General features: G+C 46.5%; 51 protein-coding genes, 2 tRNA genes, 1 other RNA gene, 2 pseudogenes and 1 riboswitch. Of the genes and pseudogenes, 31 read left to right on the forward strand and 25 right to left on the reverse strand.

What is annotated here, in order from left to right; genetic code table 11:
* Positions 1 to 131 precede the first annotated feature (131 nt).
* Complete coding sequence (locus ICN39_RS09640) at positions 132 to 266, forward strand: NUMOD3 domain-containing DNA-binding protein (RefSeq protein WP_216233822.1); 135 nt, start codon at positions 132 to 134, stop codon at positions 264 to 266.
* Between the two features lie 123 nt (positions 267 to 389).
* Here ICN39_RS09640 and ICN39_RS09645 read toward each other — a convergent pair.
* From ICN39_RS09645 to tsaE, 3 genes are all read right to left on the reverse strand, one after another.
* Positions 390 to 465: transfer RNA gene (locus tag ICN39_RS09645), tRNA-Lys, on the reverse strand.
* Between the two features lie 86 nt (positions 466 to 551).
* Entirely contained in the window at positions 552 to 1,898 is a 1,347-nt protein-coding gene (locus tag ICN39_RS09650; protein ID WP_216233823.1) for an N-acetylmuramoyl-L-alanine amidase, read from the reverse strand.
* 14 nt (positions 1,899 to 1,912) lie between these two features.
* Positions 1,913 to 2,452 carry a tRNA (adenosine(37)-N6)-threonylcarbamoyltransferase complex ATPase subunit type 1 TsaE gene (tsaE, locus tag ICN39_RS09655; protein WP_216233824.1) on the reverse strand — a complete coding sequence of 180 codons (540 nt, stop codon included), beginning with the start codon at positions 2,450 to 2,452 and terminating at the stop codon, positions 1,913 to 1,915.
* Between the two features lie 43 nt (positions 2,453 to 2,495).
* On the opposite strand from tsaE, the gene queG reads away from it, so the two are divergent.
* Genes queG through ICN39_RS09670 form a run of 3 tightly spaced genes read left to right on the forward strand, consistent with a single transcriptional unit; the run spans position 2,496 to position 4,753 of the window.
* Positions 2,496 to 3,605, forward strand: coding sequence for a tRNA epoxyqueuosine(34) reductase QueG (gene queG, locus ICN39_RS09660; protein ID WP_216233825.1), 1,110 nt, complete (start codon positions 2,496 to 2,498; stop codon positions 3,603 to 3,605).
* A 3-nt stretch (positions 3,606 to 3,608) separates the two neighbouring features.
* Positions 3,609 to 4,394, forward strand: a complete 786-nt coding sequence (locus ICN39_RS09665) for an AzlC family ABC transporter permease (RefSeq protein ID WP_216233826.1) — start codon at positions 3,609 to 3,611, stop codon at positions 4,392 to 4,394.
* Positions 4,391 to 4,753, forward strand: coding sequence for an AzlD domain-containing protein (locus tag ICN39_RS09670; protein ID WP_255532435.1), 363 nt, complete (start codon positions 4,391 to 4,393; stop codon positions 4,751 to 4,753). The genes ICN39_RS09665 and ICN39_RS09670 overlap by 4 nt, the downstream gene beginning before the upstream one ends.
* A gap of 34 nt (positions 4,754 to 4,787) precedes the next feature.
* Here the strand turns inward: ICN39_RS09670 and ICN39_RS09675 are convergent, their stop codons facing one another.
* Positions 4,788 to 7,865 (reverse strand): FAD-binding and (Fe-S)-binding domain-containing protein, encoded by a 3,078-nt coding sequence (locus ICN39_RS09675; protein ID WP_216233827.1) that lies wholly within the window; start codon positions 7,863 to 7,865, stop codon positions 4,788 to 4,790.
* Complete coding sequence (locus tag ICN39_RS09680) at positions 7,862 to 8,548, reverse strand: GntR family transcriptional regulator (RefSeq protein WP_216233828.1); 687 nt, start codon at positions 8,546 to 8,548, stop codon at positions 7,862 to 7,864. The genes ICN39_RS09675 and ICN39_RS09680 overlap by 4 nt, the downstream gene beginning before the upstream one ends.
* Before the next feature lie 224 nt (positions 8,549 to 8,772).
* Here ICN39_RS09680 and ICN39_RS09685 point away from each other — a divergent pair, with 224 nt between their 5' ends.
* From ICN39_RS09685 to ICN39_RS09695, 3 genes are all read left to right on the forward strand, one after another.
* Positions 8,773 to 9,957 carry an alanine--glyoxylate aminotransferase family protein gene (locus tag ICN39_RS09685; protein ID WP_216233829.1) on the forward strand — a complete coding sequence of 395 codons (1,185 nt, stop codon included), beginning with the start codon at positions 8,773 to 8,775 and terminating at the stop codon, positions 9,955 to 9,957.
* A gap of 134 nt (positions 9,958 to 10,091) precedes the next feature.
* Positions 10,092 to 10,499: a heme-binding protein gene (locus ICN39_RS09690; protein WP_216233830.1), complete on the forward strand. Its 408-nt coding sequence runs from the start codon at positions 10,092 to 10,094 to the stop codon at positions 10,497 to 10,499.
* A 6-nt stretch (positions 10,500 to 10,505) separates the two neighbouring features.
* Positions 10,506 to 11,987, forward strand: coding sequence for a DEAD/DEAH box helicase (locus ICN39_RS09695; protein ID WP_216233831.1), 1,482 nt, complete (start codon positions 10,506 to 10,508; stop codon positions 11,985 to 11,987).
* On the opposite strand, the gene gluQRS is transcribed toward ICN39_RS09695, so the two are convergent.
* The gene (gluQRS, locus tag ICN39_RS09700) at positions 11,988 to 12,926 is read right to left on the reverse strand and encodes a tRNA glutamyl-Q(34) synthetase GluQRS (RefSeq protein WP_370623728.1); all 939 of its coding nucleotides are present in this window, start codon (positions 12,924 to 12,926) and stop codon (positions 11,988 to 11,990) included.
* 15 nt (positions 12,927 to 12,941) lie between these two features.
* On the opposite strand from gluQRS, the gene dnaE reads away from it, so the two are divergent.
* Entirely contained in the window at positions 12,942 to 16,559 is a 3,618-nt protein-coding gene (gene dnaE / locus ICN39_RS09705) for a DNA polymerase III subunit alpha (RefSeq protein ID WP_216233833.1), read from the forward strand.
* A 28-nt stretch (positions 16,560 to 16,587) separates the two neighbouring features.
* Here dnaE and ICN39_RS09710 read toward each other — a convergent pair whose 3' ends face one another.
* Genes ICN39_RS09710 through ICN39_RS09720 form a run of 3 tightly spaced genes read right to left on the reverse strand, consistent with a single transcriptional unit; the run spans position 16,588 to position 19,297 of the window.
* Positions 16,588 to 17,745, reverse strand: coding sequence for a glycosyltransferase family 9 protein (locus ICN39_RS09710; protein WP_216233834.1), 1,158 nt, complete (start codon positions 17,743 to 17,745; stop codon positions 16,588 to 16,590).
* Between the two features lie 14 nt (positions 17,746 to 17,759).
* Positions 17,760 to 18,539: a glycosyltransferase family 2 protein gene (locus ICN39_RS09715; protein WP_216233835.1), complete on the reverse strand. Its 780-nt coding sequence runs from the start codon at positions 18,537 to 18,539 to the stop codon at positions 17,760 to 17,762.
* Positions 18,536 to 19,297: a glycosyltransferase family 2 protein gene (locus ICN39_RS09720; RefSeq protein WP_216233836.1), complete on the reverse strand. Its 762-nt coding sequence runs from the start codon at positions 19,295 to 19,297 to the stop codon at positions 18,536 to 18,538. The genes ICN39_RS09715 and ICN39_RS09720 overlap by 4 nt, the downstream gene beginning before the upstream one ends.
* Before the next feature lie 10 nt (positions 19,298 to 19,307).
* Here ICN39_RS09720 and msbA point away from each other — a divergent pair, with 10 nt between their 5' ends.
* A complete protein-coding gene (msbA, locus tag ICN39_RS09725; protein ID WP_216233837.1) occupies positions 19,308 to 21,071 on the forward strand; it encodes a lipid A export permease/ATP-binding protein MsbA in 1,764 nt (587 codons plus the stop codon).
* 10 nt (positions 21,072 to 21,081) lie between these two features.
* Here the strand turns inward: msbA and rng are convergent, their stop codons facing one another.
* The 8 genes and pseudogenes from rng to ICN39_RS09765 all read right to left on the reverse strand — a co-directional run bounded on the left by rng (position 21,082) and on the right by ICN39_RS09765 (position 27,770).
* Positions 21,082 to 22,545 (reverse strand): ribonuclease G, encoded by a 1,464-nt coding sequence (gene rng / locus ICN39_RS09730; RefSeq protein WP_216233838.1) that lies wholly within the window; start codon positions 22,543 to 22,545, stop codon positions 21,082 to 21,084.
* Positions 22,542 to 23,165, reverse strand: coding sequence for a nucleoside triphosphate pyrophosphatase (locus ICN39_RS09735; RefSeq protein ID WP_216233839.1), 624 nt, complete (start codon positions 23,163 to 23,165; stop codon positions 22,542 to 22,544). The genes rng and ICN39_RS09735 overlap by 4 nt, the downstream gene beginning before the upstream one ends.
* Positions 23,166 to 23,169: 4 nt before the next feature.
* Complete coding sequence (rlmH, locus tag ICN39_RS09740) at positions 23,170 to 23,613, reverse strand: 23S rRNA (pseudouridine(1915)-N(3))-methyltransferase RlmH (RefSeq protein ID WP_216233840.1); 444 nt, start codon at positions 23,611 to 23,613, stop codon at positions 23,170 to 23,172.
* A 23-nt stretch (positions 23,614 to 23,636) separates the two neighbouring features.
* A pseudogene (rsfS, locus tag ICN39_RS09745) lies at positions 23,637 to 24,023 on the reverse strand (ribosome silencing factor); the annotation flags it as partial.
* Positions 24,024 to 24,068: 45 nt separating this feature from the next.
* A complete protein-coding gene (locus tag ICN39_RS09750) occupies positions 24,069 to 24,758 on the reverse strand; it encodes a nicotinate-nucleotide adenylyltransferase (RefSeq protein WP_216233842.1) in 690 nt (229 codons plus the stop codon).
* A complete protein-coding gene (gene hemF / locus ICN39_RS09755; protein WP_216233873.1) occupies positions 24,755 to 25,666 on the reverse strand; it encodes an oxygen-dependent coproporphyrinogen oxidase in 912 nt (303 codons plus the stop codon). The genes ICN39_RS09750 and hemF overlap by 4 nt, the downstream gene beginning before the upstream one ends.
* 42 nt (positions 25,667 to 25,708) lie before the next feature.
* Positions 25,709 to 26,986, reverse strand: coding sequence for a phosphoribosylamine--glycine ligase (gene purD, locus ICN39_RS09760; RefSeq protein WP_216233843.1), 1,278 nt, complete (start codon positions 26,984 to 26,986; stop codon positions 25,709 to 25,711).
* Between the two features lie 64 nt (positions 26,987 to 27,050).
* Positions 27,051 to 27,770 (reverse strand): YebC/PmpR family DNA-binding transcriptional regulator, encoded by a 720-nt coding sequence (locus ICN39_RS09765; RefSeq protein ID WP_216233844.1) that lies wholly within the window; start codon positions 27,768 to 27,770, stop codon positions 27,051 to 27,053.
* A gap of 152 nt (positions 27,771 to 27,922) precedes the next feature.
* Here ICN39_RS09765 and ICN39_RS09770 point away from each other — a divergent pair.
* Positions 27,923 to 28,007: transfer RNA gene (locus tag ICN39_RS09770), tRNA-Leu, on the forward strand.
* Positions 28,008 to 28,045: 38 nt separating this feature from the next.
* On the opposite strand, the gene ICN39_RS09775 is transcribed toward ICN39_RS09770, so the two are convergent.
* From ICN39_RS09775 to lptF, 3 genes are all read right to left on the reverse strand, one after another.
* Positions 28,046 to 28,987, reverse strand: a complete 942-nt coding sequence (locus tag ICN39_RS09775) for a CysB family HTH-type transcriptional regulator (RefSeq protein WP_216233845.1) — start codon at positions 28,985 to 28,987, stop codon at positions 28,046 to 28,048.
* A gap of 62 nt (positions 28,988 to 29,049) precedes the next feature.
* The gene (gene lptG, locus ICN39_RS09780) at positions 29,050 to 30,204 is read right to left on the reverse strand and encodes an LPS export ABC transporter permease LptG (protein WP_216233846.1); all 1,155 of its coding nucleotides are present in this window, start codon (positions 30,202 to 30,204) and stop codon (positions 29,050 to 29,052) included.
* Positions 30,201 to 31,316 (reverse strand): LPS export ABC transporter permease LptF, encoded by a 1,116-nt coding sequence (gene lptF / locus ICN39_RS09785; RefSeq protein WP_216233847.1) that lies wholly within the window; start codon positions 31,314 to 31,316, stop codon positions 30,201 to 30,203. Before lptF ends, lptG begins: the two co-directional genes overlap by 4 nt.
* 163 nt (positions 31,317 to 31,479) lie before the next feature.
* On the opposite strand from lptF, the gene ICN39_RS09790 reads away from it, so the two are divergent.
* The 9 genes from ICN39_RS09790 (at position 31,480) to ICN39_RS09830 (ending at position 41,363) form a co-directional block, all read left to right on the forward strand.
* On the forward strand, positions 31,480 to 33,084 hold the full coding sequence (locus tag ICN39_RS09790) for a leucyl aminopeptidase (protein ID WP_370623730.1): 1,605 nt from the start codon (positions 31,480 to 31,482) through the stop codon (positions 33,082 to 33,084).
* Between the two features lie 27 nt (positions 33,085 to 33,111).
* Positions 33,112 to 33,576 (forward strand): DNA polymerase III subunit chi, encoded by a 465-nt coding sequence (locus tag ICN39_RS09795; RefSeq protein WP_216233849.1) that lies wholly within the window; start codon positions 33,112 to 33,114, stop codon positions 33,574 to 33,576.
* Positions 33,577 to 33,581: 5 nt separating this feature from the next.
* Positions 33,582 to 34,370, forward strand: a complete 789-nt coding sequence (lgt, locus tag ICN39_RS09800) for a prolipoprotein diacylglyceryl transferase (RefSeq protein ID WP_216233850.1) — start codon at positions 33,582 to 33,584, stop codon at positions 34,368 to 34,370.
* Positions 34,371 to 34,377: 7 nt separating this feature from the next.
* Positions 34,378 to 35,286: a LysR substrate-binding domain-containing protein gene (locus tag ICN39_RS09805; RefSeq protein WP_216233851.1), complete on the forward strand. Its 909-nt coding sequence runs from the start codon at positions 34,378 to 34,380 to the stop codon at positions 35,284 to 35,286.
* A gap of 138 nt (positions 35,287 to 35,424) precedes the next feature.
* Positions 35,425 to 36,729, forward strand: a complete 1,305-nt coding sequence (locus ICN39_RS09810; RefSeq protein ID WP_216233852.1) for a malonyl-CoA decarboxylase domain-containing protein — start codon at positions 35,425 to 35,427, stop codon at positions 36,727 to 36,729.
* A gap of 131 nt (positions 36,730 to 36,860) precedes the next feature.
* Positions 36,861 to 37,928 (forward strand): TRAP transporter substrate-binding protein DctP, encoded by a 1,068-nt coding sequence (gene dctP, locus ICN39_RS09815; protein WP_216233853.1) that lies wholly within the window; start codon positions 36,861 to 36,863, stop codon positions 37,926 to 37,928.
* A 3-nt stretch (positions 37,929 to 37,931) separates the two neighbouring features.
* Complete coding sequence (locus tag ICN39_RS09820) at positions 37,932 to 38,438, forward strand: TRAP transporter small permease (RefSeq protein ID WP_216233854.1); 507 nt, start codon at positions 37,932 to 37,934, stop codon at positions 38,436 to 38,438.
* A gap of 2 nt (positions 38,439 to 38,440) precedes the next feature.
* Positions 38,441 to 39,799, forward strand: a complete 1,359-nt coding sequence (locus ICN39_RS09825; RefSeq protein WP_216233855.1) for a TRAP transporter large permease — start codon at positions 38,441 to 38,443, stop codon at positions 39,797 to 39,799.
* Between the two features lie 40 nt (positions 39,800 to 39,839).
* Positions 39,840 to 41,363 (forward strand): malonyl-CoA synthase, encoded by a 1,524-nt coding sequence (locus tag ICN39_RS09830; RefSeq protein WP_216233856.1) that lies wholly within the window; start codon positions 39,840 to 39,842, stop codon positions 41,361 to 41,363.
* Here ICN39_RS09830 and ICN39_RS09835 read toward each other — a convergent pair whose 3' ends face one another.
* The 5 genes and pseudogenes from ICN39_RS09835 to ICN39_RS09855 form a co-directional block, all read right to left on the reverse strand.
* A complete protein-coding gene (locus ICN39_RS09835; RefSeq protein ID WP_216233857.1) occupies positions 41,364 to 42,182 on the reverse strand; it encodes a sulfite exporter TauE/SafE family protein in 819 nt (272 codons plus the stop codon).
* Positions 42,183 to 42,401, reverse strand: a non-coding RNA gene (gene ssrS / locus ICN39_RS09840) — 6S RNA.
* A gap of 90 nt (positions 42,402 to 42,491) precedes the next feature.
* Positions 42,492 to 42,722, reverse strand: a pseudogene (locus tag ICN39_RS11280) (cell division protein ZapA); the annotation flags it as partial.
* Positions 42,697 to 42,984: a hypothetical protein gene (locus ICN39_RS09850; protein WP_216233858.1), complete on the reverse strand. Its 288-nt coding sequence runs from the start codon at positions 42,982 to 42,984 to the stop codon at positions 42,697 to 42,699. The pseudogene ICN39_RS11280 and the gene ICN39_RS09850, both read right to left, overlap by 26 nt.
* Positions 42,985 to 43,011: 27 nt before the next feature.
* On the reverse strand, positions 43,012 to 44,979 hold the full coding sequence (locus tag ICN39_RS09855) for a TonB-dependent receptor domain-containing protein (protein ID WP_216233859.1): 1,968 nt from the start codon (positions 44,977 to 44,979) through the stop codon (positions 43,012 to 43,014).
* Between the two features lie 142 nt (positions 44,980 to 45,121).
* A riboswitch (cobalamin riboswitch) is annotated at positions 45,122 to 45,336 on the reverse strand.
* 82 nt (positions 45,337 to 45,418) lie between these two features.
* On the opposite strand from ICN39_RS09855, the gene ICN39_RS09860 reads away from it, so the two are divergent.
* The 12 genes from ICN39_RS09860 to ICN39_RS09915 all read left to right on the forward strand — a co-directional run bounded on the left by ICN39_RS09860 (position 45,419) and on the right by ICN39_RS09915 (position 57,070).
* Entirely contained in the window at positions 45,419 to 46,036 is a 618-nt protein-coding gene (locus ICN39_RS09860) for a Crp/Fnr family transcriptional regulator (protein WP_216233860.1), read from the forward strand.
* Between the two features lie 204 nt (positions 46,037 to 46,240).
* Positions 46,241 to 47,950: an oxalyl-CoA decarboxylase gene (gene oxc / locus ICN39_RS09865; protein WP_216233861.1), complete on the forward strand. Its 1,710-nt coding sequence runs from the start codon at positions 46,241 to 46,243 to the stop codon at positions 47,948 to 47,950.
* A gap of 49 nt (positions 47,951 to 47,999) precedes the next feature.
* Entirely contained in the window at positions 48,000 to 49,250 is a 1,251-nt protein-coding gene (frc, locus tag ICN39_RS09870; protein WP_216233862.1) for a formyl-CoA transferase, read from the forward strand.
* Positions 49,251 to 49,332: 82 nt separating this feature from the next.
* A complete protein-coding gene (locus ICN39_RS09875; RefSeq protein WP_216233863.1) occupies positions 49,333 to 49,761 on the forward strand; it encodes a PAS domain S-box protein in 429 nt (142 codons plus the stop codon).
* Positions 49,762 to 49,901: 140 nt separating this feature from the next.
* Complete coding sequence (gene frc / locus ICN39_RS09880; RefSeq protein ID WP_216233864.1) at positions 49,902 to 51,149, forward strand: formyl-CoA transferase; 1,248 nt, start codon at positions 49,902 to 49,904, stop codon at positions 51,147 to 51,149.
* A gap of 1 nt (position 51,150) precedes the next feature.
* Positions 51,151 to 52,083, forward strand: coding sequence for a methionyl-tRNA formyltransferase (locus ICN39_RS09885; RefSeq protein ID WP_216233865.1), 933 nt, complete (start codon positions 51,151 to 51,153; stop codon positions 52,081 to 52,083).
* A 187-nt stretch (positions 52,084 to 52,270) separates the two neighbouring features.
* Positions 52,271 to 53,023 (forward strand): transporter substrate-binding domain-containing protein, encoded by a 753-nt coding sequence (locus ICN39_RS09890; RefSeq protein WP_216233866.1) that lies wholly within the window; start codon positions 52,271 to 52,273, stop codon positions 53,021 to 53,023.
* Between the two features lie 20 nt (positions 53,024 to 53,043).
* Entirely contained in the window at positions 53,044 to 53,703 is a 660-nt protein-coding gene (locus ICN39_RS09895; protein ID WP_216233867.1) for an amino acid ABC transporter permease, read from the forward strand.
* The gene (locus ICN39_RS09900) at positions 53,700 to 54,428 is read left to right on the forward strand and encodes an amino acid ABC transporter ATP-binding protein (RefSeq protein ID WP_216233868.1); all 729 of its coding nucleotides are present in this window, start codon (positions 53,700 to 53,702) and stop codon (positions 54,426 to 54,428) included. The genes ICN39_RS09895 and ICN39_RS09900 overlap by 4 nt, the downstream gene beginning before the upstream one ends.
* Before the next feature lie 2 nt (positions 54,429 to 54,430).
* Entirely contained in the window at positions 54,431 to 55,102 is a 672-nt protein-coding gene (locus ICN39_RS09905; protein ID WP_216233869.1) for an amino acid ABC transporter permease, read from the forward strand.
* Positions 55,103 to 55,150: 48 nt separating this feature from the next.
* Entirely contained in the window at positions 55,151 to 56,590 is a 1,440-nt protein-coding gene (locus ICN39_RS09910) for an amino acid permease (protein WP_216233870.1), read from the forward strand.
* Positions 56,591 to 56,605: 15 nt separating this feature from the next.
* Complete coding sequence (locus tag ICN39_RS09915; protein WP_216233871.1) at positions 56,606 to 57,070, forward strand: cupin domain-containing protein; 465 nt, start codon at positions 56,606 to 56,608, stop codon at positions 57,068 to 57,070.
* Positions 57,071 to 57,099: the final 29 nt, after the last annotated feature.

The raw sequence follows: 57,099 nt of genomic DNA on the forward strand, positions 1-57,099 counted from the left end.
GGATGTATAAATACAATCATCAACGTCCAAACATGGCATTGGGCGGCATTACCCCGAAACAGCGACTGGCCATGGTTGCTTAATTAACTCTACTTCTAGGTTCGGTTAAATAAGGGGGGATTACCATCGGTATGACAGGAAGAAAGCACTCTCCTGAGACGCTTGAGAAAATGAGGGCAAAAGCCTTGGGTAGGAAACAAAGTCCCGAGAGTATTGCAAAAATTTCTATGACTAAAAAGCTGGCTGCGGCCACTAAGAAAGAGTGAGGTTAGCTTCATTAACCTTTCTTTTTACTAAATATAGCCTCGCAATCAATACATAGCCAATACATTACATTCCAAAAGAAAAAAGGCTCCAAAAGCGTTTTGCCTTTGAAGCCTTGTACATCTTGGTGGGTCGGGCGAGATTCGAACTCGCGACCAACGGATTAAAAGTCCGCTGCTCTACCGACTGAGCTACCGACCCAGTTAAGCCATAAATTATAGCAAGAAGTTTGTAGGCCTCCCCTTGGTTTGTAGGGGCCACCCCTCAAGCCTTGTAACTACAAGATCCTAGGAGTTGACCCGTCTGGCGACCGGTGGATTTTTGGAAAAATAGTCCTTAATTCCCTTCAAAATAGCCTCTGCAATCCGATCCTGGTAGCCGTCATCATTCAATCGGGCTTCTTCCTGGGGGTTGCTAATAAATGCGGTCTCAACGAGGATGGAAGGGATATCTGGCGCTTTAAGCACTGCAAAGCTGGCTTGCTCTACTTTGCCCTTGTGCAGAGGTGCAAATCCACCAATTTGTTTGAGAATCGAGTTACCTACCTGTAAGGAGTCCTTAATCTGAGCGGTAGTCGACATATCCAATAGTAGGTTGGCGACTTGCCTGTCCTGCGTCTTGATATTAATGCCGCCAATGAGGTCGGAAGCATTTTCTTTATTAGCCATCCATCTTGCTGCCGTACTACTGGCACCCATTTGCGAGAGTGCAAATACAGAAGCTCCTTTAGCATTTCTTTCAATAAAGGCATCAGCATGGATTGATACAAATAAATCCGCTTCTACACGTCTAGCTTTTTGCACTCTGACGTGAAGTGGCACAAAGTAATCGCCATCTCTGGTTAAGAAAGGGCGCATATAGGCTTCGCCCTCAATCTTGTCTTTCAGCCTCTTTGCAATAGCGAGCACGACATTCTTTTCTCGTGAGCCTGCAGCGCCAATAGCACCAGGATCTTCACCGCCATGGCCAGGATCAATCGCAATCGTAATTAAGCGCTTGTATTTAGCGGGCTCAGGAAGTGGTTTGTTATCTGGAATCGCTTGTGCCACTGGTGCCGCCGGAGTCTTGGCTAGCTCTTTTTCTTTCTTGGTGGCGAACTGCGCAATCAGATCTACCTCTTCATTAGATTTTTCAAGAGCGCTTTCTTTCTTGGCGCTACTTCTAACCAAAGCCATCAATGGATCTGGTGGTGTAGTGGGGTAGAGGTCAAATACCATACGGTAGTTGTACTCACCAATGGGATCCAAGGTAAAGAGTTGTGGCTTGATCGGTTCTTTTAAGTCAAAAACCAAACGCACAATGCCTGGCTGAAATTGCCCCACTCGAACTTGAGAGATGTAGGGATCGTTCGGCTTTACTTTAGCTACCAAATCTTTAAGCGTGGGATTGAGCTCCAATCCTTGCACATCCACTACTAAACGATCAGGGTTCGTCAAAATCTGTTGGGTAATCGGTAGCGGTGTATCGGATTCCAGGGTAACGCGGGTGTAGTCCTCAGAGGGCCAGACGCGCACACCTAGGATCTTTGCTCCCCAAGCAATATCAATCTCAGTCAGAAGCAGTGCAAAGCTCAAGAACTTTACTGAAGTCTTGAGATGCTGCCTTCTAAAGAGGTTGGTTTTCTTAGTACTCATCTATTGATTGCGTATCACCTTGGTTGAAGCTCTTGTAGTACGCTTGCTCCAGATTGACTGAAAGCATTGAGCTTAATACTGCGCTCATTTTCATCTGTTCCTGCAGTTAACTGAATCTGAATATCAAATACAGGCAGAGATCCTTCTGCTTTTTCTGGCCACTCAATTAAGCAAATACCAGGAACATCAAAATGTTCTGCAAATCCTGCCTCTTGCCATTCCAGGGGATCGCGCATGCGATACAAATCAAAGTGGTGAACAGTGATTGCTTGCTCATTTAGCTGAAGTGGATAGGGTTCGCACAAGGTGTATGTAGGACTCTTTACCTTGCCGTCATGACCTAGCGCCTGAATGAGGTATCTCGCAAAGGTTGTTTTGCCAGCGCCAAGATCGCCTTCTAGGGAAATATTGAGGTGCGCGCCTGACTGCTTAGTCAGAAAGTGCCCAAAACTGGCGGCCAGCTGCTTAGCTAGAGAGGCGGTATCGGCTTCCTGCCTACAATAGAGATCAATTGCAGTGAGCGGTATTGCTTTGGTTGCCTGTGTTTGAGCCATTCCCCTAGTTTATTCAATTATTGCGCTACATTCAGTATTCCATATGTCTTTATCTGTCAAACCTCAGTCTTTAGATGAGTCCAATCTGCGCGATTGGCTTGGGGCCCAAGCTGTGGCATTGGGGTTTGATGGCTTACGCATTACCGATACCCATTTAGGGCCTGCAACAGAGCGTTTGCAGGAATGGCTGGCCGATGGTCGTCATGGTCATATGGAGTACATGCAGCGCCATGCCGAATTACTTTCCGATCCCGAGCTACTGGTACCCGGTACGGTGCGAGTGATTTGTGTGTCTATGAACTACCTCCCACTCAAAACCGATTTTGATGCAGAGTGGCAGAGGCTAGAGGATCCTACCCAAGCAGTTGTCTCAATGTATGCCCGCGGACGCGACTATCACAAAGTATTACGTAATCGCTTGCAAGAATTTGCCGGGCTCATCGAAGAGCGCATTGGGAAGTTGGGTTATCGCGTATTCACAGACTCTGCGCCCTTGATGGAAGTCGAGCTAGCTCGCAAGGCAGGTTTAGGTTGGCGTGGCAAACACACGCTTTTACTCAATCGAGAATCTGGCTCTACTTTTTTCTTGGGCGAGATCTTGGTAGATGTCCCGTTACCAATAGACCAAGAGATCGAAGAGCATTGCGGCACCTGCACCTCTTGTATTGATGTATGCCCTACTCAAGCCATTACTGCGCCATATCAATTGGATGCACGACGTTGCATCTCTTATCTCACCATTGAAAATCCAGAAGCCATACCGGTTGAATTTAGAAGGGCTATGGGTAATCGCGTGTATGGCTGTGATGATTGCCAACTCATTTGCCCTTGGAACAAATTTGCCAAGCGTACTGAGTTACCAGACTTTGCACAGCGTCATGGTTTAGGGCAGGCATCGCTTTTACATCTGTGGTCTTGGACCGAGGCCGAGTTTGGGCAGCGCCATGAAGGTAGCGCCATTCGTAGAATTGGCTATAGCCGCTGGCGTCGCAATATAGCGGTAGCGATGGGCAATGCGCTTGCAAATCCTGATGTTGCTGAGCTTGATAAGTCAGCAATACGCTTGGCATTAACCGAGGCACTTACTGGTGCCGATGCTTTGGTGGCTGAACATATTGAATGGGCTCTAGCTTCCTACAAGGCTTACAATTAATCCATGTCATCTGCAGACCAGCCCTATATTGATCCTAGTGAAATCGCGCTAGAGGAGTCTGCAGCAGAGCGCTTTAAAAACCCCAGCGATGCTTTTTGGTCTGGCATTCGGGATGCCGCAGGCGCTCCTGCGATGGTGCTCTTTGCTGGCATGGTTGGCTTTGGGGCAATGGGTAAAACCAACGGCTTTGATGTTTGGTTCACTACTTTCACATCATTCTTTATGTTCGCCTTGCCAGGACAGGTGGTCTTGCTCGAGATGGCCATTACTGGCTCATCAGTTGTTGCCATTGCATTGGCGGTGACACTCACTTCTACACGCTTTATCACTATGACGGTGACACTCTTTCCGCAGTTTCATCAAAAAGATCGTAATCGTAGTCTCTATGCCTCAGTCCATTTGCTAGCAATGACAGCATGGGCGATCTCGATGCGCGAGTTTCATGCAATTGAGGTGAAGCATCGCCTCAGTTATTTTGTTGGTTTGGGATTGCTGTGCTGGTTGATCTCCATTCCGGGAACCATTCTGGGTTTTTACTTGGCCGGTATGGTGCCACCTGCAGTGACCTTAGGCTTAGTCTTTATTAATCCCTTGTTTTTCTTGCTGACGTTTACTGAAGTAAAGCCTTGGATTAATCGGATTGCTCTTTTATTGGGCTGTATCTTTGGCCCGATTTTCTTTGTCATTGATCGCGATACCAGTTTGTTAACTGCAGGATTAGTCTCCGGAACAATTGCTTACTTTATTGATCGTAAGTTCTTGCGCAAGAAAACGGGGGTAGTTGGATGATGGACACGATCAACACTATGACCAATGCGCTCTCTGGGTGGGGGTTATGGATTGCCTTAGTAGGCGCTTGCCTTGGCACTTATTTCTGTCGTGCGATTGGTGTGCTGCTATCGCAAAGCATTAACCAAGATAGCGAGATCTTTCGTTGGTTGGCTGCCGTCACTTACGCAATGGTTGCTGCTTTAACGATTCGTTTGATTGTGATGCCCTTAGGTCTAATGGCAACAGTTCCCTTGTGGATCCGTATTCTGATCTGCGTCTTATCTATCGGTGTGATGATCTCTAAGCCCACCAAGCGTTTAGTTCCAGCTTTATTGACTGGAACTTTGCTCATGGTGGGTTACGGCGTAATTCGTTAAACAAAAATACGCCGCCCCATCCTCTTTTTTGCTCTTATAGATGCGCCGCTAAAATTCTGGCGATATGCACGGCTTCTCGTTGCGTGCCATCGGCAATCTGATGGCGACAACTCGTACCATCGGCAACCACCCAACTATCTGGCGACTTCCGAATACTTGGCAAAAGACTTGCTTCCGCCATTTGCTTAGACACTTCTATATGCTCGGCTTCATAGCCAAAGCTACCGGCCATACCGCAGCAAGAAGACTCAATTAGCTTGGGCTCTGCATTCGGGATTAGCTTGAGTAATTCCATGGCAGGGGTAACCGCAGCAAATGACTTCTGATGGCAGTGTCCATGAAACAGGACTGACTTTTCAGCTGCTTTTAGATTCAACTTAAGCTTGCCTGCTTTTGCTTCGCTGGCCAAGAATTCTTCCAGTAACTGCGCTTGCTTAGAAACGCTCACAGCACGATCGCCAAAGCCCATTACTAAGGCCTCATCCTTCAAGGTAAAGAGGCAAGAAGGCTCTAAACCAATAATCGGAATGTTCTTGTCGGCATAAGGTGCAAGGTGATCAACTAGCTCACCGAGAGTTTCCTTGGCCTTATCAACCATGCCTGCAGCTAAATAGGTTCTGCCACAGCAAAACTCTTTAGAGCAGCCGCTTCCAGTGTTATCTGGTTGTTTTGTAGTGTTGGTTTGACTCTTATGCGGAATATGAACCCGATAGCCTGCAGCATTCAGAACCTTTAATGCGGCTTGGAGATTTTCATCTTCAAAGTAGGCATTAAAGGTATCTGCCAAAAGGACAATACCTTTACCATCGGTATTGATCGCTAATTGCTCGGGTGTGTACTGATGGGAGTTAGCTGCTTTCTGGTTCCAGAAGTTCTTGCTTTTCCAAATCGGCAAACTTCTTTGCGCAGAAATGCCCATGAACCACTCTTGTAGTGTTGCAATCGGCTTAATGTGATTGCGTACGTTTAGTAGAGCTGGTAAGAGTGGAATGGCGCTAATGGTGCTGGCGTATTTAGGTAAATAAGCAACTGCCAAATCTCGCAAAGAGTGACCTACACGCTTCTTATAGGCAGAGAGGAACTCAATCTTCATCTTGGCCATGTCCACGCCAGTAGGGCATTCACGGCGGCAGGCTTTACAGCTCACGCAAAGTTCCATTACTTCTTTAATGGCATCGCTACCGAGTGGCGACGTCTGATCTTTGATATCTAATTGATTTGACAGTGCAAGACGCAGGGTATTGGCTCTGCCACGAGTCAGATGCTTCTCATCACGTGTGACACGATAGCTAGGACACATCACCTCAGCATCAAACTTACGGCAGTGACCATTGTTATTGCACATCTCGACTGCTTTCGCTAAACCCATTGCTGGATCGCCACCAGTGCCAGGTGCGGTAGTTGCTTCAGTCACCGGATCGTTTTGTACGTTCCAAGCGGACCAATCTAATGCAGGCTGTAGTGGAATGACCTTATAGCTCGGCGGAAATCTAAAGTTGCTTGCGTCATCCATTCTAGGGGGATCAATGATCTTGCCTGGATTAAATAATCCTTTAGGATCAAAGGCGTATTTAATTTCTGCGAGGGCTTCAGTGATCTTTGGGCCAAACTGCCAAGAGATCCACTCACCACGGCATAGGCCGTCGCCATGCTCACCGCTATAGGCACCTTTATATTTACGAACCAAGGCAGATGCCTCCTCTGCAACCGCCCGCATTTTTTGAGCGCCATCTCTGCGCATATCCAAAATAGGGCGCACGTGCAAAGTACCAACAGAAGCATGGGCATACCAAGTGCCACGTGAACCATATTTAGAAAACACATCCGTTAAAGCCTGGGTGTATTCAGCCAAGCTTTCTAGTGGAACGGCGCAGTCTTCAATAAAGCTTACCGGCTTGCCATCACCCTTAAGACTCATCATGATGTTTAGGCCAGCTTTACGCACTTCCCATAAATTCTTTTGCAGGGATGCATCAGGCATCGGGACTACTGATCCTGGCAAGCCTAAATCACTCATCAGCTCTTGTAAGGCCTTGAGCTTCTCAAGCAACGGTGCATGAGACTCACCAGAAAACTCTACCAATAAGATTGCCTCAGGAGTCTGTGCTGTGTGATCAATTAAGGCGGTCTCGATTGTTTTCTTAAAGCTAGGATTACTGCGCGCTAAATCAATCATGGTGCGATCGACTAACTCAACAGCGGTAGGGCCAAGCTTCACAATGTGTTGTGCGCTATCCATTGCTTTATAGAAGCTAGCAAAGTTCACAATGCCCAGGACCTTGTGTTGGGGCAAAGGCGCAAGTTTGAGCTTGAGTGATTTAAAGTAGCCTAAAGTACCTTCACTGCCTACCAACAGGTGGGCTAGATTTACGCTGCCGTCTTGGGTGTAGGGCAAATCACTCTGTGGATGAAAAATATCGAGGTTATATCCCGCTACACGTCTTAACACCTTCGGAAAGCATGCTTCGATTTCTGGTTGGAGAGTGGTGGCTAGGTTTTTAACAAAATCACCCAGCTGCTTTGCGGCACCAGTGCTGCTTGCGTAATCACCGAAGTTGGCAATTCTGCCATCTGCTAGCCAAGCATCAGTCCCTAAAACGTTGTGCACCATATTGCCGTAAGCAATCGAGCGGCTGCCACAGGAGTTATTACCTGCCATACCGCCAATGGTTGCTTGCCCAGCAGTGGAAACATCGACCGGATACCAAAGACCATGTTGTTTCAGTGAACCATTAAGGTGATCGAGCACGATGCCAGGCTCAACTTCAACATAGCCTTTATCCAGATTGAGATCTAAAACATTTCTGAAGTATTTGGTGTTATCGATCACCAAAGCTGCACCAGTTGTTTGACCACACTGACTAGTGCCACCTCCACGCGGCAGAACAGGAACACCCATCTCTGCTGCAATCTGAATAGCGCTAGCAATGTCTTGCGCAGTCTTTGGTACAAAAACTGCAACAGGCATCGCTTGATAGATGGAGGCATCAGTCGCATAACGTCCGCGACTCGCGCTATCGGTCATGACTTCACCAGAGGTCTCCTGGCGCAGACGTTTAGCGAGTGCAGCCTGATCAATCATGAGTTCTTTAAGGTCTAAGGGCTTATTCATGATTTAGTGGTTTCTAGCGTGGATTCGGATTGAAGTAATTGAGCAACCACATCGCGTTTGTTTCTGACGTGCTGGATCATAATTTTTCTCATGCGGACACTGTCCCTTGCTTTGAGTGCATCGAGCATCTCTTGATGCTCTTCTACAGCCTTCTCCCACTTAACGCCATCCTGATTGGAGCGAAAGCGTAATGCTTCAATGCGCGCATTCACTTGGGTAAAGAGTTTTGATAAAACAGGATTGTTGGCCGCTTGATTAATCAGATGATGAATGCGCAAATTGAGTTTGTAGTAACCAGATAAATCACGACGCGCATAAGAGGCCATCATTTCATATTGAAGGGCTTCTAATTCAGAAAGGGTGGCATTGCTAATATTGTTGGCTGCCAATTCCCCTGAGAATCCTTCGAGGTCTGCAATTACATCAAACGTATTTAATACATCCGCAAGACTGAGTTGCACTGCTATAGCACCGCGATTGGTAATCAACTCAACCAGGCCTTCAGCAGCCAAGCGACGAATCGCCTCCCGAATGGGGGTGCGGGATACATGAAGACTCTCAGCTAATTCACGTTCATTGAGTTTGCTGCCGGGGGCAATCTTGCCCTCAACCAAGAGGGATCTTAGTTTCTCGAAAGTTGCTTCATGCAAGTTTTGGGAATTTGGCTGTTCTAGCACTGTCATGGATCAAGCCTTGGCTATTAGTTATGTCGCTAGCTTATTAATTTGTATACAAAAGTAAGAATAAACCATCTTTTCTCATAAATACAGCCTTTAAATGCCTTATATAGGCTTTATTTAGTATTTAATTGCAAATAGTTTGTATACAAAATGGAAATTTTCCAAAAATTGTCATACACTAGCGGCAGAAATAACTACCTATAAACACTTTAAAAATGAGACAAAGCATGTTGAAACTTGATAACCACGCATCAGGACGCCATTTTTTACACATACCTGGCCCAAGTCCTGTGCCTCCACGCGTACTGCGCGCCATTAGCTACCAAACCATTGATCATCGCGGCCCAGAGTTCGGTGCATTCGGTCTAAAGGTATTGGATGGCATTAAGAAGATTTTTAAAACGGAGCAGCCGGTCATTATTTATTCCGCATCCGGAACCGGTTCTTGGGAAGGTGCCCTGGTCAATGTTCTCAATCCTGGCGACAAAGTATTGTTCTATGAAACTGGTCAGTTTGCCAACTTGTGGCGCGCACTTGGTAAGCGTCTTGGTTTAGATGTTGAGGTAGTTGGTAAGTCAGGTCAAGATTCTTGGCGTTGGGGTGTAGATGCAGCTGTGATTGAAGAGCGTTTACGTAAAGACACTGGCCATGAGATCAAAGCTGTTTGTGTAGTGCACAACGAAACTTCAACCGGTGTTACTTCAAACATTGCAAACGTTCGTAAAGCGATTGATTCCTTAAAGCATCCAGCCTTATTGTTCGTGGATAGCGTATCTGGCTTGGGTTCGGCGGACTATGAGCATGACAAGTGGGGCGCGGATGTCACTATCTCTGGCTCACAAAAAGGTTTGATGTTGCCTCCTGGTATTGGCTTTAATGCTTTGTCGCCACGCGCAATTGAGGTGAGTAAAAATAACAAAATGTATAAAGCATATTGGGCTTGGGACGAAATTCTCGAATCCAATAAAACGGGTTACTGGCCAACTACGCCAAGCACCAATCTCATGTACGGATTGCATGAAGCGATGGACATGATGATGGCTGAGGGATTGGATACGATCTTTGCGCGTCATCAACGTTTAGCTGCAGCATGTCGTGAAGCAGTGAAGGCTTGGGGTCTGGAGATTCAGTGTCAAGACGAAGATTGCTATTCACCAGTGCTTACTTGTATTGCAACACCAGAGGGTATGGATGCGGATGTATTGCGTAAACACGCTTTAGAGAAATTCAATCTCTCCTTGGGAACTGGTTTGGGCAAGATCAAAGGTAAGGCCTTCCGCATCGGCCATTTGGGCGATTGCAATGAGCTAAGCCTGATGGCGGCTTTAAGTGGGGTGGAGATGAGTCTGGGTTCTATGGGTTTCAAACCTAAGGCCAGTGGAGTCGTTGCAGCCCAAGAGTTCCTTAAATAAGAAGTACTTAGAGCAAATTAGGGCGGGTGGAGCTAGATTCCTCAGGTTTAATCTGGCTACACCCCTTATAATTCAAGTACTTATATAGAAGTGCATGAAACAAATACACCATATTCGAGACAGAAAGATTAAACATGACCGCTACTAAACCTTACCTCACTCAAGCTGATGTTCAAAAGATTTTGAATGCAGCCGATCAACACGCTGCTAAAAATAATTGGGCAGTAACGATTGCCGTTTGTGATGATGGCGGTCATATGCTGGGCTTGATTCGTCGTGATGGTTGCGCTCCTGTGTCTGCATACATTGCTCAAGAAAAGGCACGTACTGCTGCAATGGGTAAACGCGAAAGCCGTGTTTACGAAGAAATTATTAATAACGGCCGCATCTCTTTCTTATCTGCTCCACATATTTCGGGCATGTTGGAGGGTGGCGTTAATATCGATGTAAATGGGTTTACTATCGGCGCAGTCGGCGTTTCCGGCGTTAAATCGACCGAGGATGCTGAAACCGCTAAGGCCGGCATTGCGGCCATCCTGTAAGTTACCTTGACAAATACTGCTACTGAAATAAATTCTTCTACAGGGGTTAGCGACACCGCTACCCCTAGCGTTACTGACACTGCTAGTGCTGCTACTGCCCCTGCGGCAACAATCACTTTTGCTGACTTTGGTTTAGATCCGAAAATTCAAAAAGCGGTTCTTGAGCAGGGTTACACCATCCCTACTCCGATTCAGGCGCAATCCATTCCGCATGTATTAGCGGGTAGCGACTTGATGGGCGCAGCACAAACCGGCACCGGTAAGACGGCCGCCTTTGTATTGCCAATCATTCAAAAGATTTTGCGTCACGCTAGCAACAGTGCATCGCCAGCGCGTCATCCTATTCGCGCACTGGTTCTGACTCCAACTCGTGAGTTGGCAGTGCAGGTGGCCGAGAATGCCGCTAGTTACTCAAAACATACTGATTTACGCGCCGCCGTTGTATATGGTGGCGTAGATATGAAAGAGCAAGTAGGAATTTTGCGCAATGGCGTAGAGATCCTGATTGCTACTCCAGGACGCTTGCTCGACCACATTGGTTCCAAAGTTGCAAACCTCTCACAGGTGGAGATTTTGGTTCTGGACGAAGCCGATCGTATGCTCGACATGGGTTTCTTGCCTGACTTGCAGCGCATCATTGATTTAATTCCTGCCCAAAGACAGACATTACTTTTCTCTGCAACGTTCTCCCCAGAAATTAAGAAGCTGGCACAAAGTTATTTGCGTACCCCGGTAACTGTTGAAGTGGCACGTCAAAATGCTGCTGCTGATACCGTGAAGCAAGTGGTACACATGGTTTCTTCTGCAGATAAGCAACGTGCCATTGTCAAAGTTTTAGAAGCACGTACCCGTGCTGGTTTGTCACGTCAATGCATTATTTTTACCAATAGCCGTTTAGGCTGTGCAAAGTTGTCTCGCGCCTTAGAGCGCGATGGTATTAAAGCGGGCGCGATTCATGGAGACAAGAGCCAGGGTGAGCGTACCTTAACTTTAGATGCATTTAAATCTGGCGCAATTGAAGCCTTGGTTGCAACCGATGTAGCTGCTCGTGGTTTAGATATTCCTGATATGCCTTGTGTGATTAATCACGAACTGCCTTACAACGCGGAAGACTTTATTCACCGTATTGGTCGTACAGGTCGTGCTGGTAGCAAAGGTGATGCGATTGCCTTGGTAGATGCCAGTGAAAAGCGATTGCTTGACGATATCGAAAAGTTGATGAAGCGTAAGTTAGATGTGCAGCCTTTGCCAGAAGGTGCGCCCTCACAAAGTCGTCCTTCATCTAGTAGCTATGGCAGCTCTGGCAGTTCTAGAAGTTCTTACAGCGCACCAGCGAAAATGTCAGACCCTTTCTTCTACAAACCTTATGAGCCGTCTGCACCCGCAGCATCTACTGCAGACGCTAGCAAGCCAGAAGAGAAGAAGGCAGGTATTACGCCTGCTAAACCTGCTGTTGGTGCTTTACTCGGCGGGTTTAAGAAAAAATAATCAACTTCGCCATGCATGAGTGGCTGCCAATAGCCACTCTGCAATAGTGACATTCTCGCCATCAGGCAAATTCTGCAGTCCCAAATGTGTTGCCGCTTTACGCAACTCTAATAGCGAGTGCCTCTCATCTTGTGTATTGATTTGCGTTGCTAAAGTTTGCTTGCTGAGTTTTTCACCATGTTCATCCAGCACCAGAGGTAAGTGCAGATATTCTGGTCGCCTGTATCCTAAAACTTCTTGTAGATAAATTTGTCTTGCTGTGTTGCTGAGCAAATCCTCGCCACGAACAATGTGAGTGATGTTCTGCTCGGCATCGTCGACTACTACAGCTAGCTGATAAGTAAATAGGCCATCACTTCTGCGCAAGACAAAATCACCCACTGCCGTATTGAGATTTTGGCTTTGAGAGCCCAGGGCTAAGTCCTTAAATTCAATATGACAATTTTTGGGAAGGGCAATTCGCCAGGCCCGCTGTAATTCCCCGAAAGATTCTGGGGAATTGCTGATTAAAGTGGCAGGACGGCAGGTGCCGGGATAGACCATCTCTTGGTTGCGAGGGGTCTCTATTCCAAGTTTGGCTAGGGTATTGGCAATGGTTTGTCTTGAGCATGAGCAGGAATACAGGCATTGGAGCGCATTTAAGCGCTCTAAAGCCCTCTGATAAGCTTCCTGGCGTTGAGATTGGTGAATGATCCCCTCATCCCAAGAAAGGCCGCAGGCGAGCAATTGAGCCTGAATTTGCCCGGTTGCCTCAGGGATGCACCTTGGAGCATCTAAATCCTCGATCCTGAGGAGCCATTTACCTCCGTTTTTACGGGCATCTAGCCAGCTTCCTAAGGCTGTAGCCAGCGATCCGGCATGCAGCGGTCCGGTAGGGGAAGGGGCAAATCGCCCGCGATAGCCGCCGGCTGGGGGTGGAGGGTTTTTAAGTGTCGACACAGCTAAAATCATCTCATGGCTTCACCCCGTTTTGTACATCTCCGCGTCCATTCCGAGTTTTCGATTACGGATGGAGTCGTGCGCATTGATGATGCGGTAGCTGCCGCCGTCAAAGATGAGATGGGCGCGTTAGCAATTACGGATTTAAGTAATTTATTTGGCTTGGTGCGGTTCTATACTGCCGCCCGTTCTAGTGGGATTAAGCCCATTGCCGGAGCGGATGTTTGGGTGAGCAACCCCCAGGATCCAGATCAGCCTCATCGCTTATTGCTTTTGGTGCAAAACCATTCTGGTTATCTCAATTTATGTGAGTTGCTCAGTAGAGCGTCTCTAGACAATCAATCCCGTGGTCGCGCTGAAGTTGATTCCGCTTGGTTTAGTGAGCCTGCTGCTAAAGCAGAAGACAAAGCTGCGAAGCGCACGCTGACTTATGGCTTGATTGCACTTTCTGGAGCACGCATGGGTGAAGTCGGCATCGCTCTATTGGGTGGGCAAGACGATCATGCCAAGATTGTTGCCGGACGCTACGAAAAACTCTTTCCGAAGTCTTTCTATATCGAGGTCCAACGCGGCGGCAATCCTCAAGATGAAAGACAACTCCAGCTGGCTTGCCATCTTGCCAGTGATCTAGATCTGCCAGTAGTGGCAACGCATCCTGTGCAGTTTATGCAGAAGAGCGATTTCACGGCGCATGAGGCCCGTGTTTGTATCGCTGAGGGTGAGTTGCTAGGCAATCCACGTCGCGCTAAAAAGTTTAATGACGAGCAGTATTTCTTGACCCAAGAGGAAATGGAAAAGCGTTTCGCTGATTTGCCCGTAGCATTGGCAAACTCGGTTGAAATTGCCAAGCGCTGCAATCTCTCATTGGTGTTGGGTCAACCCCGTTTACCGGATTTCCCAACGCCTCCTGGTATTACGCTCGACGATTATTTATTGCAGCAATCAGAAATTGGTTTGAAGCGCCACATGGAGCGCAATTTCCCAGATGCGGCAGAGCGCGAAAAAGAGATGGCGCGCTATCACGAGCGATTGGTCTTTGAAGTCAAGACGATTGCGCAAATGGGTTTCCCAGGCTACTTCCTCATCGTGGCAGACTTTATTAACTGGGCTAAGAACAATGGTGTGCCTGTAGGCCCTGGTCGTGGATCTGGTGCGGGCTCTTTAGTGGCGTACTCACTCGGTATTACCGATTTGGATCCGCTGCGCTACAACTTACTCTTTGAGCGCTTCCTTAATCCAGAGCGGGTATCGATGCCCGACTTTGATATCGATTTTTGCCAACATGGTCGTGACCGTGTGATTCAGTACGTAAAAGATAAGTACGGAAAAGATGCGGTAAGTCAGATTGCCACCTTCGGAACGATGGCTGCTAGAGCGGCGATTCGTGACGTGGGGCGCGTTTTAGAGCAAGGCTATAACTTCGTAGACGGTATCGCTAAGCTAGTCCCGAATAAGCCTGGTCAGTACATGACCATTGAGATGGCTAAGAAGGAAGAGAAGCAATTAGCGGAACGCGAAAAGAATGAAGATGAAGTGCGTCAATTGCTTTCTTTGGCGCAACAGTTGGAGGGTATGACCCGTAACGTCGGTATGCATGCCGGTGGCGTATTGATTGCCCCAGGGCGCCTGACTGATTTTTGTCCGCTCTACACCCAAGAAAGCAAAGATCAAGATAGTAGCTCCGTCATTAGTCAATTTGATAAAGATGACGTAGAGGCGATTGGCTTGGTGAAGTTCGACTTCTTGGGCTTGACTACCTTAACTATTTTGGCAGCAGCAGAGCGTTGGATTAAAGCCTTGCACGCTGATCGCAAAGATTGGAATATTGGCGAAATTGCTCTCGATGATGAAAAAGCATTTGATGTTCTGAAGCGCGCTAATACCGTTGCGGTGTTCCAGCTAGAAAGCCGTGGCATGCAAGGCATGCTACGTGAAGCTAAGCCTGACCGCTTTGAAGACATTATTGCTTTGGTAGCCCTGTATCGTCCGGGCCCAATGGACTTGATCCCAGACTTCATTGAGCGTAAACATGGTCGCCAAAAAGTAGAGTACCCAGATCCTCGTATTGAGCCCGTTTTACAAGAAACCTACGGCATCATGGTGTACCAAGAGCAGGTGATGCAAATGGCGCAGATGATTGGCGGCTACTCATTGGGTGGCGCCGACATGTTACGTCGTGCGATGGGTAAGAAAAAGCCAGAAGAGATGGCCCAGCATCGCAAGATTTTTAGTGATGGCGCAAAAGCGGGTGGTATTACAGAGTCAAAAGCAAACGAGATTTATGACTTGATGGAACGTTTTGCAGGTTACGGATTTAATAAGTCCCACGCTGCTGCATACGCACTCTTGGCTTATCAAACTGCATGGCTCAAAGCGTATTACCCCGCTGAATTTATGGCGGCCAACTTATCGCTTGCAATGGATGACACCGATAAGGTGAAGATTCTGTATGACGATTGCTCAGCGAATAACATTCGCGTGTTTTCTCCAGATATCAATACCGGTGTTTATGAGTTCACCCCATTGCGCGCACCTGATGCTGCTCCTGATTCCCCAATTAGCCATGTTCGTTATGGCTTGGGTGCTGTGCGCGGAACCGGTGAGGCGGCAATTGAGTCTATCGTGAAGGAACGTGAAACTGGTGGACCATTTAAAGATTTATTTGATTTCTGCGCACGGGTAGATCGTAGACAAGTCAATCGCCGCGCGATTGAAGCGCTGATGCGTGCTGGTGCGTTTGATAGCCTGTATCGTGACTCCGTTCCTGCAGGTGGAAACTTATATGACATTCGCTCCACCTTGCTGGCATCGTTAGCAAGAGCGATTGAGGCTGCTGAGCAAGCAGAGGCATCGATTCACCAGGTGAGCTTGTTTGAGGTGGCCGGGGAAGAGGATCGCCATCTCCCAGAGTTAGTGCGCGAGCCTATTTGGTCTGAGAAGAAGCGACTGCAAGAAGAGAAGACTTCTTTAGGCCTTTGCTTAACGGGTCATATGTTCGACGCCTATCGTGACGAGACTTCTCACTTTATTCGTCAGCCATTATCTAAAGTAACGGAAGGCAAGGATCAGCTTATTGCCGGCATCATTACTTCAGCGCGGATGCTGACTGGTCAACGTGGTCGCATGATGATTGCAACTATCGATGATGGCTCTGCGGCTCTCGAAGTGACCTTGTATAGCGAAGTTTATGAGCCGAATCGTTCCTGGTTAAAAGAAGATGAGCTCTTGGTCGCGAAGGTCAATGTGACACCCGATAAGTTCTCAGGCGGCATGCGTATTGTGTCTGAGGCGGTAATGGATATCACGGGTGCGCGTATGCGTTTTGCCCGCAATGTGCATGTTTGTATTGATAATGCAATTGACATCAAGATGCTTCGCAGCCAAATTAATCCTTACCTGATGGCCAATCGTGTGCGCGATCCTAAGTTGGGTGCATCTGCTCCCGCTGCGCCGGGATCGAATGAGGGTATGAAGGGTTTAATGCTGACCGCTGCTGTTACTACCAGTGGTGGTGCCTGCTTAATGCAGTTCCCAGAAGAGTTGCGCATCTATCCTGATGATGCCTGCCTGCATGGTCTAAATCAAATCTTAGCTTCTAAGCAAAAAGACCCTGTACAGATTCAGTATCTCTAAGTACGGTATTGCAGCATTGACCGTTGCTTTAGTTCGGCAATGCTTTCTGAATCGCCTCAATGACTTGCTTGGGTTCTAGTAAGTCCAGGCACTCGCTATAACTATCGGCTTTATCTAAGCATCCTGCTTTACGGCATGGCACGCATTCACCAGGACCCTGCAGGATAGTGACATTACCAACGGTTTGGGTGCGAGCACGCAATTGATATGGCTGTTCACCAATAAAACCATTGGGCCATGGGCCAAAGTTCGTTGGTGGGGTTGCGCCAAAGAGAGTGATGGTTGGGGTATTGCATGCTGCTGCTAAGTGGGTGATTGAAGTATCAACCCCAATATACAAAGCACCACCACGAATCAAGGTGCCAGCTTGAGGAATCGATAATTTGCCAGCTGCATTAATCACTTTTTTCTTGGTTTCTTCATCCAATAAAGAAATAATGTCGTGATTGAGTTGCACATCTTGCTTAGCAGGTGAAGCACTCAATACCACCTGGAAGTTCTGCTTGACGAGCCAGGTAATGAGCTCTTGCCAATACCCTAGGGGCCAACGTTTATAGGCCGTCAGTGGTCCTGGGTGCACCACGACGTATGGCTGTTTAAGTTCGTTTGTAATAACCGGAGTTAAAGGCTCTCCAGCAGGTGGAGTAACTGATATCGGTTTGGAAAATAATTCAGAAGGGTTTTTAAAGAAGGCCTCTAGCAGGCGGAGCTTTTCAGTAATGACATGCTGCTGAAAGTAGTCAACATCCACTGTGTGCATGCAGATGAATTTCTTCCAAGCATTTTGCTTTTCGCTCTTACTTCTTTTCTGGTGATCTTGCGCATCTTTGCCTTGAGGGTGGCCACCTAGTACACCGACTCTTCTAAAAGCAGCCACAAGACCATAGAGGTAGGCGCGATCGCTGGGTTGTGTAACAACGGCTAAGTCATAGCGTTGAAACAGGCGATTGAAGAGGGTGAGGTATTCACCAAACCCTGGTCGATCAGAAGTTTCAATCACTTCACTAATATCGGGATTGCCATGGAGCATCTCTAACTTGCCGCGATACCCTAAGAAATGAAACTCCGCATCAGGCCAAAGCTCTCTAGCTTTACTAATTAGGGGCGTGGTTACCAAGACATCGCCAATTTGCCTCGTGGCAATGAATAAAACCTTTTTAGGTTTAAGTGTGGAGTAGGTAGTCATAGCAACAGGAGTACTCAAAGCGCCTTGGCCAAGATCTTCTCGCGAACACGTCGAGCATTCTCGGCAGCATTGCTTTGATCGTGGATCTGATGAAAGAGATGAAGTACCTCAGTAGACCATGAGCCTGACTTACGGCGGATGTGATGATGTTGTAAGCGGAAGATAAAATCTGCATCCTCATGACCCCAGCCTGTCATGGTTTCATCGAAGCCGTTGATGGCTTCAGCATCGGCCTTCCAGCAAGCCATATTGCAACCCTTGATACGGCGCCAAACAAATTTTTTGTAATCACGCCAAGACCCATTACCCAGTTTTATCTTGAGGGGCCAGTATTTATTAATGTCTCCACGAATACGCTTGCTCATAAGGTTTGAGCAAAAGCGCTCAAAACTCCATTTAGGCCAAGTAAGTAATTCAGTGGTGAGGCTGTCATTGAGTAGGACTCTGCTACCAGTCACTAAATAACCCTTTTGTGCCAGCGCACGATGCCGCGCCACAAAGTCTGGCTGGACGATGCAGTCACCATCCAGAAAAACTAGATAGTCGCCATGGGCTGCTGCAATTGCTTTATTTAAGATCTTGGTTTTTTGAAAACCTCGGTCTTCTTGCCAAAGATGGGTGATAGAGGCTGGGTGTGAACCTTTAATGGATTCAATGAGATGTTTTGTGCTCTCGGTAGAGCCATCATCAGCAATGATGATTTCAAAGTTCTGATCGGTTTGGGTAGCTAGAGATTCTAGACACAGCTTGAGCGCTTGTGGCCAGTTATACGTAGCCAGCAAAATCGAAATCATTTACCGGCTTCCTGATTCAGATGCCACAACTTGATATAGCGGTAGTAAGTTCCCTGGCCATTGGATACGGCCAATGCAAATCCTTGAGGGCCGTCTAAGAATCCTGCACGCAAAACATAGGTCCGGAAAAATGCCCAAACTCCATGTAGAACTGCCTTAAGAGGGCTGCTAGTTTTACCTCTAGCAAAGGCTTGCTCTGCAGAGGCGGAGGAATAACGATCGAGCTTTTGGAGTACTTGAGAGTAATTCATGAAGCTGTAATGCAACATTGGATTTTCTAACTTAGCCACTGGGCCATTTGGAACGAGGCGTTCATGAACCAAATCATCTGAGAAGCGGGCGGTGCCTCGTTTAAATAAACGATCGACATAATCAGGGCTCCAGCCAGAGTGGCGGATAAAGCGTCCGCAATACCAAGACAGCCTTGGGATGGCAAAGCAATCTACATGGGCGCTATGGTGAATCGCCGTCAGAATTTCTGACTTTAGGGCTGGGGTCAGCCTTTCATCGGCATCTAAAGAGAGGACCCATTCGCTGGTAGCTAGATCTAGGGCGCGGTTCTTCTGGGGCCCAAAACCGGGCCAATCAGACGGCTGAGCTATCGTTGCCCCATGGTTTTTAGCTATTTCAAGGGTGCGGTCAGAGCTATTGGTATCGACAACTACGATCTGCTGGGCGATCCCCTCCAGGGAGGCCAGGCAATCGTCCAAATTGGCCTCTTCATTGCGGGTGATGAGTATGACTGATAAGGTGGGCATAATTCATTATATGAATGCTCAAGACCGTACCGCCCTAAATCGCTTAATTACCTATCTCAAACCCCATATTGGCCTGATTGTTGGGTCCTTATTGGCCATGGCTGTAGTTGCCGCCGCCGAGACCTCAATCCCCGCCTTAATGAAGCCTTTGCTAGACAGAGGCTTTACTGGGCAGCTCAATAGCAAACTCTGGCAGGTGCCTGTTTTCTTGGTGGGTTTGGCTTTGGTTCGGAGTTTGGCTCAATTTCTCTCGAACTATTTACTCACCAGGGTGATTAACTCCGTACTTTTAAAGTTACGTACGCAAATGTTTCAAACCCTTTTGAACGCTAGCACTACTTTTTTTCAAAAGAACTCGGCATCGACTTTAATCAATGGCGTAGTGTTTGAGGTAAATAATGTTCTTTCTGTAATGGGTGGAATGTTAATTAGCTTAGTGCGTGATTCTTTAACGGTAGTTGGATTGATGGGCTACCTGATATATCTGAACTGGCAATTAACATTAGTCGTCTTAATTATTTTCCCCGTGATTGCTTACATCATGAGCAAAATTAATCGACGCTTAAGAGCTCTAAATAGAGAGCAGCAAACTTTAGTGAGTGAGTTGGCATATATCGTTGAAGAATCTGCGGCTGGTTACAAGATTGTTAAGGTGCATGGTGCTCAAGATTATGAGATGAACCGCTTTATGCTAAAAGCAGAACGTCTACGCCAATTTGCCTTGAAGTCAGCTGTTACTGGCGGCTTAAATCAGCCAATTACTCAGTTAATAGCTTCTATGGCTTTATCTGTTGTGCTGGTCATTGCTTTGATGCAATCTACCACCGAAGGTACCACTGTCGGTGGATTTGCTGCTTTTATTACAGCAATGATGTTGGTGATCTCCCCTTTAAAGCATTTAGCCGACATTAATCAACCTTTGCAGCGTGGCCTTACTGCTGCAGAGATGATTTTTGGATTGATGGATCAGCCTTTTGAGGAGGATGAAGATCGCAAGCAAGATATGAGGTCACTTGACAAGGCAAAAGGCGCGATTCGTTTTGATAATGTTGGATTCTCTTATCAGCAAGAAGCTGGACGGCAAGATGCTCTTAGTAATGTCAATCTCAATATTAAGCCTGGAGAAGTGGTTGCTTTTGTAGGGCCTTCTGGTGGCGGTAAGTCGACCCTGGTCAATTTATTACCTCGATTCTTCAAGCCCACTAGTGGCCATATTTACTTGGACGATATTCCGCTGGAAGATATTGTGCTGGCAGATGTGCGTCGACAAATCGCATTTGTGAGCCAAGACGTCATTCTTTTTAATGACACCATTGCTGCCAATGTGGCATACGGTGCGAATGGTCAAGATGGAGTCGATCGCGGCCGCGTGATCGAGGCATTAGAGGCCGCCAATCTGAGCGCTCTCATCAAGGAGCTACCAGAGGGTATTGATTCTATGGTGGGAGACAACGGCAATCGCTTATCTGGTGGGCAACGCCAGCGATTGGCTATTGCACGCGCCATCTATAAAGATGCACCAATTCTGATTCTGGATGAAGCCACATCAGCCTTAGATTCTGAGTCTGAGCGTCAGGTTCAGGAAGCGCTCGATACCTTAATGGCCAATAGAACGACCTTGGTGATTGCACACCGTTTATCTACTATTGAACACGCCGATAGGATTGTGGTTCTGGAGCATGGCAAGATTGTCGAGAATGGTTCTCACGAAGATTTGATTGAGCATGATGGTTTGTATGCGAATTTACATCGCATCCAATTCTCGAACGCTTAATTCAGAACACTTAACTTAGAACAATATCGTATTGCTCTTGGCGGAAGCTACCTTCCGCTTGAAGGGTAATCGGCTTACCAATGAAATCCCCTAACTGCGCCAAGAATTGATTTTCTTCCTCCAGGAATAAATCAATCACATCAGGTGCAGCCACAATCCTAAATTCACGCGGATTAAATTGGCGATGCTCTCGCACAATTTCGCGCAAAATCTCATAACAAATCGTTTGGGCAGTTTTGATCTCACCTTTTCCAAGGCAGGTGGCACAGGGCTCGCAGGTGATGTGGGCCAATGACTCACGTGTCCGTTTACGGGTCATTTCTACTAAGCCCAGTGCAGAAAAGTCGCTGACTGAGGTGCGAGCATGATCGCGTTCAAGGTTGCGCTTGAGTTCATGTAATACAGATTCTTGATGGTCTTTACTAACCATGTCGATGAAATCGATAATGATGATTCCACCTAAGTTACGCAAACGGAGTTGGCGGGCAATCGCTTGGGCCGCTTCTAGATTTGTTTTAAAGACGGTGTCATCGAGATTGCGTGCGCCTACGTAACTGCCCGTGTTTACATCAATGGTCGTCATAGACTCAGTTTGATCGATCATGAGATAGCCACCAGACTTAAGGTCGACTCGGCGACCAAGCGCTTTATTAATCTCAGCATCAACATCAAATAAGTCAAAGAGGGCGCGTTCGCCACGATGCAGGGTCAGCTTACCTAAAAGGTTAGGCATGTAGGCATTCGTAAATGCTTTGAGCTTCTCAAAATTCTCAGCAGAATCCACGCGAATTTGGGTGGTGTCTTCACCGGCAACATCCCGCAATACCCGCTCTGCTAGGCTAAGATCCTGATAGAGCAGGGTAGGCGCTGGATTGTGTTTCATGGCTGCATGAATGTTTTCCCAGGTGGTGCGTAGGTAAAGCATGTCGTGCTGTAGTTCTGTGTCGGATGCATCTTGAGCGCTAGTACGGACGATGATGCCGCCCTTTTCGTCTGCAGCCATCAGGCCTGCAAGACGCGCCTTAATTGCTTCGCGTTCTTCAGGCTGATCAATCCGCTGAGAAACGCCAATATATTTTTCGGTAGCGGTATCGCTGCCTGCGGGAGGTAGATAGACTAAATTTCGTCCAGCAATACTCAATTGGGTTGTTAAGCGCGCACCCTTAGTTCCCAAGGGATCTTTTAGTACCTGAACTAATAGCGTTTGTCCTTCAAACAATAATTTTTCAATCTGTGCCTGAGGATTATTTTGCGTGATGTCTGCCACATGCATAAAAGCAGTGCGCTCAAGACCGATTTCGATAAATGCCGATTGCATGCCTGGTAGTACACGAACTACTTTAGCTAAATATATGTTTCCCACAATGCCACGTTGGCGAGTGCGCTCAATTTGTAACTCTTGAACCGCCCCTTGCTGAATTAAAGCAACGCGCGTTTCTTGCGGTGTGATATTGATCAGTATTTCTTCGTTCATATGCTGCTGACTTGGGCGCGTTCTAGTAAAAGCTTCGTTTCATAAATAGGTAGACCCATGATACCGCTATAGCTGCCCCGAATTAAAGGAATAAAGGCGCCACCCAAGCCCTGTATGCCATAGGCACCAGCCTTGCCAAAGGGTTCGCCGCTGGCGATGTAGGTAGCTATCTGTTCTGCCGATAAATTGGCAAACTGAACTTCAGAAACTTGCATTAGCTGTATTGGTTTTTCATCGGGGCTGACGGTCACCGCTACTGAGCTGAGAACTTCATGAACTTTGCCACTAAGCATAGTCAAAATTCGGGCAGCATCTGCTGCATCGATCGGTTTACCCAGAATTTCACCATCAGGATGATTGGGTAAGCTCACCGTGGTGTCGGCACAGAGAATCGGAGCCCAAGGCAAACCGCTGTTTTTCCATCTAGTGAGTGCTGCAGTGCTTTTTGCTAAGGTAACCCGCTCTACATAGGTGCGTGCTTTTTCTTGCGGGAGAGGGGTTTCGATACTCTCGCTATCTTCATTGGGGCCTGGGAGTAGCATTTCAAAGCGAATACCCATTTGCGTTAAGAGCTCCTGGCGGCGAGGACTTTGCGAAGCGAGGTAAATAAAAGAGTTCAACTGATTACTCGCGATGGTAAGGGTGACCTTGCAGAATAGTCCATGCTCGATAAAGCTGCTCCACTAACATGACTCTAGCCATGGCATGTGGCAAGGTCAGGCTGGAGAGCCGCCACATCGCTTGTGCACCTTTTTTCAGGCTGGGATCCAAGCCATCTGCACCACCAATTAAAAAGGTAATGTCAAAGCCTTCTTGGCGCCAGCTAGCCAGTTGAGTAGCTAAGTTCTGAGTAGTTTGGTCTTTGCCTCGCTCATCTAAGGCAATCACTTTACATCCCTTGGGAATGGCAGCGGCAATTTTTACGGCTTCTTTTGCGGGTGTGAGATCTGGTTTGATCTCTTTAATTTCAATGCTGCAATCGGCCGGCATTCTTTTGACGTAGTCATGAGTTGCCGTGGCAACCCAATCAGGCATTTTATGACCAACAGAAACGATGGTAAGTCGCATTGCTGCAAGTAACGACGAAATTACTCGTCGTCTTCAGATTCACTGGCCTTAACAAGACCTTTGTCACCAGCTAATTTCACGCGCACTGGTTTAGCGCCCCACATGCCTTCAAGCTGATAGTAAGAGCGCAGCATCGGTTGCAAAATATGTACGACGATATCGCCACAGTCAACCAATACCCATTCCCCGGTTTCCAAACCTTCAATAGAAATGACTTCTCCACCTTTAGCATTCACTTCTTCTTTGACTGACATTGCTAAAGAGCGGGTTTGACGATTACTTGAGCCGGTTGCAATGATTACTCGATCAAATAATTCACTTAATTTAGTGGTGTCATACACGCGAATATCTTGTGCTTTAACATCTTCTAGGGCATCGATCACGACGCGTTGTAATTTACGTAAGTCCATATTTTCTCGGCAATAATTTTTCTATTTAGGGTGATCTTAGCTTGATTACTGATACAAGCCCAGATTTGTGATGATTTCTAGGGTGTGGGTTGGAATATGCTCGGATGCAATAGAGCTCCGTGAGCTGGATTTGAGGCGATCTCGTAACGCGGTTGAAGATAGATCAATATTCAGGCTTTCATCGATGTATATGAGGCCTGCAGCGCTATTTTCAAGGGCTTTAGCAGCCGATGTTTGATGGCTTTTCAAGAATTGACCCACTTCGGAGCTTATTTCTAGTCTTAAATCATGATGTGGCCTAGTAGCCACTGCAAAATTGACAAACTGACTCAGCTTTTCCCAAGAGTTCCAGCTAGGGAGGGCAACAAGAGAATCCGCCCCCATTAACCAAGTCAGGCTAGCGTTTGTTCCAAAGCGCTCACGTAAGGCTTTAACAGTATCAATTGCATAGCTCGGTCCAGCTCGATCAACTTCTATGCGATCAACACCTACTTGAGTGGATATATTCAGATATAGGAATGCTCGCGCTAAATCGATGCCGGCAGCTTCAGTCAACTTCAAGCGCATTTCTGCTGGAGTAACGCCGGTACCTTTTTGCCATGGCTCACCACTGGGGATGAGCAGTAGTGCATCCAAATGGAGCAGCTTTGCAAAATGCGTAGCTAATCTCAAATGACCCACATGAGGGGGGTCAAATGTGCCGCCAAGAATGCCAATTTTCTTTATATCGCTCAAGCTAGCCAATCTCGTGGCTTAAGGTAATAGTCATATAGCTTAGCCTCAGGAGTCCCGGGCTTTGGCTGCCAGTTGTACCACCACTGAACTACTGGTGGCATCGACATCAGAATAGATTCGGTACGTCCACCCGAGTGCAAGCCAAAGATAGTCCCGCGATCAAAGATCAGGTTGTATTCCACATAGCGACCGCGGCGATATTCTTGAAAAGCTTTTTCTTCTGGAGTGAAGCTATCTTGATAGCGTCGCTGCACGATAGGCAGGTAAGCATTAATAAAGGCATCACCTACTGCGCGAGTCATGGCAAAACTTTTCTCAAACCCAAACTCATTAAAGTCATCAAAGAAAACGCCGCCAATACCGCGTGGTTCTTCACGATGCTTTAGATAGAAGTATTCATCACACCATTTTTTAAAGCGAGGGTAGAGCGCTTCGCCAAATGGATCTAAAGCGTCTTTAGCAGTTTGGTGAAAGTGTTTGCAGTCTTCATCAACGCCGTAATAAGGAGTTAGGTCAAAGCCGCCCCCAAACCACCAGACAGGCTCTTTGCCAGCCGCTTGCGCAATAAAGCAGCGCACATTCATATGGGTGGTGGGTACTTTGGGATTATTCGGGTGGAATACTAAAGAGACGCCCATCGCTTCAAAGCTGCGACCTGCTAGCTCTGGGCGATGATGCGATGCTGAAGGAGGCATTTGGTCGCCGCGGACATGGGAAAAACCTACACCCCCTTTTTCCAGAATATTGCCACCATCCAGAATACAAGTGCGACCATAACCTTTGAGTTTGCTGTCTTCTGGCTTGTGCCATTCATCAGCAACAAAGAGCTTGCCATCTAGAGTGCTCATGGCGCTTGTGATGCGATCTTGCAGACCTAAAAAATACTCTTTTAAGGTTGCGATATCGATTTGGGTCTGTTGATCTGACAAGGGTGTTCTAACTTTATGGATTTACTTAATTGCGCGATAGCCAATATCTTTGCGATATTGCATGCCATCAAACTGGATGTGACTGATGGCCTCGTATGCTTTTTGTTGAGCGCCACGCACAGTATCGGCGAGGCCAACAACGCACATCACGCGTCCACCCGATGTCACCACTTTGCCATCTTGCAATTTTGTGCCAGCATGGAAAGTAATTTGATCTTCAGTGTCAGCCGGAATTCCCGTAATGACATCGCCAGCACGTGGGGTATCAGGGTAATTGTGGGCCGCAAGCACAACACCCAAGGCAGTGCGGCGATCCCATTCCAGCTCAACCTCATTGAGCGTGCCATCTACTGCATGATCCAGTGCATTGACGAGATCGCTACGCAGACGAGCCATGATGGGTTGTGTTTCTGGGTCGCCCATACGGCAGTTAAATTCCAAGGTCTTGATCTTGCCATCAGGAGAGATCATTAATCCTGCATACAAGAAACCTGTATATGGAATGCCATCTGCTTGCATACCCTTCACTGTTGGCATGATCACTTCACGCAATGCACGCGCATGAATTTCTGGAGTAACGACTGGTGCGGGAGAGTAAGCACCCATGCCACCAGTATTTGGTCCTTGGTCAGCATCGAGTAAGCGCTTGTGATCTTGGCTGGTTGCCAACGCAAGAACATTCTTGCCGTCTACAAGAACGATAAAGCTAGCTTCTTCACCAGTCAGGAATTCTTCAATCACAACACGGGCGCCTGCATTACCCAACTTGTTGTCAGCCAACATCATGTCAACAGCGGCATGTGCCTCTTCAAGACTCATGGCAACCACTACGCCTTTACCTGCGGCAAGGCCATCGGCCTTAATCACAATCGGCGCACCTTTGGCGTCAATATAAGCATGCGCTTTTAGAGCGCTAGAAAACGTTTGATAATCGGCTGTTGGAATGCCATGACGCTTCATAAAGGCTTTAGAAAAGTCTTTAGAAGACTCCAATTGAGCTGCCAATTGGGTTGGGCCAAAAATACGCAAACCATTATTACGGAATACATCCACGATGCCGGCAGCCAGCGGAGCTTCTGGACCCACAACTGTTAGATTAATCTTTTCGCGCTTAGCAAAATCAGCCAGCTCTTGTAATCCAGTGATCGGTAAGTTCTCAATGCCTGCAGCAGCTTGTTTAGCGGTTGCTGTACCACCATTGCCAGGAGCAACATAAACCGTTTGGACTTGTGGTGATTGAGCCAGTTTCCAAGCTAAAGCATGTTCGCGTCCGCCGGATCCGATTAAGAGAATTTTCATAACGATAGTTTGTCAGTATTAATAAAGTAAAAATGCAGTAAATGTTTTATATATGCAAAGTAAATTAAAGTGCGGCATTCGTAAATACTTCTTGAACGTCATCTAGGTTCTCAAGTGCATCCAATAACTTTTGCATACTTTCAGCTTGATCGCCTTCTAAGGCAATCTCAGTCTCAGGGCGCATGGCAACCGTTGCTAGCTCTGGCTTGAGACCTGCTTTACTAATAGCATCTTGCACATTTGAAAAATCAGGAACAGGAGACAGCACTTCTAAAGAACCGTCGTCATGAGTAATGACATCCTCAGCGCCGGCATCTAATGCTACTTCCATGAGTTGGTCTTCGCTGGTGCCTGGTGCGAATAACATTTGGCCGCAGTGTTTGAATAAGAAGGCAACTGAACCTTCTGCACCCATATTGCCACCATTCTTATTAAAAGCATGGCGAACTTCGGCAACAGTACGAGTGCGGTTATCGGTTAAGCAATCCACAATAATGGCAGCGCCATTGATGCCATAACCCTCATAACGAATTTCTTCGTAGTTCACGCCTTCAAGGGAGCCGGTGCCGCGCTGAATCGCTCTTTGCACGTTATCGTTCGGCATATTCGAGTCTTTGGCCTTATCAATAGCCAAGCGTAAACGCGGGTTGGTTGCAATATCGCCGCCGCCTAATTTGGCGGCAACGGTGATTTCTTTAATGAGTTTGGTCCAAATCTTGCCGCGTTTTTCGTCCTGACGACCTTTGCGGTGCTGAATATTGGCCCATTTCGAATGGCCGGCCATACGGGTAAGTCCTTTTAATAATTTGGCTAGAAGACCTCATTTTAAGGGGTTCTAGACCCAAGTTAGGGGGTAAGTAAGCATTTTTTGTTACACTCTCATGTCTTAGCAGTAACAAAGTAGCAAAGTAAGCAGAATTTCCACTGCAAACACCTGCCTCGGTGATGGAATTGGTAGACGTGCCGGACTCAAAATCCGGTGCCGCAAGGCGTGGCGGTTCGAGTCCGCCCCGAGGCACCACTCAAAGACTATTCAGTACTTGAGCATAACTAGATTATTCAAATTTCGTAAGTCTCGGATTCGTTATTCATTGCCTGCTCAACAATCTTCTTGGTGAGTGTTGGCGAGAAGAGTTCAATGAAGGTGTAAACAAAAGATCTGAGGTAGGCTCCTTGTTTAACGCCAAGATGAGTGACGTTATTCCCAAATAGATGGCCAGCAGGAATCACTTTGAGGTTGCGATCTCGATCTGGATCATAGGCATGGCCAGCAACAATGCCAATACCCATACCTGTTTCTACATAAGTCTTAATAACGTCGGCATCGATCGCTTCCAAAATAATATCGGGCGTAATGTTTCTTTGCGCAAAGGCTGCATCAATCTTGCTTCGACCAGCAAATGCTTTGTCGTAAGTAATGATGGGGTATTTAGCAATCTCTTCCAGGGTAAGTGTTGCCTGGTTAAGAAGGGGGTGACTGAGCGGCACCATGAGTACGTGCTGCCATTGATATCCTGGCAAAGCGAGTACTCCCGGGGTATTTGCAATCCCTTCAGTAGCAATGGCAATATCCGCGCGATCATGTGTGAGTAGCTCTGCAATTTGACCTGGATTGCCTTGCTGAATGCTCACCTTTACTTTTGGAAAGCGTTTGGTAAATTCAGTCAGCACTTTGGGAAGTGCGTAGCGTGCTTGTGTATGGGTAGTGGCAATCACGAGGCTGCCTTGATCTTGACTTGCAAAATCTTTACCAACCCTCTTCAGTGTTTCCACTTCATCGAGGATGCGCTCAATCGAAGTCAAAATACGTTTACCTGGCTCCGTAAGGGATCGAATGCGCTTGCCATGGCGACGAAAGATCTCAACACCTAACTCATCTTCTAATTCGATAATGGCCTTAGAAACCCCTGGTTGAGAGGTGAATAACGCTTTAGCGGCGGTAGTTAAGTTGAAGTTTTGTCTAACGGCTTCCCGCACGAAGCGGAATTGGTGGAGATTCATGAGGATTCCTATCTTTATATCAACAATGATATAGGAATCAAATTCTAAATGATTTTTGGGTATTAAGCCTTAGAAACCCAGCGCAAGCCAAGGAGCGCCAAAACAAAGTACAGCAAAGGCGGGGTTAGAGCCGTGAGGAGTGCTGGCCAAGAACCTAGGAGTCCCACGTTAGAGAAGAGAGAATTAAATAGCTGGAAGCTCATGCCCAGCATGATGCCGCCAAATACCTTGATGCCAACACTGCCTGCTCGAACCTTAAGGTATGCAAACGGAAGCGCTAGTGTGAGCATCACAAAAATGGTGAAGGGGTAAACCACCTTCTTCCAGAAGGCGATGGAATGCCTCTGTGCATCTTGTTTGTTTTCACGCAGGTGGGAGATAAAGCGACCCAAGCTCATGATCGACATTTTTTCAGGGCTAATTAAGAGCACATTCAAAATTTGAGGTGTGACTTCCGATTCCAGCGTGAGAATCGGATGCGTATAGGTTTGCGCAGAAAAGACGGGGTTCAGCGGGTCAGATTGTTTTGTTTCTTTAAAGCGAGTTTCAGTGACATCATTCAACACCCAGATGCCGGTCTCATCAAATTGTCCAGAGACTGCGCTACGAATAGAGAGGAGATGATAGGTGTCATCAAACTCATACATGCGAATACTGCGAATCTCGTTATCCTTGTTAACGTTACCTACGTTGACATAGCGTACGCCTGGTCGTACAGGCCCGCTACCATCTTCGTCGCGCAGACGATCCTTTACCCAAACACCCGTTTTAAATTGTGATGTGTAGGCTGACCCCATGGCCTTCATGCGAATCTGATCCGACTTTGCTTCGGTGTAAGGGCCAACCCACTCACTCATGATGAGTGTGAGCGCAACCAATGGGAGTGAAATTTTTGTGAGAGTAATGAGTCCACGCTTAACGTCTAACCCAGCAATACGCAAAATAGTGAACTCAGACTGGCTCGCTAGCATCGCAAACACATAGATACTGCCAATCAAGCCGGCAATAGGTATGATTTCGGAGATTCGGCTTGGTGCCTTTAGAAGCACATGGAGTAGGGCCAGAGGAAGTGTGTATGCCCCTTGCACGGAGCCTAATTCGCTCAAGGTATCGAAGAATAAAAACAAAGCTACCAAGGCGAACAAGATAAAACCAAAGGCAGCATAAATCTGCTTGGCTAGATAGCGCTCGTAAATGAAAGGAAAGAGCAATTTCATTTGGTGGCCATCGAGGCGGGCAATTGACGGCGCCACCACTTCAAAGAAGGATTAATACGATTGCGAATTAAGGCTGTCGCAATCAAAAGGGCGAGTAAGTGAATGGGCCAGATAGCAACAAAAACACTGACCTTACCTTGCGAGACAAAATTTTGCGTCAGGTTCAGTAAGTTGCTATAGATTAAATAAATTAAGACCGCATAAAACATTGCGGTGTAATTACCTAATCGAGGGTTCACATAAGCAAGTGGTATGGCGATGAGCACCAAACCTAATGCCATTAATGGCAAGCCAATGCGCCACAGTAACTCAGCACGATTGGGGTTGGTGGAGGCCGGATTAGGGTCATTTAAAAGTTCAGTGATCGTCTTCTCGCGATCACGCGGTGCTGGCGCCAATGATTCTTTGCTGCGGATCTTGGTGCTGTATTCATTAAATTCCAGAATTCTGAAATCGGGCTGAGTGGGCTGCCCCTCATAGCGTCTACCGTTATGCAGCACAATAGATTTCTCGCCACCCGCAGAATTCTGAATGAAGCCTGTTTGGGAAACTGCAATACTTAGTCGACCATTTTTAGAATCGGCTACAAAGATATTCTTGACTTCACTTTTGTCAATATCAAGCTCTTCAATGAAAAATACGCGCTCTGCTTTTGCGGACTCTTTAAATTGTCCGGCACTCACCATAGAAACGTCATCACGTTGTTGAAAGCGTTGACTAATTAAAGTGGATTCCCGATTTGCCCAGGGCCAAACAAAAAGAGCCAGGAGCGCGATCACAATGATGAGCGGCGTGGCAAATTGCATAATAGGGCGAATAAGATTGGTAACGCTTAAGCCGCTAGCAAACCAAACAATCATTTCTGAGTCTTTGTACCAGCGCACCAGAACAATGAGGGTTGCGACAAATAGAGAGACTGTCAAAAGAACTGCAAGATAACCCAGGGTAGCTAATGCAATTAAAACGAGTGCGTCCTCTGGATTAACCGCCCCGTTAGCGGCGTAACCCAAAATTCGGATCACTAAGGTAGTCACCATAATGGTGACTAAGACCAAAAAGACCCCGCCAGTCGTAAAACTGAGTTCGCGGCGAAGGGCCTGGTTAAAAATCATGAGAATTTATAGGTCTGGATTTGAAGGGTTATTAGGCTTGGAAATGGCTTATATTGCTAGAGGTAAGGGAAGTTATTCTCATGTCGGAGGATAATGGATAAACGTCCCAAATTAGCAGATTACCCCTTTTGAATCGACCAAAACACCGTAATAGATTATGACAATCCAATTCAGCACCAAGATTTTCCCTCAAGCAGACCTCCAGAGTCTAAAACTCCAGAAATCCAGCCTCAAAACCTTGCTCGGCAATGCCACCGACTGTTTGGTTTTGGCATATTCCAAGGCGGATATAGATAGTTTCTCAGGCGCCAAAGGGGCTAAGGCAAAAGAAGGATTTTTGCCAGAGTTAGATTTCTTGCTTGGTGGCTCAGTCAATCACGCCAATATTCTTGGGGATTTAGATTCCAAACAGGCTTCCGTATGCATGTTGCGTGCAGAAAAATCTTGGTCCAGCAATGGCGTTAAAGCAAAAAGAGTATTGCTAGTGAGCTTAGGCGATGTGCATCTTGCTAGCGAACGGAGTTTGACTACTTATTCCAAGGTTGCGCGCGCAGCTTTAAAGGTGATGAGCGGTGGATCGATTGAAAGTGCACTTTGGTTTACACCAAGTTTTGCGCTTGCTCACAAAGCTGACTTCATTGCTGAAGAAGTTCGCCTTACCGTTCAATACGCTGGTGATCAGGCTTACCGTTTTGGTGTGCGTCAGCCCGCCATGAAATTTAAAGTAAAAGATAAAGCAGACACTTTTCAGCATCTTATTTTTGCAGGTAACGATGCCTGCGCAAAAGAGCTTAAGGCTGCGGTAGAGCAGGGTGTCGCCATAGTAGAGGGCATGCACCTGGCCAAGGACTTGGGTAATCTTCCTCCAAACATCTGCACGCCGACCTACCTCGGTAAGGCAGCGCAAGGCTTAAGTAAAAAGACCGCCCTTAAAGTAGATGTGCTTGGGCTTAAACAAATTGAAGCTTTGGGAATGGGTTCATTTTTATCTGTTGCTAAAGGATCTGCTACCCCGCCGCAATTTATTGTGATGAAACATCAAGGTGGCAAAGCAGGAGAAGCTCCGATTGTCTTGGTTGGTAAAGGAATCACTTTTGATACTGGTGGAATTTCATTGAAGCCAGGTGAAGCCATGGATGAAATGAAGTACGACATGTGTGGTGCAGCTTCAGTGATCGGCACGATGTACTCCGTTGCTTTAATGAAATTAAAGAAGAACGTGATTGGCGTCATTCCTACCTGTGAAAATATGCCATCAGGCCAAGCAACTCGTCCTGGCGATATTGTGAAGAGCATGTCTGGGCAGACTATTGAGATTCTCAATACGGATGCAGAAGGCCGCTTAATTCTGTGTGATGCGCTGACTTATGTGGAGCGCTTTAAGCCTGCGGCAGTAATCGACGTTGCAACCTTAACTGGCGCCTGTGTGATTGCTTTGGGTCATGTACATAGTGGTTTGTTTTCTGAAGATGAGGGCTTGGTGAGTGAGCTCACTAAAGCGGGTCATACTTCTTTAGATACCGTATGGCGTTTGCCTTTGGATGCGGCTTACCATGATCAACTCAAATCCAATTTTGCAGATGTAGCCAATATTGGCGGTCGTCCTGCTGGTAGCGTGACAGCGGCTTGCTTCTTATCTCGCTTTACCGAGAAATACAAATGGGCGCACTTGGATATCGCTGGCACTGCATGGAAGAGTGGTGCCGCTAAAGGTTCTACCGGTCGTCCTGTGCCGCTCTTGGTGAACTTCTTGCTCGAGCGCAAGTAATCATTCTAGATCTCGGATAAATATTGAATGGCTCGAATTGATTTTCATAGCAACGTCAGTGACAAGCTGGAATACGCTTGTCGTCTCACGCGCAAGATTTGGAGCGCTACACCTGAAGGTGAGCCAGTCCGCAATATTGTGATGGTCGGCGAGAAGCCGGATCTGAAAAAGTTGAACGAACTTCTTTGGACATTTAGTAGCGCTGATTTCTTGCCACATTGTTTTATTGAGGATGAGGCCGCAGCAGAAACACCCATTGTTTTAACGGACGATTTTGCTTCTTCCGCCCTCAGCAGTATTCCCCATGCTGATGTCATGATTCATTTGGGAATGCGTATGCCTGCTGATGTAGCAGCTTTGGTTGCGCGTTTTCCCAGAATCGTTGAGGTAGTCACTGTAAATGAAGCAGAGCGCTTGGCAGGGCGCGAGCGCTTTAAAGCCTATCGAGAGTTGGGTCATGAGTTGCATAACTTCGACCAATCCAAAAGCTAAGAGCTATGTTGATTCATCCCCAGTTTGACCCTGCAGCAATTCGTATTGGATCTTTTGCAATTCATTGGTATGGCTTGATGTATCTGATGGCCTTTGTTCAATTCTTGCTTTTAGGCCGTTTACGCATCAAAGCGCCACGCTATGAAGCCCTGGGTTGGACCTATAAAGATCTTGAGGATCTCCTATTTGCCGGCGTTCTTGGTGTGGTGTTGGGTGGTCGCCTTGGCTACACCTTGTTTTATATGCCAGGCTTCTATCTATCCCACCCCTTGAGTATTTTCAAAATTTGGGAAGGTGGCATGTCTTTTCATGGCGGCCTTTTGGGGGTATTGGTTGCGCTCTTCTGGTTTGCTAAAAAACGCAAGACCACCTTTTTTGTCGTGAGTGATTTGGTTGCTCCATTGGTTCCCTTTGGTTTGGCTTTTGGTCGACTCGGGAACTTTATTAATGGTGAGTTGTGGGGTAGGCCTACTGATTTACCTTGGGCGATGATTTTCCCATTGGTAGATTCCATCCCACGCCATCCATCGCAGATTTATCAACTGCTTGGTGAAGGTGTGCTGCTCGGTATTGCGCTCTGGATTTATGCAGGTAAGCCAAGACGCGTTGGCCAGGTATCCGGATTTTTCTTGTTGGGCTACGGTATTTGCCGCTTCTTGGCTGAGTATGCGCGTGAGCCAGATTCTTTCTTGGGCCTTCTTGGCTTAGGCTTGTCTATGGGTCAGTGGTTATGTGTGCCAATGATGATGTTTGGCCTCTATCTCATGACTGCATTTAAATCGAAGAGTAAGTAAACGCCCTATGCTGAATGAAGAGCTGACACTTCGAAAATTAGAGGTGCTGTGCTCGTTTATTCGGACCGGCAGCCTTTCTAAAACAGCGGAAGAGTTGCACTTAAGTTCAGTCAGCATTCATAAGGCATTGCATTCACTGGAATCGGGAATAGGGTGCGCTCTATTTGTAAAAGATGGACGTCAGTTAAAGGCTTTGCCAGCAGCTATTTATTTGGCTGAAGCAAGTGCGGATTTATTAGCCGATGTAGACCGCGTTCTAAAAAAGACCAGAGCCAAAGCGGGTGTCGAGAGCGGGCAAATTCGTCTGGGGTCAATGTACTCTTTGACGGCCAATATCATTCCTAGAGTCATTATGGGCACCAAAATCCGTAGACCTGATTTAGATATTGATTTATATCTGGGATCTAATGAGGACTTGATGAAGAGGCTCAGCGAGGGAAATGTAGATGCAGTAATCATGGCGGTCCCTACAAGAGATCTTCCGGAGGGTGTCCAAGTGGTCCCTCTTTTTGAGGACCAATTGTTTTTAGCATCTTCCAAAAACAATAAGCCAGCTGAAGCCAATATTGATTTATCTGAATACCGCAATGAGAAATTTCTGACCCTTCAAGATGGTTTTGCCACCACCTCCGGGTTTTATGAAGCCTTCCAGTTGGCTGGATTTGCCCCCGATGTAGTTATGAAGGTGGGCGATATCTTTTCTCTTATGAATATGGTCTCAGGGGACCTAGGAAGATCTTTGCTGCCTGGTCGGGTGAAGGCTTTAATGGGTGATGCGATTGAATTTACCCCTTTATTACCAAAATATCAGGTCACACAACATATTGGCCTTATGTACCTCCAGGCTAATGAATCAAACCCCAATATCCTCGCTCTAGCGGCTGAAACCCGCATGTTGCATCGCAATAATTCCTAAACCTGCCTTAACACGCTAGCTAATCTATTAACTTAAAGTTAATGAATATATACTTTCATTAATTGATTCAAGTATGGCTCAGCTATACATTAATACTCAACCCTTCACCCTTTGGGTTGAATTCTTTGAGAGATATACATGCTTGAAAAGCTAGCAAAAGCCCGTTACTTTTCCCGCGTTACCGGCGCGGTCAATCGACTTATTTCAGAGCGCGGTGAATCGAATGCCGTCAGCATGGCTGACGATGTGATCCACAACTATCGCAAGCTTTCTAAAGATCAGCATGCTAAATTTTTCAATTTTCTATTTGAAAAACTAAATCCAGATGCTGCTGCGGTCATGGCTGCCGCGCAAAATTTTTCCGCAGAAGCAAGTGCGCGCAATTACATTAAATTACAACGCGTGACTGAGCCGCCGAGGCAAGAATTGTTTCGTCGACTGAATCGCGCAACCAATGGAACTGCTGCGCTCGTAGCTATGCGTCGTGATCTGTTGCAGTTGCTCGAAAAGCAGCCTGAGTTAACTGCGGTTGATTTTGACCTACGTCACCTCCTGTCATCTTGGTTTAATCCAGGATTTTTGAAGATGCATCGAGTTGACTGGAAGTCGCCTGCTGAAGTTCTTGAAAAGCTTATTCAGCATGAGGCTGTTCATGCAATTGATGGCTGGGATGACCTGCGCCGCCGCTTGCAGCCTGATCGTAGATGTTTTGCGTTTTTTCATCCGCAACTTCCAAATGAGCCTTTGATCTTCGTTGAAGTGGCTCTTTTGCCAGAAATCCCAGCCGTGATTACACCGTTAGTGGACAAGAAGGCAGAGACAGTTCATCAAACTTCACAATATAAAGTGGCTGCTTTTTATTCCATTAGTAACTGCGAGCCTGGTTTGCGCGGCGTTTCAATGGGTAACTTCCTGATTAAGCGCGTTGCAGAACAATTGCATGCAGAATTCCCTGGCCTCAAAACCTTTGTGACGCTTTCACCTATTCCAGGCTTCATTGACTGGGTTGCTGCTGGCGCAGATATTGGCGGCGAAAAGACTGGCACTCAACTCAAGCCTGCAATTCGTACAGCACGCGAGCAATCCTTGGAAGTACTTGGACTTGCTCATCGCTCTTGGCCTGAGCGTTTAAGCGCTGGTTGGCATCCAGACAATGCCACTGAAAAAGAAAAGGCTGCTTTACTTTGTCTCGCAAGTATTTACTTAGGCTTAGGTTCTGCAGGACGCAACGGCAACCCAGTTGCTAAGTTTCACTTAGGCAACGGCGCTAAGCTTCATCAAATTAACTGGGCTGGAGATCTCTCTCGCAAGGGTTTACGACAGTCGGCAGCACTCATGGTTAATTATTTGTACGATCTTTCCTCCGTTGAGGAGAATCATGAGCGCTTTACCCATGGGGAAATTGATTATTCACGTGCTGTTGGCCGATTAATGCAGGCCTAGAAATATATTTTTGGAGGAGAGGCTCTAAAAGCAGAATTCAGAGAATATTCGCTTTAGAGTATGTGGCAAGGAGGCAGACACTAAGATCTGACCGTATTATGCAGTCTATAAAACACTACTAGGAGAACAATATGAGCAATGAATTGAAATCTGGATCCAATAAGCCAAATGCTTTGCGTCGCCAATTATTAGCGGGATCTGCAGCGTTGCCTTTAGCTGGTGTCGTGGGTTATAGCCCAGCATCAAACGCTCAAGGTGCAACTAAAACCTTGAACATCTCACATCAGTTCCCTGGTGGAACTATTCAGGCAGGTGATTTCCGTGATCGTCTCTGCCGTAAATTTGCTGAATCTGTTGAAAAGCGCACCAAAGGTGCATTGAAATTCCAGGTATATCCAGGTTCATCATTGATGAAAACCAATGCGCAGTTCAGTGCAATGCGTAAAGGCGCTTTAGATATCTCATTATTCCCAATGCCATATGCTGGTGGAGAAGTTCCTGAGTTGAATATTGGCTTGATGCCAGCATTGGTTACTAGTTACGAGCAGGCTGCTAAATGGAAGACTGCTGAAGTTGGCAAGATGCTGACTAAAATTTTAGAAGACAAAGGTATTGTTCTTTTGAGCTGGGTTTGGCAAGCCGGCGGCGTCGCAAGCAGAAGCAAACCAATTGTTCTCCCTGAAGATGTTAAAGGGATGAAGATTCGTGGTGGTAGTCGTGAATTTGACCTCATGCTCAAGGCGGCAGGGGCTTCAGTGATCTCCTTGCCTTCTAATGAGATCTACGCAGCAATGCAAACTGGTGCTATGGATGCTGCTTACACATCCTCTACAAGCTTTATGTCATTCAAGCTTGAAGAGTTGGCGAAAGCATTTACTAGTGCACGTCAAAAATCCTATTGGTTCATGCTTGAGCCATTGATGATGTCTAAACAAATCTTTGATACTTTGCCAAAAGATCAACGCGATGCTCTCATGGCAGCTGGCGCCGAGATGGAGAAGTTTGGACTCGAAGCTGCAAAAGAGGATGACAAGACTGCAGCCTTAGCTTATGCAAGAGCTGGTAGCAAAGTCACTGATGTTGACGCAGCGATTGTGGATAAGTGGAGAGCTATTGCACGTGATAGCGCCTGGAAAGACTACGCAGAGAAGAATGAAAGCTGCGCATCATTGTTAAGAGCAGCAGAAAAAGTAACCTAAATCATGACTCAACTTTTACAAGCGACAGACCGCTTAATGTCTGGAATTAATAAGCTGATGGTGTTGTTTGGATCATTGGCTTTGGTGGCTGCTTCGGTCATCTTGAGCTACAGCGTTGCTTCAAGAGCATTTTTTGGGGCAACGACTGATTGGCAAGATGAGGCTGCGGTATTTTGCTTGGTAGGCGCTACTTTCCTTTGTGGTGCTTACGTTCAGCAAATTCGTGGACACGTAGGCATTTCAGCGGTATCTACCATGTTGCCTAAAGCGGTCAACCGTCTCAGGGTGTTGATTATTGATATTGCCTCATGTGCTTTCTGTGCTTTTTTTGCATGGAAGTCTTGGGCTTTGTTTCATGAAGCGTGGGTTGATGGTCAAGTGACTTCATCTTCATGGGCTCCACCTCTGTGGATTCCATACATCATGATGTCTATTGGTATGACCTTGTTAGCGTTTCAGATTTTGCTCCAAGCGTTTGGAGATGTTGTTAATCCAGGCGAAGGGGAATAAGTATGTCAATCATGACATTAGGATTGTTGTTTGCAGCAGTTACCTTATTGGTAATGTTTTCAGGGATGCCCATCTCTTTTGCATTGGGCTCAGTAGCAGTTGTATTTATGGTGTTCTTTATGCCTGTATCTTCATTGGATACGGTGACACAGAACGTCTACGAAGAGATGGCCAGTATCACCTTGCTCTCGATCCCGCTATTTATCTTAAAAGGGGCGGCGATCGGACGTTCACGCGCCGGCCAAGATTTGTACGAGGCTTTGCACGTTTGGCTTGGTAAGGTTCCAGGCGGCTTAGGCGTTGCTAACGTTTTAGCTTGTGCTCTGTTTGCTGCGATGGCAGGATCGAGTCCTGCAACATGCTCCGCAATTGGTAGCGCAGGTATTCCAGAGATGCGTAAGCGTGGTTACTCACCAGGATTAGCGGCAGGCATTATTGCTGCTGGCGGCACTCTCGGTATTTTGTTGCCACCTTCCATCACGATGATTTTGTACTCGGTTGCTGCAGAGCAATCATTAGGACGTTTATTCCTTGCCGGCATTGGCCCTGGTCTGATGTTGGTATTGTTTTTCTCAATCTACACCGTTTATCGCTTCCGTAAAGAGTACAACCTAGCCTTAGAGGCTGTTAAGGTCGGCGCTCCTAGTCATCCGATATTGGAGCGTCACACATATACCATGCAGCAGAAGATGAGTTCTCTGCCACGCGTTTTACCTTTCTTGGTTTTATTGATTGGTGTGATGGTTGCGCTCTACGGCGGCTATGCAACACCATCTGAAACTGCAGGCCTTGGTGCAATCTTAGCCTTCGCATTAATTGCCGGTATTTACAAAATGTGGCGCATTAAGGATTTGTCGCCATTGCTCAATGCCACCATTAAAGAATCCACAATGCTAATGTTCATTATTGGAATGTCTTTATTGTTTTCCAATGTGATGAGCCATTTGCACCTCAGTCAGTCGGCTGCCCAAGCGATTGTTGACCTTGGCTTTGGACGTTGGGGATTGTTGGCTGCTATTTTGATTTTGGTAGTGATCTTGGGCTTCTTCTTGCCGCCGGTCTCTATTATTTTGATGACTGCGCCAATTTTCTTGCCACCATTAAGAGCCGCTGGATTTGATTTGGTTTGGTTTGGAGTGGTAATGACCATTGTGATGGAGACGGGTTTGATACATCCACCGGTGGGCCTCAATATCTTCGTAATTAAAAACATCGCACCTGATATTTCTTTAAATGAAATTATCTGGGGCGTATTCCCATTTGTGATCATCATGATTCTCTCTGTTGTATTGCTCTGCTTTGTGCCAGAGATTGCTACAGGATTATCTGATTTGGTAATGGGTGTGGCCAAGGTACATTGATTGCAGTATTGATAAAAATATTAGTCTTTTAGGAAATTTCATGAATTTATATTCACTCTTGGAAAAAGGTTTTCCAAAAGATAAAAAAGCGTGCGCTCTCGAGACGCACGACGGTCTCTATTACTCTTGGAGTGACCTTGAGTCAGCAACCGCTAAACTTGCCAATTTACTTGCTAGCCTCAAGCTTCCAAAAGGAGCAAGAGTTGCAGTGCAGGTTGAGAAGTCTCCTGAAGCACTTTTTCTTTATCTAGCAACGATTCGTGCGGGCTATGTATATTTGCCGCTCAATACGGCCTATCAGTCAGCTGAAATCCAGTACTTCCTAGAGAATGCTGAACCAGCAGTGGTTGTCTGCAGCAGCAAGAATCTCTCTTGGGTGTCTAAGGTAGCCTCTAAAGCCGGTACTAAGCATGTATTTACGCTGGACGAGAACCGTACGGGTACTTTATTAGACCGTGCAGGAAGCCTCAGCGACAAATTCAAGACTGTTCCGGCAAAAGATGATGATCTTGCGGCAATTCTGTATACCTCTGGTACAACAGGACGTAGCAAAGGTGCCATGTTGACTCACAAGAATCTGGGCAGCAATGCACAAGTATTACAAAAGTTCTGGGGCTGGAAAAAAGGAGACGTACTGCTACATGCCTTGCCTATCTTCCACGTTCATGGATTGTTTGTGGCTGCCCATGGCGCATTGATTAATGGCAGCAAAATGATTTGGTTGCCGCGTTTAGATACTGCGCAACTCATTAAGCATATGCCACAGTCCACAGTGATGATGGGTGTGCCGACATTTTATGTGCGCCTATTGGCTGATAAAGGGTTCGACAAGAAAGTGGCGCGCAATATGCGTCTATTTATTTCCGGTTCAGCCCCATTGTTAACTGAAACATTTAATACCTTTAAAGAAGTGATTGGTCAGCCGATTCTTGAGCGTTATGGCATGAGTGAGACGGTGATGTTGGTTTCCAATCCTTACAAAGGAAAGCGCGTAGGCGGCTCAGTTGGTCTGCCATTGCCTGGCGTTAAGGTGCGTGTAGTAACTGAAGATAACAAGCCATGCAAAGTCAATGAAATTGGCAGCATTCAGGTGAAGGGCCCGAATATATTTGCGGGCTACTGGCGCATGCCTGAGAAGACTGCTGAAGAGTTCACAAAAGATGGTTGGTTCAAGACCGGCGACGTAGGTCGTTGGGGTGGTGATGCCAATGGCGGCAAGGCGCCCAATGACTATTTATGCATCGTTGGTCGCAGTAAGGACTTGATTATCTCTGGTGGCTATAACGTCTATCCAAAAGAAATCGAAAGCTTTATCGATGACATGGTTGGCGTTGATGAAAGCGCTGTGATTGGTATTCCGCATCCTGATTTTGGTGAGGCAGTAATGGCAGTAGTTGTGCCTAAGGCTGGAGCAAAACTCAATGCAGAAGCAATGATTGCTACTTTGAAAACGCAAATTGCAAACTTTAAGATTCCAAAGCGTGTGGAGATTGTTGCCGACTTACCTCGCAACGCTATGGGTAAGGTGCAAAAGAATATTTTGCGTCAGCAGTACACAGCTTAATTAAAAGCCGAATGCCTTGCGGCTTTCATTAAACATGAAGGCTGCAAGGAAAAAAAGCATGATGCCAAAAACTCGTTTAAGTTGGGCAATATCGAGTTTTCTGGCCATCTTTGCACCTAAAGGCGCAGTAAAAATACTGACCGTCACAATGCACGCTACCGCTGGTAAATAGACAAAGCCCAGAGCGCCTGCTGGTAGATTGGGATTGCCCCAGCTTCCGTACATATAGCCAAGTGTTGCTGCTGCAGCAATTGGAAAGCCCAGGCCAGATGAAGTAGCCATTGCTGTGTGCGGCTTGACGTTGCACCAGAGCATAAATGGCACGGTAATAAATGCGCCACCTGCGCCTACTAAGCTGGCAAGTGCGCCAGCAAAGGTGCCAAAAGAAAATAAGCCAAGTGTCCCAGGTAAGTCTCTGCCTGCCTTAGGTTTTTTATTGAGCAGCATCTGAATTGAGGTGTAAACAATAAAGACTGCGAAGAAAAGTGAGAGCCATGAAGTTTTGAGTGCTTCAAACAATTCACTGCCACCAATGAGTCCACCAAAAATCATTCCGGGACTTAAAGAGGCAACTAGTTTCCAATCAATTGAGCCATGTTTGTGATGTGCCCAAATTGCAGAGGTGGTTGTAAACAGAATGGTGGCCATTCCTGTGGCAATAGCCATGTGCACGATAACTTCTTGACTAAATCCAAGGTGATTAAATACCAGGATCATGAAGGGCACTAGGATCATGCCACCACCAATGCCGAGCAGGCCAGCCAAGTAGCCTGAGATGGCACCGCACAACATCAACATCAAGATATCGCTTATTAACATGAATTCCCCGCCTTGGCCGCTAGGCCGTCATCCTGAACCCTAAGGTTCAAGGTGGAACGGCTACTCTGTTTCGGGTGCATTAAGAGGCTCAGGGAGTAACCAAGTCTAAGTTGGCACTGTGAACTTGCAAAACGCTCACGCCCACAAGGTAAAGATCGTTCCGGATGCTTGCGCATCGGTTCAAGGAACTATTGGCCTTGGCGAACCAGGCAGGGAAAGGGTTTGCATCAAAGCATCTACTTGATCTTCAAGCTCTCGAATCTGACCTTGAAGACGAGTTACTTCATCAGTGCTCACATTGGAGGGAGTGCTTTGTTGCGATGGATTTTTTTGTAAAGTTATGAGATCACCAGCAATTTTGAGTGCGGCCATCATGCTCGCTCTTTCAATACTGCGGTTGCCACCATTGATGGCTAGTTGAATTTGTTCATCCACCAAGACGCATGCTGCACGGAGTAATGGCTCATGCTCAGTACTGGTTGCCAGAGTAATTTTCTGGCCGGCGAGACTTACCTCAATGCGTTGTTGGCTCATTGTCATCCTCAGGGTTATTTGGTGGGATAGCTTCGCCCAGTAGATTGAGTTGGCGGCCGTCGCTTTGTTCTGGCAGGCGACTTAGGATGTGTTGAATGCGCTTTTGCGCATCTTCAATCTTATTTTCGAGTTGTACTCGATTTTGATTAGAGTTTTGAACAGCCTCAGCAATGGCTTGGATTTTTCCAGCTACTCGATGGATGGATGCGCATAGCGCATCCATGTCTGATGCTAGGTTGCCAGTGGAAAGAGGGGAGGTCTCACTCATACTGGCATTGTAGTCTGAAAAAAGGGCTTATTTCATGGCGTAACGCAGGCCTACAAATACGTTTGAGCCTGGGGTGTTATAGCCATAGCTGAGTTGGTAGGCTTTATTTAAAGCATTGTTCCAACGGGCAAAGACGCTAAGGTCTTTCTCTAAATCATAGTTAGCATAGAGATTAAAGATGGTGTAGCCACCCATGCCAGTGTTCGCGCCCTGAAAATCATCCCTGCGCCCGGAAAAAGTGGCTCCCACTCCGGTCGTCAGCTTGAGGTAGAGGTATTCACTGGCTAGATTGCCATATTGCTTAGCTTGCTTAATCAGAGTGCTATTCGTGCTCTCGTTTACTGGGTTTTGTTGTGTAAAGGAGCCTTTTAAGCTGAGTGAAGACATTTGTACGGCACCACTCAAAGTGCTACCGGTAATTTTGGCGCTTGCCACGTTGGATGCACAGCCAAAAATACCTGTTCCCACAGGACACGTATCCGAATTGCTAACTTGAATCAGGTTTGAGATGGAGTTACTAAAGACCACGACGTGCCCATCGAGACCTGGTTTTTCGTAGTGCAGTCCTGCTTCTGTGTTTTTACTTTTTTCAGGAAGAATCGCTGTATTTCCGTATCCTGGATAGTAAAGGTCATTAAACGTCGGCGCTCTAAATCCAGTTCCATAGTTGATGTTCGCACGCCATTCTTTGGTGAAGAAATAGCCGTAAGTTGCCGCACCGGTAGTTTGGGGTCCGTAGCCTGTGATGCTGTCATTACGGAGTGAGAAGTTGGCTAAGTGTGCTTCCCTTTTGAGTTGATATGCAATAGCACCTGAATTGGTGTTACGGGTTTGACTAAAGCCTAAAAAAGGATAGGGTGCTGTCAAGTTGTTGAAGTCACCGTTGTTGTAGTCCAGTTGATTGCTTGAAACCTTTTGAGTTTTTCTTTCCGCTAGCACTTGCAAAACATCGGTACCAATGGCGAAATCATTTTGCCAGGTATAAGTATTTTGTCTCTGGTTCAGAGTGCTGTCATATGCTGGATTATCTGGTGTACCAGGCGCGTGATTTAAAGCAGTTCCTGTTTGTGCGGATGCTTGCAGTAGGCTGCGCCAGTTCTCCATCACTTGATTTTTGGAGTAAAGAGAATAGGTCCCTAATTGAGAAACTTGATTTTGAGTTTGTTGATATAAAAACTCTTGCGGGTCAAACCCAGGTAGTTGGTTATTGAGGCGGCTATTTAAAAATTGCAATCCAAACTCTTGTCCCTTGCTCCACTCTTGAGATAGTCGGCCAGTAACGCTGTCTTGAACATAGCCCGTTCTGCCTGATGCGCTAAGCCCATCCTTATTGTTGGGTGCTATGGTATTGAAACCCATGGAGAGGGTTTGGCTTGCTGCAAGTGAGTAGCGAATTTTTTGATCGCCTTGCGTAGACCCATTAATGCTGGCTTCGCTAATACTGGTGCCGTAACTGCCATATCCAAAAGAGGCGCCTACCTTGGGAGGGCCATCACCTTTTTTGGTAAAGATTTGTACTACGCCGCCGATGGCATCGGATCCATAAAGACTGCTCTGTGGGCCAAATACGATTTCAATATGATCGATGATGGTTAGCGGGATAACTGACCAGTTGGTACCCCCATTAATCGCATCATCAATGCGAACACCATCGATTAATACGAGAGTCTGATTATTGGTAGTGCCTCGTAAGAAAACGCTGGCATTGGATCCGCCTGTTCCATAACTGGAGATGGTCACACCTTTTTGTCGTTGCAGTAATTCAACCAAGCTAGTTTGTCCAGCTTGCTCAATTTCCTCGGGCCCGATATACACGTTATCAGCCAACACATCGCTGGCTTTAGTTGGCGTTCGAGTTGCTGTGACAATAATTGGATTAAGGGGGCTTGATGTGCTTGCTAAAACTAACGGTGCGTTGTTTTGTGCGAAGGCATTAATGCTGATGAGAGCGCCCAAAATGAGGACGGCTTTTCGGTTGCTGAACTGCTGTTTCATGATTCACTTTCTGTTATCGATTGCCTAGCTAACTTCCCCGTTAGCTGGGTCGAACAGAATTTCGCGTGCAGGAGTTCAGGCGTCAATTGGGCGCAGTATCGAGAAACTAAGCGCTTGCTTGGCGCGCGAAGATCCCCGTCCGCAAAATTCCACCTGTCTTGGCCGGTATCCGGGCTAGTAAATATCAGAATCTGGCCTTCCCATGCGATTGACGCGCACAGTGGCTTTGTCAGATTCCTGACGTCTTTGACAGCTAGAAAGACGCATTTACCTACCGTTGCGGGGGCAGCACACGTTTAGTGTTTCCCGTTTAACTTTATTGCACTGCAATAAAGCACCACGACCTGGTCATTCTAGCGGATTTGAGGTGCGCCAAGTGGGAATCCAGGGCTTTGATAGGTAAAAAAGCCTACAATGGAGGGTCTAGGAGCAAGGATTCATGACCGTATTAGATAAGCATCCCGAAAAAAACCTGATTCGTCTGCAGTTGAGTCAAAACTCGGTCTTAAAAAGCTTGGATCCCTCAGCAATGGCTGATTTAGAGCGCCATTTAGAAATTGCTGACCTCAAAAAATCAGAAATCTTGTTGCACCAAGGTGATCACCAAATGGAGCAGTACTTTGTCTTGGATGGAATTCTCAAGCGGATTGTCTCTAGTGCAGATGCCAAAGAGATGATTTTGCGTTTTGCCATCGAAAAAGATATTGAAACGAGCTATGCCGCCTGGCGCCTTAAAACTGCCGCACCCTACAGCATTGCATGTGTCACTAAAGCGCGTGTAGCCCGTATGCCTATGAAGAAGTGGGCGAAATTCCTTGAGGAGCATAAGCCCCTTAAAGAGAGTTTTGAGTTTGAGGTTATGCGGCTGATGAGTGAAATCATGGCCCACACCATTACCTTGCATATGCTCGATGCTCCAGGGCGGGTAGAGCGTTTCTTGCGTAAATACGAGGATTTGTTCGAGCTTCTCCCAAAGAAGGAGTTGGCGGCCTACCTGAACCTCTCTCCTGAGACCCTGAGTCGCCTCAAAACGAAGCATAAAGAACTCTTTGTTTAAGGGCCAAAACCGCCCGTAATTACAGGATTTAAGGGGAAATTGACCGAAGTCAATGATGAACCTCTTGCCCAAGCCTAATATTCATCTCAGCCTAAGCGGGACACAAAACCCGTTATGCGATTTATAACTACATTGGAGACGTTAGCGAAAGCTAAATTGCATGAGCTCTACAAGAGCAGAACCGCAATTTTTATATAAATTTCTATGACAACAGATAATCAAAACACACAATTAACCGATGGCTTTCATCTCGTCATTGACGCTTTGAAAGCAAACGACCTCGACACCATTTTCGGCCTCGTTGGTATTCCAATTACTGACTTATGCCGTTTAGCGCAAGCAGAAGGTTTGCGCTTCATCGGCTTCCGTCACGAACAACATGCAGGTAATGCTGCCGCTATTGCAGGTTACATGACGCAAAAGCCAGGCATCTGTATGACAGTTTCTGCTCCTGGTTTCTTGAACGGTTTGACAGCTTTGGCTAACGCTACTGTGAACTGCTTCCCAATGATTTTGATCTCCGGCTCAAGCGAGCGTGAAATCGTTGACTTGCAACAGGGTGACTACGAAGAGATGGATCAGCTCAATGCAGCTAAGCCATATTGCAAAGCTGCATATCGTATCAACCACATTGAAGATATCGGTATCGGTTTTGCTCGCGCAATCCGCGCTGCAGTTTCTGGTCGTCCAGGCGGTGTGTATTTAGACTTGCCAGCTCAGTTGCTTGCACAAACCATGCCTGCTGATGAAGCCAAGAAATCCATTTTCAAGGTAATCGATCCAGTTCCGCGTCAAATCCCAGCAGCGGATGCAGTTGCTCGTGCATTAGATGTGTTGAAGGGCGCTAAGCGTCCATTGATTCTCTTGGGTAAGGGCGCCGCTTATGCTCAAGCTGATAAAGAAATTCGTGACTTAGTTGAAAAATCAGGTATTCCTTACTTGCCTATGTCTATGGCTAAAGGTTTGTTGCCAGACAATCATCCTCAGTCTGCTTCTGCAGCGCGTTCATTCGTATTGGCTGAAGCCGATGCAGTGTTGTTGGTTGGTGCACGTTTGAACTGGTTGCTTGCACACGGTAAAGGTAAAACTTGGGGTAAAGAGCCTAAGAAATTTATCCAAATCGATATTCAAGCAAACGAAGTGGATAGCAACGTACAAATCGCCGCCCCATTGATTGGTGATATTGGTTCATGCGTAGGTGAACTCTTGAAGGGTATCTCTGCTGTTCCTAAGCCAAGCGCTGAGTGGATTGCTGCGATCACCGAGAAGAAGGATAAGAATCTGGCCAAGATGGCTGAGACATTGGCTAAAGAAGCAAATCCAATGAACTTCCATGGCGCATTACGCGTGATTCGTGACGTGATCAAGAAGAACCCAGATGTGAACTTGGTTAACGAAGGCGCAAACACACTCGACTATTGCCGTGCAATCGTTGATATGTACAAGCCACGTAAACGTTTTGACTCAGGCACTTGGGGCATTATGGGAATTGGCATGGGTTACTCCATTGGCGCAGCTGTAATTAGCGGCTTGCCAACGGTTGCGGTTGAAGGCGATAGCGCATTTGGCTTTAGCGGTATGGAATTGGAAACAGTTTGCCGTTACAACTTGCCAATCACGACTGTTGTATTCAATAACAACGGCGTATACCGTGGTACTGACGTAAACCCAACAGGCGGCGCTGATGTTGCCCCGACTGTGTTCGTTAAAGATGCTCGTTACGACAAAATGATTGAAGCGTTTGGTGGTGTTGGTTACTACGTAACTACCCCAGCAGAATTAGAAGCAGCGTTAACAGAAGCGATTGCTGCCGGTAAACCAGCCCTCATCAATGCTGTTATTGATGAAACTGCAGGTACTGAGAGTGGACGTTTAACAAACTTAAACCCATCCACAGCAGCTGCTAAGAAGTAATTCCAGACTAATTTAGAAGTAAACAAGAAAGACTTAAGGAGAAACAAACATGACTAAACCATTAGAAGGTATTCGCATTATTGACTTCACACACGTACAAGCAGGTCCTGCATGTACTCAGTTGTTGGCATGGTATGGCGCTGACGTTATCAAAGTTGAGCGTCCAGGTTCTGGCGACGTAACTCGTAGCCAATTGCGCGATATTCCAGGTGCAGATGCTTTGTACTTCACAATGTTGAACGGTAACAAGCGTTCTTTGACTTTGGATACTAAGACTCAAGAAGGTAAAGAAGTTTTAGAGAAGATGATCAAAACTTCTGACGTAATGGTTGAGAACTTTGGTCCAGGTGCTTTGGATCGTATGGGATTCTCTTGGAAGCGTATCCAAGAATTGAACCCAAAAATGATCATGGCTTCTGTAAAAGGTTTTAGCGATGGCCACTCATACGAAGACTTAAAGGTATATGAGAACGTTGCTCAGTGTGCTGGCGGTGCTGCTTCAACAACTGGTTTCTGGGATGGTCCTCCTACTGTTTCTGCTGCTGCTTTGGGCGACTCCAATACTGGTATGCACTTGGCAATTGGTATTTTGACTGCATTGATGCAGCGTCAAAAAACTGGCAAAGGTCAAAAAGTATCTTGCTCAATGCAAGACGCTGTATTGAACTTGTGCCGCGTAAAGTTGCGCGACCAACAACGTTTGGACAAGATTGGTTACTTGGAAGAGTACCCACAGTACCCACACGGTTCATTCACTGACGTAGTTCCACGTGGCGGTAACGCTGGTGGTGGCGGTCAGCCAGGTTGGGTGTTGAAGTGTAAGGGTTGGGAAACAGATCCAAACGCATACATCTACTTCACAATTCAAGGTCACGCTTGGGAGCCAATTACTAAAGCTTTGGGCAAACCAGAGTGGGCAACTGATCCAGCGTACATGACTGCTGAAGCTCGTCAAGACAAGATTTTTGACATCTTCGCAACCATCGAAGACTGGCTCAAAGACAAGACTAAGTACGAAGCTGTGGACATCCTCCGCAAGTTCGATATTCCATGTGCTCCAGTTCTCTCAATGAAAGAATTGGCTAACTCACCAGACTTGCGTAAGAGCGGTTCTATTGTTGAAGTTGACCACAAAGTACGTGGTAAGTACTTGACTATCGGTAGCCCGATCAAGTTCTCTGATTTGGAAATCGAAGTTGGTCCATCACCAGTATTGGGTGAGCACACTGACGAAGTATTAGCTGACCTTGGCTATAGCGCTGATGACATCGCTAAGTTGCACACAGCTAAAGCAGTTTAATAACAAGTAACACTGGCATTAATTTGAAGGCGCTCTTAGTGAGCGCCTTTTTTATTTCTCAAAAACTCTATAGACTGACGATATGAATACCAATATTGATTTACACCAGTTAGTGGAGTGCGTTGGGGACGCCATCATCGTGGCGGATGCCCATGAAAAAATTGTCTTGTGGAATCCTGCTGCTACTCGCATCTTTGGTTATTCAGAGCAAGAAGCCCTTGGAAACACCTTGGATCTGATTGTTCCTGAGCGTCAACGCCAAAAGCACAATGAAGGCTACAGCCATTCCATGGAGACGGGTACGACCCGCTATGGAGCTTCCTTATTAAAAGTTCCAGCCAAACATAAGGACGGTGGAACTCTTTCGATTGCTTTTACTGTAGGAATGCTATTTGACGCCTCTGGAAAGGCTAACGGGGTGGTTGCTGTCATTCGGGATGAGACGGAGCGTTTTGCCCAAGAAAGGGCCCTTAAAAAGCGCGTTTCCGATCTTGAAAATCCTCCGGCATAGCTGCATATAGACCCTAACAAGGGTAAATGCAGATTTAGAAGAGATCCATGCCCAAAAAACGGGCGCGCTAGAATTTTCCCCATTTCCCACTGGTAAAATTGCCTTAATTCAAAAATTACATTCTTATTAGGACTTAAATCATGGCAAAAGCACTAGAGGGGGTCAAAGTCCTCGACTTTACGCACGTTCAATCAGGCCCAACCTGTACTCAGTTACTGGCTTGGTTTGGTGCAGACGTCATCAAAGTAGAAAAGTCTGGCGAGGGCGATGCAACACGCGGTCAGTTGCGTGATATTCCCGATGCAGATAGTTTGTATTTCACGATGTTGAACCATAACAAGCGTTCGATTACTGTGAATACCAAAACCCAAAAGGGTAAAGAAATTCTGGAGCGCTTGATCAAAGAGTGCGACGTATTGGTTGAGAACTTTGCACCAGGTGCACTCGATCGCATGGGATTTTCTTGGGAACGTATTCAAGAACTTAATCCTATGATGATCATGGCCTCTGTAAAAGGTTTTGGTCCTGGCCCATACGAAGATTGCAAAGTTTACGAGAACGTTGCGCAATGTGCAGGTGGCTCAGCATCAACTACTGGTTTTGATGACGGTCCTCCAATGGTGACCGGCGCACAGATTGGCGATAGTGGTACTGGTTTGCATTTGGCATTGGGTATCGTTACTGCGCTATATCAACGTACTCATTCTGGCCGTGGTCAGAAAGTATTGGCGGCGATGCAAGATGCCGTACTGAACTTGTGTCGTGTGAAGTTGCGCGATCAACAACGTTTAGAGCGCAACGGTACGATGCAAGAGTATCCTCAGTACCCAAATGGTGAGTTTGGTGACTCTGTACCCCGCGCCGGTAATGCTTCGGGTGGCGGTCAGCCGGGTTGGATTCTCAAATGCAAAGGTTGGGAAACCGACCCCAATTCTTATATTTATGTAGTGGTGCAGGCGCCAGTATGGCCCGCAATATGTAAAGTCATTGGCCGCGAAGATTGGATCACTGACCATAACTTCGCATCCGCAATGGCACGCTTACCCCGTCTCATGGAAATTTTTGCTGAGATTGAAAAATGGACGATGACCTTAAGTAAGTTTGAGGTTATGGAAGCGCTCAATAAGTATGATGTTCCTTGTGGCCCAATTCTTTCTATGAAAGAAATCGCTGAAGAGCCTGCGTTGCGTGCTACCGGCACCGTGGTTGAAGTGGATCATCCAATTCGCGGAAAGTACCTCACTGTTGGTAACCCAATCAAGATGTCTGATAGCCCAACCGATGTGACTCGTTCACCATTGCTCGGTGAGCATACCGATGAGATTCTTAGCGAGTTAGGTTACTCAACCGATGAGTTAATTGAATTACGTCACGATAAGGTGATCTAAGATGCGGGTTGCTTTGATTGGTAGCGCGGATTTTGGTAAAGCAGCTTTAGAGGCTTTTTTAGATCGCGGTGATGAGCTTGTTGCCGTCTTCTGTCCGCCAGATAATCCCAAGGCAACCAAGCCCGAAGTCTTAAAAGAGGCTGCTCTGGCAAGGGGTTTAACCCCCTTGCAGTTCCCTTCCCTAAAAGGGCCGGAGGCTGCTCAAGCGATGATTGATGCCAATGCCGATATCTGCGTCATGGCTTATGTGCTTCAGTTTGTTCCCCAAGAGCTCTGCAAGATTCCGAAACACGGCACGATTCAATATCACCCATCTTTGCTGCCTAAATATCGTGGGCCAAGCGCTATTAATTGGGCAATCGCATTAGGCGAAGAGAAGACGGGTTTAACCATCTTCCGCCCATCTGATGGTTTAGATGAAGGCGAAGTGATCTTGCAAAAAGAGGTGGCCATTGGACCTAATGACACACTCGGCAAGATCTACTTTGATCATTTATTCCCGATCGGTGTGAAAGCTCTCCTGGAGACTGCTGATCTCGTAGTTGCAGGCAAGCATCAAGAAATCGTTCAAGATGAATCGCAGGCTAACTACGAAGGCTGGTTTGATGCGAATGCCGCACAGATTCATTGGGCGACTCATATCACTCAAATCTATAACCTGATTCGTGCATGCAATCCTGCGCCTGGTGCATGGACTAAGTTTGGCGAACAAAAAGTACAGATCTATGATTGCCACAAACATGTGGCAGCAACGTTTGGTGCCGTTAAAGGTAAGCCAGGTGAAGTGACTCAAATCACGCTAGATTCTTTCTTCATCACCTGCCATGGTGGACAGATTGAGGTCCTGAAGGCTAAAGGGGCTGCGGGTAAAGTGACTGGTGCTGAATTGGCTAAAGAGTTGAATCTAGAGGTAGGACAGTTCTTTACTCTTTAGATTGGTTGGCAAACAGCCCGATGAGTCAATCAACTGCGATGCTCTGCAGTTCCTGCCGCAAGATCATCGTTTACAAATTGCTCTTCCGCTGCTATCTTTTGATGGAATGCTTTTAAGGCTAATTGATTTGAATTAGCTTGTTTAATTTAGAAGATGCCACCTGATTTTTACTACAAGGATTTTGTATATGAAACGCCGATTTTTGCTATTGCTGATTTGTGCTCTAAGTTTAGGCATAGTTGCCTGCTCTAAAGGAACCAATTCAAGTGAAATTAAGGTAGCCGTATCGCCTGCATCGCCACCGATGCTCTTTGATCAGAATGGGCAGATTGTTGGCGTAGATATGGATATTTTTCAGGGCTATTGCAAATCTCGTGGCTGCACCTTAAAAGTCACTCCTTATGATTGGCAGGGAATGCTTGGTGCAGTGTCAAGCGGTCAAGCTGATGTTGCCTTCTCTGGCATCTCGATCACAGATAAGCGCAAAGAGGCGATGGATTTTTCTCGGCCTTATTACGATAACTCTTGGCATTTAGTAAGTCTTAAAGGTAAAGATATCAAGATTACTGATTTAAATCAACTTAAGAAGTATTCGATTGGCTACCCACGTGGCATGGCTTACGATGACTTGATCAGAAATGAGCTAGAGCCAAAAGGCTACTACTCTTTGAGCAAGGTAAAACTATACCCTTCATATGCTGAGGTGGTGACTGATCTCCAGAATGGCAATATTGATTTGGCATTCATTGAAGAGCCTGTGCTCTTGAACTATGAAAACAAGCTAAAGCTTCCTTTGGAAAGTGCTTATGTATTCAAGGGTTACGATAAATTGGGATTTGCCTTTGCTAAAGGCTCCAAGTTGCGTGATGACTTTGATAAGTATTTAACAGAGCTAGGACCAGAAAAAATTCAAGCGATCTTAGATAAGTGGATGAAGTAATCCTTTAGCAAAAGTTCGTCATGAGTCTTTTAGATATTCTGCTGGAGCTCTGTAAGGGTGTTGTCTACACCGTTATCGTGACACTGGTTTGCAGTATGACCGGCCTTGTTGTCGGTCTACTGCTTTCTAGTCTGCATCGACTCTCTATTAGAAGTGTTTCATTTCTCATCGATATCTACACCTATGTCTTTAGGGGCGTTCCGGTACTTGTTCTCTTATTCTTGGTTTACTTTGGCCTTCCCGGAATTGGCATTAAGCCACCGCCCTTAATGGCAATGGCGCTTAGTCTGGGTTTGGTTGCCGGCGCCTATTTAACCGAAGTCTTTCGTGGAGCATTTAATTCGGTCGACCCAGCTGAGATAGTTGCTGCACAGGCCATGGGTATGAGTCGCATCCAGGTGCTTCGTTATATTGAAATTCCCCAGATGCTCCGTTTTTCCATCCCCGGCATGATCAATGAATTTACCTCCGTTCTGAAATATTCCCCCTTTGCCTACACCGTTGGTATTCCAGAGATCACCAAGGAGGCCATGACATTGACAGCCAATACCCTAAAGGGAATTGATGTTTATCTGATGGTTGGAGTCCTTTATTTTGTTATTTATCGGATCTTGTTATTGGGTGTTCAACTCATTCAAAAGCATTATGAAATTCCAAGCATGAAAGAAGCTGCGGTATGACGGTAATCACCATTCGGGACCTCACCAAGGAATTTGAGGGTCAGTTAGTCCTCTCGGGGATTAACCTGGACTTGCAGCAAGGCGAAGTGAAAGTCCTGATGGGCTCTTCTGGTAGTGGTAAATCAACCCTCTTAAGATGCTTAAATCGCTTGGTAGAGCCTACCTCCGGATCAATTCAATTCAAGGGCAATGAGATCTTAGGTCCCAACGTAGATGTTCGGCAATTACGCAAGCAAATTGGCTTTGTATTTCAGCAATTTGCTTTGTATAGCCATCTCACCGTATTAGAAAATGTCACATTAGCCCTGCGTAAGTTAGAAGGTATGGGGCCTAAAGAAGCTAATGAAAAGGCTTTGCATGAGTTATCTCGTTTTGAGATGACCTTCCATCAAAGCAAGTATCCCTCGCAATTGTCCGGCGGGCAAAAGCAGCGTGTTGCTATTGCACGAGCTTTAGCGATGGACCCAGCCGTATTGCTACTTGATGAGCCAACCTCAGCCCTGGATCCCATCATGTCTCGTGATGTTGGCGATCTCATTAACCGCTTGCATCACAATGGGATCACCATGATTTGCGTAACTCATGATTTGGGTTTAGCAAGTGCTATTTCTGATCGGGTGCTGTTTTTGGATAAGGGCATCATTCGTGCAGATGAGCGCATTGATGTTCTCGCCAATAATCATTCAGATCCAGAGCTGCAAGCTTTCTTTGGCAAGAGAGAGTAGTTATGGCGGGATCTTGGAGCGGTTTTGAGCGTGACCTTCTTGAGCAGATGCCGCTCATATTGGCTGGACTTTCTAATACTCTCCAATTAGCAGTTGTTATTAGCGTTACAGGATTTTTATTGGGCGTTGTTGTCTTCTATCTGACGCTCAGTAAAAACGTCTTTATCCGCAATGCCATTAATGGGTATATCTCCTTCTTTATTGGCATGCCCTTGATCGTGCTCCTGTTCTTGATGTATTACGGACTCCCTCAATGGGGGATCCGACTCAATCCATTTACAGTTGCCGTCATCGGATTTACCTTAAATGTGGCCGCTTACAATGCGGCGTATCTAAAAACAGCATTTAACGGCCTGGATAAGAGCCAGCTAGAGGCCGCTAGAGCACAAGGCTTTAAGCCGTCACAGATATTTCGCTTGATTACTCTGCCGCAGGTATTGCGTACATCAGTGCCAGCATTAACAAATCAAGTAATAGCTAACCTTAAAGATAGCTCGATTACATTTTTGATTCAGTACACCGAGTTCTTTGCACGAATGCAAGAATTGGCTTCTACCAATTTTCAGTTTTTCAAAGCCTACTTACTCACCGCTTTAGTATATTTACTCTTAGTTTCCGTAATAGTCTTGGTGGCCAGAAGGATTGAGCGTCGGTTACTAATACCCATTAGCTGAATTCAGCTTAAGACGGCCAAGTTTGTTTTCACCAGAAATTGGATTTATATGGACAGTAATCATAAGTTAGAGCGTGGTCTAGGTCAGCGACAAATCGAAATGATCGCTATCGGTGGCTGCATTGGCACCGGCTTATTTATGGGGTCTGGTAGGACTATATCGATTGCTGGTCCTAGCATCATTTTGATTTATGCCGTTATTGGCTGCATCTTATATTTTGTGATGCGGGCAATGGGGGAGTTGCTTCTATCTAATCTGAATTACAAATCCTTTGTTGATTTTTCAGAAGACTTATTAGGGCCATCAGCAGGCTTCTTTATGGGCTGGACGTATTGGTTTGCCTGGATCGTGGCTGCAATTGCTGAGATTATTGCGATTACTGGCTATATTTCTTTCTGGTGGCCTAACTTACCTCCTTGGATATCCGCTCTTTCCATTGTGCTTTTATTGCTCACTCTCAATATTCTCAGTGTTAAAGCATTTGGGGAGCTAGAGTTTTGGTTGGCCATTATCAAAGTGATTGCCATTGTTGGTCTAATTGCCCTCGGGATTTACTTATGTATTACTGGCTTTGTTTCTCCGAGTGGGGTTGCCGCTCATATTAGCAATCTCTGGTCATACGGAGGGCTGTTCCCTAATGGAGTCTCGGGATTACTGGGAGGCCTGCAGACTGCCATCTTCGCATTTGCTGGAATGGAAATCATTGGCACAATGATGGCGGAAACAAAGGATCCAGAGCGGATGCTGCCTGATGCGATTCATAAAATTCCTTTCCGCATCATGATTTTCTATATTGGCACTGTCATGGTTTTAATGATGGTGACTCCTTGGGTCGACATTTCTCCTGACGAAAGTCCTTTTGTAGGCATGTTCTCCCTGGTGGGTATGGTGAGCGCTGCATCCTTGATTAATGGCGTGGTGATTAGTTCGGCTACCTCATCGAGCAATAGCGGTATCTACGCCACATCACGCATGGTGTATGGCTTAGCAAAGAATCATCACGCGCCATCTATTTTTGGAAAATTATCCTCCCATAAAATTCCTACTGGAGGCATCTTTTTCGGAACGGGGCTTGTGCTGTCGGCATCCCTCATACTGACAACCACGCAGTCCATGATGAGCGCATTTGAATTGGTTGGCAGCGTAACAGCCATCCTCTTTATTTATATTTGGTCGATGATTTTGTTTTCCTATCTTGCATATCGCAAGCGTTTACCTCAGGCCCATGACGAATCGAAGTTTAAGACCCCTCTGGGTAAAACGATGACTTATGTTGCATTTGTATTTTTTGCTATTGTGATCTACGCCCTAGGCCTAAACGAAAACACACGTATTGCGCTGTACTTCTTGCCATTATGGTTTGTGGTGCTTGGATTCTTCTACTGGTTCAAGACTCGTAGAAGTGTGAATCAAAAAGTCTTAATCGCAACCTTTAAGAAAAAAGTCATTGAACAAAATGCTGCTGCAGAAATATATAGAGCCAGATAGGGATATATGCAAACTGTGAATTCTCTAGTTGATGATCTCAAGCTTCTGCCGCATCCAGAGGGTGGCTTTTATCGAGAAATGTATCGTTCACCCACCATTGTTAGCGCTGAAGGCGCAGGACAAAAGAGTGCCTACACCAGTATTTACTATCTTCTTTCAGGTCAAGACTTCTCATCATGGCATCGCATTAAATCCGATGAGACTTGGTATTTTCATAGCGGCTGCGATGTCACTATCTACTTTTTTGATGAAAACAAAGAGCTGCAAACTATTCAACTGGGGCTGGATTCAAAATGCTTGCAGGCTACCATTCCTGCCAATGCTTGGTTTGCTGCCAAGCCAATCAGTCAAAACTCGTTTTGCTTAGTGAGTTGTGCTGTAGTGACCTGTCTGGTTTTATCGGACCAATTTCATCTAGAAACTCTGGCTCCCGTTATTAATTCCTTTTGCCATCCAGCGACAAACTCTGTTGGGGTTTGATAATCCAAACTTGAGTGTGGCCTGATTAA

This window comes from Polynucleobacter sp. AP-Reno-20A-A9 (assembly GCF_018882085.1).
Lineage (GTDB): Bacteria > Pseudomonadota > Gammaproteobacteria > Burkholderiales > Burkholderiaceae > Polynucleobacter.

Bases quoted from the DNA above. Each gene is read 5' to 3' on its own strand.
- ICN39_RS09810 (WP_216233852.1), top strand. From the start codon at position 35,425: ATGCTTGAAAAGCTAGCAAAAGCCCGTTACTTTTCCCGCGTTACCGGC.
- dctP (WP_216233853.1), top strand. From the start codon at position 36,861: ATGAGCAATGAATTGAAATCTGGATCCAATAAGCCAAATGCTTTGCGT.
- ICN39_RS09685 (WP_216233829.1), top strand. From the start codon at position 8,773: ATGTTGAAACTTGATAACCACGCATCAGGACGCCATTTTTTACACATA.
- ICN39_RS09895 (WP_216233867.1), top strand. From the start codon at position 53,044: ATGAGTCTTTTAGATATTCTGCTGGAGCTCTGTAAGGGTGTTGTCTAC.
- rlmH (WP_216233840.1), bottom strand. From the start codon at position 23,613: ATGCGACTTACCATCGTTTCTGTTGGTCATAAAATGCCTGATTGGGTT.
- ICN39_RS09710 (WP_216233834.1), bottom strand. From the start codon at position 17,745: ATGACTACCTACTCCACACTTAAACCTAAAAAGGTTTTATTCATTGCC.
- ICN39_RS09850 (WP_216233858.1), bottom strand. From the start codon at position 42,984: ATGAGTGAGACCTCCCCTCTTTCCACTGGCAACCTAGCATCAGACATG.
- frc (WP_216233864.1), top strand. From the start codon at position 49,902: ATGGCAAAAGCACTAGAGGGGGTCAAAGTCCTCGACTTTACGCACGTT.
- lptG (WP_216233846.1), bottom strand. From the start codon at position 30,204: ATGAAATTGCTCTTTCCTTTCATTTACGAGCGCTATCTAGCCAAGCAG.
- oxc (WP_216233861.1), top strand. From the start codon at position 46,241: ATGACAACAGATAATCAAAACACACAATTAACCGATGGCTTTCATCTC.
- ICN39_RS09875 (WP_216233863.1), top strand. From the start codon at position 49,333: ATGAATACCAATATTGATTTACACCAGTTAGTGGAGTGCGTTGGGGAC.
- ICN39_RS09665 (WP_216233826.1), top strand. From the start codon at position 3,609: ATGTCATCTGCAGACCAGCCCTATATTGATCCTAGTGAAATCGCGCTA.
- queG (WP_216233825.1), top strand. From the start codon at position 2,496: ATGTCTTTATCTGTCAAACCTCAGTCTTTAGATGAGTCCAATCTGCGC.
- ICN39_RS09775 (WP_216233845.1), bottom strand. From the start codon at position 28,987: ATGAATCTCCACCAATTCCGCTTCGTGCGGGAAGCCGTTAGACAAAAC.
- ICN39_RS09910 (WP_216233870.1), top strand. From the start codon at position 55,151: ATGGACAGTAATCATAAGTTAGAGCGTGGTCTAGGTCAGCGACAAATC.
- ICN39_RS09860 (WP_216233860.1), top strand. From the start codon at position 45,419: ATGACCGTATTAGATAAGCATCCCGAAAAAAACCTGATTCGTCTGCAG.
- ICN39_RS09900 (WP_216233868.1), top strand. From the start codon at position 53,700: ATGACGGTAATCACCATTCGGGACCTCACCAAGGAATTTGAGGGTCAG.
- ICN39_RS09855 (WP_216233859.1), bottom strand. From the start codon at position 44,979: ATGAAACAGCAGTTCAGCAACCGAAAAGCCGTCCTCATTTTGGGCGCT.
- ICN39_RS09690 (WP_216233830.1), top strand. From the start codon at position 10,092: ATGACCGCTACTAAACCTTACCTCACTCAAGCTGATGTTCAAAAGATT.
- ICN39_RS09650 (WP_216233823.1), bottom strand. From the start codon at position 1,898: ATGAGTACTAAGAAAACCAACCTCTTTAGAAGGCAGCATCTCAAGACT.
- ICN39_RS09905 (WP_216233869.1), top strand. From the start codon at position 54,431: ATGGCGGGATCTTGGAGCGGTTTTGAGCGTGACCTTCTTGAGCAGATG.
- ICN39_RS09640 (WP_216233822.1), top strand. From the start codon at position 132: ATGACAGGAAGAAAGCACTCTCCTGAGACGCTTGAGAAAATGAGGGCA.
- ICN39_RS09890 (WP_216233866.1), top strand. From the start codon at position 52,271: ATGAAACGCCGATTTTTGCTATTGCTGATTTGTGCTCTAAGTTTAGGC.
- lgt (WP_216233850.1), top strand. From the start codon at position 33,582: ATGTTGATTCATCCCCAGTTTGACCCTGCAGCAATTCGTATTGGATCT.
- ICN39_RS09820 (WP_216233854.1), top strand. From the start codon at position 37,932: ATGACTCAACTTTTACAAGCGACAGACCGCTTAATGTCTGGAATTAAT.
- purD (WP_216233843.1), bottom strand. From the start codon at position 26,986: ATGAAAATTCTCTTAATCGGATCCGGCGGACGCGAACATGCTTTAGCT.
- ICN39_RS09675 (WP_216233827.1), bottom strand. From the start codon at position 7,865: ATGAATAAGCCCTTAGACCTTAAAGAACTCATGATTGATCAGGCTGCA.
- msbA (WP_216233837.1), top strand. From the start codon at position 19,308: ATGAATGCTCAAGACCGTACCGCCCTAAATCGCTTAATTACCTATCTC.
- frc (WP_216233862.1), top strand. From the start codon at position 48,000: ATGACTAAACCATTAGAAGGTATTCGCATTATTGACTTCACACACGTA.
- ICN39_RS09885 (WP_216233865.1), top strand. From the start codon at position 51,151: ATGCGGGTTGCTTTGATTGGTAGCGCGGATTTTGGTAAAGCAGCTTTA.
- rng (WP_216233838.1), bottom strand. From the start codon at position 22,545: ATGAACGAAGAAATACTGATCAATATCACACCGCAAGAAACGCGCGTT.
- ICN39_RS09670 (WP_255532435.1), top strand. From the start codon at position 4,391: ATGATGGACACGATCAACACTATGACCAATGCGCTCTCTGGGTGGGGG.
- lptF (WP_216233847.1), bottom strand. From the start codon at position 31,316: ATGATTTTTAACCAGGCCCTTCGCCGCGAACTCAGTTTTACGACTGGC.
- ICN39_RS09835 (WP_216233857.1), bottom strand. From the start codon at position 42,182: ATGTTAATAAGCGATATCTTGATGTTGATGTTGTGCGGTGCCATCTCA.
- ICN39_RS09795 (WP_216233849.1), top strand. From the start codon at position 33,112: ATGGCTCGAATTGATTTTCATAGCAACGTCAGTGACAAGCTGGAATAC.
- ICN39_RS09765 (WP_216233844.1), bottom strand. From the start codon at position 27,770: ATGGCCGGCCATTCGAAATGGGCCAATATTCAGCACCGCAAAGGTCGT.
- ICN39_RS09825 (WP_216233855.1), top strand. From the start codon at position 38,441: ATGTCAATCATGACATTAGGATTGTTGTTTGCAGCAGTTACCTTATTG.
- ICN39_RS09715 (WP_216233835.1), bottom strand. From the start codon at position 18,539: ATGATTTCGATTTTGCTGGCTACGTATAACTGGCCACAAGCGCTCAAG.
- ICN39_RS09720 (WP_216233836.1), bottom strand. From the start codon at position 19,297: ATGCCCACCTTATCAGTCATACTCATCACCCGCAATGAAGAGGCCAAT.
- ICN39_RS09805 (WP_216233851.1), top strand. From the start codon at position 34,378: ATGCTGAATGAAGAGCTGACACTTCGAAAATTAGAGGTGCTGTGCTCG.
- ICN39_RS09830 (WP_216233856.1), top strand. From the start codon at position 39,840: ATGAATTTATATTCACTCTTGGAAAAAGGTTTTCCAAAAGATAAAAAA.
- ICN39_RS09680 (WP_216233828.1), bottom strand. From the start codon at position 8,548: ATGACAGTGCTAGAACAGCCAAATTCCCAAAACTTGCATGAAGCAACT.
- tsaE (WP_216233824.1), bottom strand. From the start codon at position 2,452: ATGGCTCAAACACAGGCAACCAAAGCAATACCGCTCACTGCAATTGAT.
- dnaE (WP_216233833.1), top strand. From the start codon at position 12,942: ATGGCTTCACCCCGTTTTGTACATCTCCGCGTCCATTCCGAGTTTTCG.